The following is a 57,671-nucleotide window of genomic DNA, read 5'->3' on the forward strand; positions in this document are numbered from 1 at the left end:
CAGCATCGTGGATGGTTACCACAACTGTAATTTCCTGGATGGCAGAATCAATTTTTGTAAGATCTATTTTGATCTGCTCATCATCTCCTGAACCTTCTCCTGTAAGGTTATCTCCTGTGTGAATCACCGATTTGTCCGGAGATTCTAAATTATTATAGAAAATAAAATGATTGTCTGATACTAATTTCTTGTCATCACCCAGCAAAAACAAAGATGCGTCAAGGTCAAAAGCGGTACCTGTAGAAGTATTATTGATGTCCCATCCTAAACCTACAGTAAATTTAGGTGCGTTAATGTTTTCTCTCTGTCCTTTTTGTAAGTTAATAGCCATAATATAATTCCGTTTGTGTTAAAGTATTGATGTTATTTTCGTATTCTTTTATTAAATGATAATTGTTGCTGATTGCCAGCTCGAGAAGCAGATCCATCTGCTCCTTTTTTACTTTAGACGTAAGATAATCAAAATTACCTGAATCCAGGCCTAAAATATATTTTACAATCCTTGTATTAAATTCAAAACTAGCCTTTCCCATTACTTCCGCGATATGGTGAATATTTTTCACTGCATAATAATTGAAGAAATTTTCAATCTTCGGATCAAGATCAAAGTTCATCAGTTCTGCATAATACAGGAACATAAAGTCGGCTTCCACATTATATTCGTTCAAAATCCGGTTCACGGTATATTCGTGGCTGCCTGTGATTTTTATATCGTCTATAAAAATACAAAGTTTTCCGCGTAAAAAGTCCTTATCAATGTAATAAGTATCATTGGCGATGAGATTTTTGCGGTCTTCGAAATTGAGGTTGCCATAATCCGTGATATAGGTATGGTTACGGTTGATCTTGGATAAAATACTGGATCTCATTCCTTTCTGAAATAAATACATATCCAAATGCTTTTTAAAGAAAAAACATAGAAAATTAGAAGCTGTAGGAATAGCCATATAAGGGCTTGGCAGAACTACAATCTCCTGTTCTGTATTGAAAAGCTCTGCATGTTTTGCAATGAAGCCGTCGAATAATTCTTTTGCAAATTTTTCAGCATACGACTTATCGCCATACTTAAAATAGCTGTATTCCGCGGGCGAAAAAGTGAATTCATCCGCCGAATGAATGTGGTGTAAGCTGTATCTTTTATTCATATCCGTTTAATGTTTAAGTAGGTGTGCGCTGAAACCAAAATCTTTTGCTCCTTTATAATCTGCCACCGGATTGTCTCCAATATGAAGAACCCGGTGCATGGGAAGCTCCTGATCTCTGAGGTTATTTTTTACTTCCTGGAAAATAAGAGGATTGGGTTTGGAGATATTCACTTCATCTGAATAAATATGAAAATCTATATATTGGTCCAGCTCTTCTTCAATCAGAAATTTCCTCATGGTTCGTCCTTTAATAAATCCTGTATTACTCAGAATATTAACGGTCTTTCCCTGATTTTTGATCTGATCTAAAAAGTCTTTTATATTTTCGAAAATCACAACAGGCTTGTATTCTAAAAACAGTTCTTCGCTTTTCAGATAAAACCGTTCTAATTTTCCCTTATCTAATTGTTTTACATCTACATTCAATGCACCCAGAATAAGCAGGTACATTTCAAAAGTATCTATATTCCCTCCTGTAACCTCATTAATCGTATTGCATAAATCATCGTAATATTTTACAGTTTTCGCAACTTCTTCAATCGGTTTATCAATATCAAAAAACGAGGAGAACAGCCCCACTCTTTTTGCTTTAAATTCAGGATGAGATTTGATTAGGGTAAGCCACAAGTCAAAAGAAAAATGACAGTGGTTGTGAATGTCGATATCTGTTTTCAATAGTTTTAAGTTAAAAGTTTTATTTAGCTTTCTTGAAAAAGATTTAAAATTATTTAATCATCAACAAGTGTTTAACTGGGTATTCTTCCCAAAGATAAAATTTTTCTCAGAAATGCATTACGTACTTCTCTGTTTTAAGAAATTTTTATGAATTTTCACCGCTTTTTTCTGCCGCGTTGCCCTCAGCTTAACAATTTGTTTAAATTCATGAGTCAAAAAATTATTTGAAAAAAATTGGGAGAATTAAAAAAAATATTTAATTTCGCAACCGATTAAAAATCAGCAATGTCAACAAAAATGATAAATATAATAACTTTAAGTAACCCTGTGAGAGCTGTGTACTCTGGCAGCACTAAATATTTATCTGAATAGTTCCTTAGATCTTTTATTACTCAAAATATATTGAAGACCTATCTATTCAGATGGGTCTTTTTTGCTGCCTTATTTTCAGATTTCAAATAAAGGAGAACACTTTCAAAGTGCTCTCAAAATCAACAATTTAAATTCAGCAAAATGAAATATAACACAAGAAATATAGGAATTATAGCCCATGTAGATGCAGGAAAAACCACGTTAACAGAAAGACTTCTCTATTACACAGGTCTCATTCATAAAATCGGAAATGTAGATGACGGAAATACCACCATGGATAAAGACATCCAGGAGAAAAACAGAGGTATTACCATTTCATCCGCCGCGGTTTCCACCCAATGGAAGAAGAATGGAAATGCCTATAACATCAATATCATTGATACGCCCGGACACATCGATTTCGCTGTAGAAGTAGAACGCTCCCTGAGAGTTCTGGACAGTGTAGTTGCCGTTTTCTGTGCTTCTTCAGGGGTTCAGCCGCAAACCGAAAATGTTTGGTTCCAGGCAGAAAAACACGGAATTTCAAAGATCTGTTTTATCAATAAAATGGACAGAATAGGAGCTGATTTCTATGCTGTTCTCAAGGAAATCGAAATGAAACTGAATGTGGTTCCCATAGCACTTCAAATCCCTGTCGGAGCTGAACACCAATTTGAAGGTGTGATTGATTTAATCAGACAAAAAGCTTTATACTGGACGGATGAAAACGGAGAAACCATTATTGAAAAGGAAATTCCCGGGGATCACAAAGCTGATGCCGATGAATACAGAACCCGATTAATGGAAACCCTCGCGGAATATGATGAATTATTCTTTGACATTTTCATGAATTCTGAAAACAAGGTCTCCGAGGAAATGATTAATGAAGCTTTACAACGGGCCTCCGGATCAGGAGCTGTTGTTCCGGTTCTTTGCGGCTCTGCTTTTAAGAACAAAGGAGTACAGCCTCTTCTCGACGCTATTGTTACTTATTTTCCTGCTCCGGATCAGCTGCCTGCTGTTCAGGGGAAAGATCCGGATACGGAAGAAACTGTGGAACTTGCCCGAAATGAAACGGAATCTTTTTCAGGGCTTGTTTTCAAAGTGACTATAGATAAACATATGGGCAGACTGGCGATGCTTCGTGTATATTCCGGTAAGATCAGGTCCGGTGATATGGTTCTGAATGTAAGAACGGGTGAAAGTTTCAGAATATCGAGAATCCTGAAGATGCAGTCGGACAAGACTCTATCTGTGGAGGAAGGAAAAGCAGGTGATATTGTTGCTTTAACGGGAATAAAGGATGCTAAAACCGGAGATTCATTATCCGCAGTTGAAAAACCTGTCCTTCTGGAAGCGATTACCATTCCTGCTCCTGTGATCAGGGTTTCCATAGAACCTAAAACGAACAGTGATGAGAAATCTTTCGGTTTGGTTCTGGCTAAAATACAGGAAGAAGATCCGTCTTTGGTGGTGGAAAGGGACAGACAAACCGGTGAAACGTTGTTAAGCGGTCTTGGAGAGCTTCATCTTGAGGTCACTCTGGAAAAGATCCGTCTGAATCACGGGATAGAAGTCAATCAGGGAAAACCTAAAGTGTCTTACCGTGAGATTTTAACGGAAACCAGAATCCACCGTGAAAAGCTTTCGAAACAGAATGGCGGTAGCGGCCAGTTTGCCGATATCACTTTTGAAATCGGTCCCAGAGAAAATAATGAACCCGGATTGGAATTCATTAATCTGATCAAAGGAGGGGTAATCCCTGGCGAATTCATCCCTTCTGTAGAAAAAGGTTTCAGGGAAGCCATGGAAAACGGACCTTTGAAAGGTTATCCTCTGGAAAGCATGAGAATAAGCCTTCTGGACGGTTCTTTCCATGCTCAGGATTCTGCAGCATTTGATTTTGAAAATGCAGCAAGAGACGGATTCAGGACAGCGGCTTTATCGTGCAGGCCTCAACTTCTGGAACCGATTATGAAGGTTGAGATCCAGAGTATTGAAGAGTACACAGGCGCTGTAACAGCCGATATCAACAGAAGAAGAGGAATTATTTCTTCTATTGATGAAAGATTGGGAAGAAAAATTTTCACGGCAGAAGTTCCGCTAGCTTCAACGTTCGGATATATTTCCGACCTTAGAACATTAACCAGCGGAAGAGCTTCCATCAGCATGAAATTATCGCACTATGCTTTGGTGCCTGATTTTATTGCCAATACATTAATAACCTAAAAGACGAGGGCTGTAAAGTGATTTACAGTCCTTGTTTGGTTATTGTAGATGGAATGTGAATGATGAATGAAGAGTGAAAAATGATGAATTGTGAATGGTGAATTTTTTTGCGGATTATTTAACTACGGATTTCACAGATGTGCACAGATTTTTAAATTTTGGGATTCTTGTTTGATCATTTTTAATTTCGCGCTGATTGAGCGGATAGTGCAGATTTTTAATTTGAAACATTAAGAAGATTCAAGGGATTAAGGTTCATTAAGAAAAATCAAACAGATTTTTAAAGTAGGATTACTTAAAGCGTAGCTCATCTTCATATTCTTAAAAACTTAATATGATCTTAATGGTTCAATCATAAGGTTTTCAATTTTTTTAAATTTTCTTTTATTACCCTTCCGTTTTTTCTCACTTCCAATCAGTTTCGTTTTATTTTTTTACCTTTGCGATCTGTTATGAAAATATTTACAGTAACATCTTCGCCAATTACACCGCCTTAAATATCAGGGTGATTTATTCTTTTGGTATCCGGAATTCATTTTTGGATAAAATTTCTTTTATATATCAATCAATTTTAATCATTACACCTTATTTACTGATGGGTGTTCTATAATAATCTTAATAGTTTATGGAAAACATAGTATCTGGTTTTCAATCATTGCGTAATATCAATTTTAAAAGTGAAATTCTGGCAGGTTTAACGGTTGCCATGACCATGATCCCGGAATCTCTTTCATTTGCAATTCTGGCCGGATTGTCTCCTCTAACCGGTTTATATGCCGCATTTTTAATGGGAATTGTAACCGCTGTTTTTGGAGGCAGGCCGGGAATGGTTTCGGGAGGTGCGGGAGCAACGGTTGTGGTTTTAATTGCCCTGGCTTCATCTCATGGGGTGCAATATCTTTTCGGAGCGGTTATATTAGCCGGAATTATTCAGATATTGGTAGGGACTTTCAAACTTGGAAAATTTGTACGCCTTATTCCTCAGCCTGTTATGTATGGTTTTTTAAACGGTCTTGCCGTTATTATTTTCATGGCTCAGGTCACTCAGTTTAAAATCGTAAAGAACGGTGTCAGTACCTGGATGGAGGGTCCGGCTTTGTTTATTATGGCAGGTTTAACCGCTCTTACTATTCTTATCGTTATATTTTCCCCAAAGATCACTAAGGCTGTGCCTTCGTCATTAGTGGCTATCATTATTGTTTTTGCCCTGGTTTATTTCTTTAATATTGACACAAAAAAAGTTATCGATATTGCTTCTGTAAGCGGTTCTCTTCCTTCTTTTCATATCCCTGAAATTCCTTTCAGCATGGAAACGCTAAAAATTATTTTTCCTTATTCTCTAGTTATGGCAGGTGTAGGATTGATAGAATCTTTACTGACTCTGAACATGGTGGATGAAATTACGAATACAAAAGGAAAATCTGATCAGGAAGCAGTGGCACAGGGAATGGCCAATATCACCAACGGGTTTTTCGGAGGAATGGGCGGTTGTGCTATGGTAGCACAGACTTTGGTCAATATCGGAGCAGGCGCAAAAACGAAAATTTCTGCTATTGTAGGGGCCTTAACGATTCTGACTATCATCCTTTTCGGAGGCCCCGTCATTGAACGGATACCTATGGCAGCTTTGGTAGGCGTTATGATGATGGTAGCTATTACCACTTTTGAATGGGCTTCATTCCGCATCATAACAAAAATGCCCAAATCGGATATATTTGTAGGAATGCTAGTCGCTATTATTACAGTTGTTCTTCACAACCTTGCTTTAGCCGTATTAATAGGAGTTATTATTTCCGCGCTGGTATTTTCCTGGGACAGTGCAAAAAGAATCAGGGCCAGAAAATCCATTGATGAATCGGGAAATAAAGTATATGAAATCTATGGTCCTTTATTCTTCGGCAGCACTACAACATTTGCCTATAAATTTGATTTTGTTAATGATCCTGAACGTATTATCATCGATTTTAAAGAATCCCGTATTGTAGACATGTCTGCCATTGAAACACTTAAAAAAATAACGAAAAAGTACAAAGCACAGGACAAGCAGGTGATTCTTAAACATTTAAGTCCGGACTGCATTAAACTACTGGATAATGCCAATGGTTTTATAGAAGTCAATATCGAAGAAGATCCCACCTATCGTGTGATGCCTAAATAATTGAATCGGGACTGTTTTAAAAGACAGTCTTTTTTTTATGAAAAATTGGTTCATAATATATCTATATTTATTTTTTAATTCACTTTAAGAACAGCTTCTTAAACTTTAAATAATTCACAAATGCGTACACTTAATTTGTTAATTTTAATTAAATTTCATATTCTGGGATATTTTTTATGTATTTTTAAGAGTTTGATGCTATTTTTTATTTAAATTTGAAAACGAACAAAGAGATTATTTACCATTAATTAAAAATTGTATGGCTTTAATGATCTGCTAAAACTAAGGTTAACAGTAAAAATATTACGAATAAAACTGCATGAAAAAGCTTTAATAGGTTATATAATATTCAGACGAAAAAGAAATATGAAGCATGAAAAGTATTGCGTCATTGGAACGAAAATACTGTACTAGAAAACGGGATATAAAAATTTCTCAGATATAAATAACCTGAAAACTAAATGATCGGCAGATCATCCCAAAGACTGTCGGGCTGTACATCTACAGCGCAGAGCTTAACATTCCGCTTTTTTGCTTCCGTTGAGATTCGCTTAGCGTAATTTTATTTTTTAGACAGTTGATTCATTCTGTACGAATGAAATATATGATCTATTCTCTTTAATTCATGAATTGAACAAGAAATATTACCCAATAATGTTATATAAAGAAATTCATATAGGAAAGTTTATCAAGGAGATGGTGGATGAAAATGAATTATCCATGGAGAGGATCTGTAACTTTCTCAGTAAAGATGAACAGTTTGTTGAAAATGTATACAAAAGCAAATCCATAGATACAGACCTTCTTTTGAGATGGAGTAAACTGCTGGAATATGATTTTTTCAGACTTTACAGTTCGCATCTTATTTTGTATGCCCCGCCATCCGCTGTGAACAAAAACCAGAAGAAATCCGATAAAATTCCTTATTTCAGAAAAAATATTTATACTCAGGAGATTAAAGATTTTATCATGAAAAGAATTATATCCGGCGAAATGACGTATGCTGAAGTGATCAAAGAATATTCTATTCCCAAAAGTACACTCCACCGCTGGCTTCAGAAGAACAACGATAATACTAACGGATAAACAAACTCATTATGCGTCCCAATTACAAGAAGATATATTATGATATGCTGAGGCTGGAACATCCGGAAAAGCTCAAAGACCCAAAGATCAAAGAACTTCTGGGAAAACTCAATACCACTGAAGATATCCTGAATTTCAACGAAAAGATTTTCGAACAGTCCAGGGAAAGCCAGATCAACAATCAAAAGCTTAAAACATATGATAAAAAAACGATGTTTAAACTTTTGGAGTACCAGAACAAACATGGTTTTTCTACAAGCTATATGTCCAGAAAATATAAGATCAGCAGAACAACGATCATGAACTGGAAAAAAACATTTGAGGAAGAAATAGAAAAAGTAATAAATGCCGGCGAATAATTCACCGGCATTTTTTATAAAAGGTTATGATCAGGAAAAAAGGGGGTTGTCTTTGTACCGGATTCGAACCGGATAGCCTTGCCGGAATGATCGGCTTCGCTATTCCTCCCCGTTAAGTGTGACGATGGAGTTTTCCTCTGTAAACTTCCCCGTTATATACTAGAAAGCAAGACACTATTATCAAATTCTAAAACTTTTCAACTATTAAATTATAAAATCTTTCTTGACCAGCAATATCAAAATTACCGGTAACATAACATATGGCTCTGTACAAATCGGTGGTGCCAGAAATAGAAAAAGTTAGGATATTTTTCTCATCTACATTCAAAGTTCCATTTCCCACAGTTCGCTAGCTAGTATAGTTCGATGTTGTGAAGTTTAGGGTAACTGCTGATCTTTGCGTTCCACCTGAATTGTAAGTTTCATCATTTAATACAACTACAGAAATATTTGAGGTCGGTGCCGTGTTTAATCGTAACTGCAGATAATTAAACTGTGTACTGCTACCATCAAAAGGAACAATCCTCACTTCTACAATGCCTGCACTTATGGTTTTAGTACCATCAGCTCTGGTGGCAAAGTATTGGTTTTTACAAATTGTTGAGCCTGAAGTGTTAGTATCTCCAACAGACTGCGAAGTTAGGGTGGTTCTAAGCAACATCCCGTTTGAGTCAGCAGATAATATATACTCTGTATCTTGCCTAGCTATCATTGTTCGCACCCTTAAGTATCCGTTGATGTCAGTTTTATTAGTCGGTGAAGCAATTGCCATGAGATGATTAGTTTTTTTACTGTTCTGCCTTGAAAAAGACAAATTGGATAGTTAAAATAATCAGATCTATCATCAAGAATTAATGCCCGTAGGAATTTCTCTGATTATTAAGCCGTATGATTCTCATATTACTCTAAAATAATTTTCTTGCATTTCCGCCCTGTTACAAAGGTTTTACTTTAGATAATAGTACTTACTATGAAAATGATCTCTGACCTCTCCCTGTTAATATTACCAATCTTAAAAATTAGTTCTAATCTTCAGGATATTAAAAGCAACAAAACCAAAGAGGTAATTTTCTCAGGTTTTGAAAACTATAAGATTGAACAGATAGCTCTGCAATCTAGTAGAGCCTTGTAGTCATTATAAATATATGCCGTGAATTTGTACCATTGCCGTTCGAACCAGCTATAGGCAGACCGTAATATTCCACTTTGTAAAGTTTTTCTTTAATCCAAAGCATCATTACAAGATAATCATGTGATCTATACCACTGATAATTATTCCCCATAGCAGCCGGCTGAGTTCTACCTGCACTAATAATTTGAGGTCTTCCATTGTCTCCTAAAGTTAAATTCGTATAAATTGCAATATCTGAGCTAGTCGTATTATAAAGATAGGGATGGTAGTTACCTTTAAAACCATAAAAACCAGAGCTACTATAGACTGCGTGTACATCAAGCATTAGTCCATCTAGCACAGGTAAAGAAGGAACTCCCGAAGCATCACTGAGTTTTTTTTCCACGTATTCCGGACCTAAGTCAAATATGGCATGATAAACACTGGGAATTCCTATACTTCCTTGATTCCCATTTTCCAATGCCGCTTTCCAAATACTACTTTGAGCATCATAATAATAAAACCCTACAGTCTTTATGTTAATAGTTTTTGGGGTGTTTCCTATTCCATCTGTTACAAATACTAGCATACCGTTCTGAGCAGCACCATATGCGTTGTCTTTTTTACCGAGTTGAATAGCATCATATCTTGGAATAAGAATACCATCAGGACTATTGTTATCCGCTTTTCCCGTAATATCTAATGTTGCTTTAGGCTCAGAATTCCCTATTCCGATCTGTGCCTTAATAATTCCTAATGGTGATGCTATCACCACTAATATCGAAATAATTTTTTTCATTGTATTTTTAATTTTAAAAAGTTTCTGAAGACTCTATTAAGATGATTTGCTAAAAAGAAATTTCAAATTTGAAAAACTATATAATAAAATCAACTTTGGATTATTTAGTCGTTTTATAAGCTTACTTGATGAAATAATGTAATTGAATTGACAGCAACAATTGCATCATACTACACCGATTGAAATCAATGTCTTTTTCATTTTTCTTATTTACATCAATTACAATCCTTGAAAACAACTACAAATGTTTGCGTTTTTCTATTAAATAAAGCAATATTATATGTTTGCAAAATTAATAGAAAGAAAAAGTAAAATAAATAACGTATATCTGTCATTTTTAGACTTCATATTCAAATTATAATAAACTATTTAAACCTATTTAAATAAAAAAGCTGTTTAAATTTTTAATCATCTTAAATAAAATCTGTCTATCATTCATTTCAAATAAAGAAATCAATTGTCTTCTATTTTCGAAAATGCTTTGTCTAGCTTTGTCATATTAAAATTCAGGTTATGATTAAAGGATTGTATGAAACCCATGTTCAGGTAAGTGATTTAGAAAATTCTATCCGTTTTTACACGGAAGTTTTGGGTCTGAAACTGGCATACAGGGATGAAAAACGTCCTATTGCTTTTTTATGGATCGGTGATAACAAAGAATTTATGCTGGGGTTATGGGAACAGAAAGAAAACCTGCAGCCGAGGCATTTTGCTTTTTCCAGCAGTACAGAAGATATTTTAAATCATTCCGCGGACTTTCTGAAAAATAAAAACCTGAAACCTTATAATTTTTTAAAGGATGGTATGGATAAACCGATGGTCTTTGCATGGATGCCCGCTCTGGCCATTTACTTTAATGATCCGGATGGTAATCAGCTGGAGTTTATCTCCATCCTTGAGGGTGAAGGAAAGCCTGAACTAGGTGTGATCTCCTATGAAGAATGGATGAAACAATAATTGGTTATAAAAAACTGCTGTTTTCTATCTCACAGATTAAACGGATAATGCAGATTCTTAATTTGAAACATTAAGAATATTAAAGGGATTAAGTTTGATTAAGAAAAATCAAATAGATTTTTAAAACAACAATTCTTATAGCGAAGCTTAACTTAATATTCTTAAAAACTTAATGGGATCTTAATGGTTCAATCATAAGTTTTTCAATCTTTTTTAAATTTTAGGATCAATCAAATTAATAAAAAAGAACAGCTTTATTTCCGGAAGCTGTTCTTGTTTATTTAGATGTTGACTAATTTTTTTACCGCAAGCACATGTTTGCATGGACCTCTTTCCCCTTGGTGTTTGCTGAACCATTCGCATGTACAGCGTTCTTTTTCAAGGTCTATAATGACCGTATGATGTACTCCGGTACCTTCTACCCTTGCTTCGGTTCTGACTTCATTTTTATTGACAATTTCTACTTTTCTTTCTGCAATAAGTTTGTCTGCATTTCTTATCCTGGGATTTAAGCCGATGATTCTATTGAGTTTAAACGGCAGTCTCCGGTAGAAAAACTGGTTATCATCAAGATCAAACCCTAAAAGTCCCATTGCGGCAAGTCTTCCTGTAAGGTTACCGGTTTTTTCAAGACTGATATTTTCTTGTAAAGCAAAAACGGATGGATTAAAAGCCTGATTGGCATAAGCATATTTATCCATTGCATCAATCCATTCATCAGAAACCTCATCAATCAGACTGTCTAAAACAGCTCCTTCTCCGGAAAAACCTCTCCAGCTATCTCTGGACAATGAAAAGCAGAATCTGATATTCCCCATATACAGCTGCCATGTGGTAGACTGCATATCTGAATGCGGAAATACCTGCATCTGATCAATATAAGGAAGAAGAGGCTCCAGTAAACGCAGCCTCTGCAAACCTCCTATACAAACTGCATCTGCCGATTTTACGGGAGAAAACATAGGTTTGTTGCCTCTGATAATCAGATAATAATCAGATTTCACAGGTCCTTTCGGGATTCCTCTGAACAGCTGTTGGGTTTGAATTTTGTTAAAACAGTGACGTTTTTCCGACTCAGAGAGATAAATCTGTACGGTACTGAGCCCTTTGATCCATTTTACAGGCAGTGGCACTTTCCGTTCCACAACATTTTTTTCTTCCTGATACAACCCAACTTCTTTTTCGCCTACAGAAAGCATTATTTTTTCATTAGGACGAATACTTCCCAATGCCGTAATCATGGGCTGATTAAAATCCACATTGGTTGTTCCGTTTTCCAGAAATTCACCGTGAAGGCCGTCGGGCAGTACATCTACTCTGGCATACACTCCGGCACAGTGCGAGAATCCTTCAAAACGAAGCCGATGATTTCCGGCGGTTACAATAGGGTCTTTAAGTGCTGCCAGCTGAAACGGTGACAGGTTGAAACTGGATTTCACAATATTAGAGAGCGTTATCAGACATCTTGCCAATATAAACGGCTGGCTGACATCTCCCCAAAAAAAGCAGGGAGCATCCGTATTCTTCTGAACCTCGCTGTACTTGGACAGAAATAATTCTTCAGATGCATCTTTCTTTATCAAAGACGATGGTCTCTGATAATGGTAAATAAGCGTATCTTCCATAATCTATTTTTTTAGAAGAAGATTGCAGATTTTTTTCAGGCTGGAGTTTTCTTTCCAGTTATTAAGTTTTTCTTTTAAGTTTTTATCGGCCTCAGACTGATTGAGTGCCAGAACTTCATGGTAAATATCCAATATTTTTTTAAGATTGGTCACAGGGGTTTCCATTTGCAGCAAAATATGGGTAAGAAGCTCTTCCAACGCCAGATTATGATCTTTACTGACATTGAGCATCTGATGCTGTACAAGATCCGTAAATCTTTTCACCGGAGCCCATTCCAGCTTTTCATGAATACCGATTACCTCACCCAGACGCACATTATCCATTACTTTATGAGACACGTGTTCCAGCCAGATTTCGGCAGCTGTTCCTCTGATAACCTTGTCTCCGTCCAGAAAAATAGTTCCCAAAAACAGGTATCCCATAGCATCCAGAGGCTTTTTCATCTGATGAAGTGCCTGAGCTGTATTCAGAACCAGATTTCTTTCATAGACTTCTGCTATTCCGGAATAAAACAGACATTCTTTGATGATTTTCGCAAAAACATTCCCCAATGCATTAGGAAAGCTCCACATGAAGGAAGGAATTTCGGAGAAATTTTTCTGCTCTGCAATGAAATATTCCATAAAAAGCGGATGAGCTCTTTTTTTAAGATGGTATTTCGGAATACTGATATTGAGTTCAACCGGATAATAAGAATTCTTTTTGCTGTCAATGGTTTTCCAATCGTAAACGCCCGTAAGAAACTCTTCAGGGATATCATCGTATCCAAAGTTTTTAAATTCTTTAAACACTTTTTTCGGGTGGCGTGTAATTCCGGCGGTCATCCACCAGGAAGGATGTTCAAATTTTCCTTTCGGAGCAGCATTTTCATTAAAAAAGAAAAGAAGCAGATCTTTATATTCTCCCTGCAATTTTTTATCGACCAGCTTTAGCACTTCTGAGGTTCTTTCCAGAGAACATCGCTGTAAAGCAAGCTGCATATCCAGATCATCCGGAATTATGTTTTCGGTCTGATATACTTCAAGTCTTTCTACCAATGCTTCCGGGCTTACCCAGCAAGGCTCGTGGGTTACCGTAGATAACAGAGGAACTCTGTCTGCGGATATTATTTTATCGAAAACATATACTGCAATATGCTTAAACGGCTCCATGGCCACACCTCCGGCAAAAATATCCTGAATAGGTTCCAGCTTTTTATGATAGGTAGAATAGGCTTCTCTCGTAGCCTCATCTTCTCTGGTCTTTTTGTATATTTTTTCGAGATTTTTAAGCTGAACAGGAAATCTTTCCAATAACGAAAGCCCGTAATTGATAATAAGGTTGCACAGTAAAACATTGAAATGATGAACCTCCCACTTAGCAATAGTTTTACAGGCTTTCTGAAATACCGGCTCAAATAGTTTTACAGACTGTGCATCTGCATCATCTGCAAAACGAACAAGGCCGCCAAGTGCCAGATCGTAGTAGTAGGTTCCCGGATTTTCTATAGCCTGAGGAAGGAAAAACATAAGGTCTTCAAAGCTTGCCGGCTCCTTAACCTGACTTTCTTCACTGATCAATTCCAGTTTTTCTGTTTTTACTGCATCCAGTTCCAGCTGTTTATCTTCTATGTATTCGGCTAATAGAGGCTTTACGTTGGCTAATATATTATCAGCATAGTGAGACAGAGCTTCTTTCATGTTTTCAGAAGCCGGGATGTATTTTTGAATAATTTTAGCGGTTTTGGTCTGAATGCTTTCATCTTTGCTTACAAAGGCAGCACTCAAAGCAATGGCCAGGTTTTCTGTTCCGGTTTTCTTTTTCTGAAAGATTTTTTCGGTAACTGTAAGACTTGCGGCTACTACCGTTTTCACTTCGGAACTCAAAAGATTGGGAACAAAGTGAGAAAACTCTCCAATTTTAAAGGCCGGAGCCGGAACTATCTTTTTCAAATGAGCCAGCATGGTATTGACTGCTTTTGACTGTACGGAAGCCAAACCAGCCATCAGCTCATCCTGGAACATAATCAATTCATCATCAGTAGGTTTAAGTATATTGAATACATCCATAAACCAACCGGTAACGTTTTTATTAAAGTTTCTGTTGGCAGCCAAAAGACATTCTCTCAGAAATCTTTTTCTTTCAATTTTATTTTCGGCAATCAGTTTTTGAACCAATGGAAGCCATTCTCTTTTAAAAGGAAGTGATTTTGAAGGAAATTCGCACAGGTACCAAAAGTGGGTTTCCAGTGTTTCGGGAGATTTCTCCAGATCATAAGGCTGAAGACTTAAATGATACCCCAACAGTTCAGGTCTGGGCTGTACGTATCCTTTTTCTGCCCATCCCAGAATATCCTGATAATTAAATGCAGTGAACTCAGCATCTATAGAATCGTTGATAAAGTCTGAAAACCAATCCGGACATCCCCATTCCAGGATTTTTCCGGTTTGTTCTTTGTTTCTGAAAAGGCTCCAGTAATTCTTACCGTAATGCTTCTGATCCATGCAGACAAAAGAGGCTATATCAATAATAGCATGCTGATCTGCAGAACCGGCAGTATGGTAAGAGTTTTTCGTCATTACAATTTTACTGATCTCTCTGTCCAGCTTTTTTATCGTGGGTACCAGGTTTTTTCTTTCCTCTGTGGTAAGTTCTTTCAGAAAGGGAATAATCTCATGTGCTTTTTCCTCATTAAGGATCTCATAAAGTCTTTCTTTCATTTGTTTTCAATTTGGTTATAATTTTTTTCAGGTTATTTTCATTTTTCCATTTTTTTAGCCTTCCGGCCCCCGCACAATCAGCTTCGGACTGATTAAGAAAAAGCAGTTCATCACAGGTTTTAAGCCTCTTTTTAAGATGGTAAACCGGATAATCTATCGTGGCAAGAATGGATGTCAATAGTTTCTCAAAAGTCCGGTTGTAACTGAAAATCAAGCTGATAAATTCTAAAGGCTTATCAATCAGTCTTTTTACCGGAACAGGTCCGAAATTGATTTTTTCACTGGTCATCTTCCCTAATGCCCAGATGTAAAAATCATCTGAAACTATCTTGTGAATAATCGCTTCAAAAGCCGTACCAGACACGGTTTTCCCCTTACTTAAAATTCCCGTTGAAAGGAATAAACTGTGTATTTTCCGGAATGAAAGATTCAGTTTCATCCATGCATCCAAAAATTCAGTACTACTTCTGCTGTCATATTCATAGATAGCATTGCGTGAGCATGGTTCCAATCTTGGGGACTAAAATAAAAAAAAACGGCTGACTGATATTAAAAATATCCCAGTAAAGTGATTTTTTTAACAAAAAATTATGCTTTATAGAGCGGTTTAAGCGGTGCTTCTGAATGAAAATCTAAATAGAACTCTTATTCTAACTTAAAAAAAAGAATAGTTATTTATAACTCAGCCGAAGTGCATCTTTCTGAAATCTGAATTTTCACTGTAATAATAGCTAGTATTAGAGATAAATCACTGTAAATTAGATCATTTTTTCAAAAAAGGACTTTGATTTCAAATTCAAAAAAAATAATTTTTTATTTTTAGGCTCCTTTGATTTAAATATGAAAAAAAATGTTAAAATTTCTCTCTGAAATTGGTTCAGATTCCTTCTTAAAAACAAAGATTTTTAATGGATAAGAAAAGCTTAAAAGAATTGATACTCCGAAAATGAAACACTGTCTCTTTACAGAACACCATTATTAAAAAAAACAGGGCAGGTTGCTGCCATGCAAACCTGCCCCTATAGTAACAGCTATTAGTTTCTATTTTGTGAAAATTTCTTTCAGCTGGGAAACAATATTGCTGTTTCCTGAAACGGTAATATCACCAATCTTTTCTGCGATTTTTTCCATATACTCCATTTCTTTCAGTTTCCATAAAACTTCATTTTCTTCCATCAGTTTTGCGGTGTTCAGCAGACTTCTTGTGGAAGCTGTTTCTTCACGACGCATGATGCTGTTGGCCTGAGCCTTTTTCTCAGCAATTAAAACCTGGTTCATGATTTCTTTCATTTCTCCGGTTAAGATCACATCACGGATTCCGGCATCGAATGCCGTAACACCCAAATCTTTTGCTTTGTCACCAAGATGTTCAAGGATTTCTTTTCCTACCGAATCTTTTTTCAGCAACAGCTCATCCAGTGTTAAAGCACCCACAAATTCACGCAACGCCAGCTGCATCAGAATATACAATTGCTTATCATATTCTTTGTTTTCCATCAATGCTTTTTCGATACTCTGCACCTGAAAACCTACATAAAAATTGATCCGGAGCATAGCCTTATCTTTCGTCAAAAGCTCCTGTCCTGCAATTTCCATTTGCTGCATACGAGTATCTACCATTCTAACCTCAATGGAAACTTCGTTATTCCAAAAGGAGTAGCTACCGGCTTCAAGAGTATTGATCAGTTTCCCGTCAATGATCAGTAAACCTTTATATTGATTAGGCACAATAAACTTTCTCACATAATGTCTCAGCCTTGCATTTTCCAGGATCGTATTCGGGATTTCTTCTGTGATTTCCACTTTCGTTAAATCCATTTTTTGGAATTCTCTGTCTGCAATACCCATCCAGAAAGCATATTGACCAACGTTCAAAACATCTTTCAATGTTCCGTTTTCGTACATAAGCATGATTTCTCCGTCTTTTACCTCCACCATTGTTAAAAGTTCTCTCAAACTTTCATTTTTCAAGATAACATGTACATTTTCATGAGATCCAAACTGGGATCTTATTTCATAGTTGGGATCAATGATTTTAACCTCAACAGAAGTATCATTATTCCAGAAGGAGTAGAGACCGCTTTCCAGAATCTGAGTTAGCTTTCCTTCTACTAACAACAATCCTTTGTAATGAAGAGGCACCACAAATTTTCTTACAAAACCTTTCAGTTTCACATTTTCCAGCTCTGTTTTAGAAATTTCTTCCGGAATTTCCACATTCGTTATCTCTATTTTTCTGAACTCTCTATCTACAGTTTCCTTCCAGAATGCATGTTTTCCAACATTCAGAACATCTTTAAGACTTCCGTTTTCATACATTAAAATGATTTCTCCGTCTTTTACCTCTACTATTTCCAGAAGGTTTTTCAGGGTTTCATTTTTCAGTAGAATAGGCAAATCTTCACCCGCTTCGAAACGGGATCTCGTTTCATAGATTCCTACGGATTTATTTCCAAAAATATAGTGGTTTCCTTCTTTCAGGACTTCAATCAAATTTCTGTTTTTGAAAACCAAACCCATTTGGTATGCTTTAATTTGTACATTCTTTATCATCTTATTTTATTTTTAAATAGTATTATTTCTGTTAAAAAGAGAAAATTGAGATTCTTTCTTCCAAAAAATGGCGGAAGCAAAGAGGTTTCAAAAAGTTCCGGTCATTTCAGAATACTGTCCTTCAACTTCTTTTTCCAATGAGTAAGATTCCGGGCGTGTCCCTGGCCACCGCTGAAAGCAGCAATCCGGGTCGCTACGTTCACTTCTATCTTTTTTGTTTACAAAAAAGGATATCCGTTACCATCGCTCACGCAGAAAATCGTCCTTTTTAGAAAATTCCGTTCAATTGAAGTACTCATCAACTGAGTTTCACTTTCAGAAAAAATCTTTCTTACTGGCTTTTTCAAAAATGTTGATCCAACAACTGAAAAAACCTCAAATTTTCTCTATTGAATAGGATGTTTTTTTTAAAGAAAAACATTGAAAACTTTGTGAAAAATAGATTGTAAGCCTATTTTAAACTACATGGAAAGTGTAGTGCTCTTACCAACTGAGCTATCTCAACCGAATTGAGAGAAGGAGTCGAACCTTCGCATAAAAACTATTTACTCTAACCTGACTGAGTTATATTCTCCGAAGGAAACAGAAGGATTCGAACCTCCGTACAATAGCAAATGGTGGAAATTTTTTGGTTAACTCCCCAAACCTTCAGGTTAGTTGAACAGAAAGAAATGATGTTTCCCAACAAATTCTTCTGCAATGGTGCTATACTGAAACACTCAACATGACCTGCCTGATATTTTAACTGAAATCTGTTTTTCAAAATTTCAGTATTGTTTCATTTTGATAATGCAAAGTAAAATCATTATTGCGCAGTCTTTTTGCGCACTAAAAATCAATCCTATATTTTATTTCTCTATTTTCAAACTTTTATATTTTTTATAGGAAATAATTGAAAAATTTAATTTTAAATAAAATAATAATCCATTAATTTGTATACATTTGCATTCATTAAATACTTGATAAATCAAATATAAATCAATGATAAGTACTGAATTATTATTTTTAATTAACATCAATAAGCTGCAGTCCGTCACATCAAGAAGATTCGATTCTCTCAGTGTACACGGCCTGGGACTGAATGATTTTGTGATTCTTTATATTCTTTATCATTCTTCCGAAAGTAAAATGCGGAGAATAGACCTGGCTGAAAAGACCGGACTTACCGCTTCCGGAATCACAAGACTTCTCAATCCTCTGGAAAAAATAGGTCTGGTTTCCAGGGAAATCAATGAAAGGGATGCAAGGGTGAGCTACGTTGTTATTACAGAAACCGGGAAAAGGATATTTGAAGAAGCTTTGAAAACCGCTGAAAAAACAACTCAGGAAATCATTCCGTCCAAAAAAAATAAGGCAGTGCGGAGTGCCGCCGAGCTTCTTCATGACCTTGGAGGTAATATTCAATAGTAAAATGTAAAACGGATGTCAGAAAAATACTTATCCCCTACATTTGAAGCAGGGAAGCATTTGTTTCAAAAGAACATTGAGGGCACAATCATTAATTTAAATCTAATCAGACTTAGAACAATAGCGGATTACTCTGCCCATCCAGATCTGAGACCGGCAGAAGAAATCAGTGGACTGGAAGGTATTTCACCTATATCAGGGAAGCCGAACCTTTTTTAAAAGCCAGTGGCGGAGAAATTTTACTGATTGGAAAAGGAGACCGATTTTTGATTGGCCCGGACCATGAACAGTGGGATTTATGCATGTTGATTAAACAAAAAAGCGTAACCGATTTTTTTAATTTTGAACAGAATGAAGGGTATATGAAGATCTCCGGGCACCGAACGGCGGCCATTGAAGATTCAAGGCTGCTACCTCTTGAAGAAGTTCTGATTAATTCTTTATCATCATGAAAAAAATAGCCAATATCAACAGGATAGACCTGTGTTACGAAATTTTTGGAGAGGATCATCATGAGAATATTGTACTTATCTCAGGATTGGGAAGTCAGATGATCCGTTGGGATGATCTTTTCTGCCGTTTGCTTGTTGAAAAAGGATTCCGGGTGATACGTTTTGATAACAGAGATTCGGGACAGTCAGTATTCAAGCCGGAGAAGGAACTGAATTTTGATAAAGGAATTCAGCAGGTATTTGCAGAATTAGGAAAAGACGACATTCCCTATTCTCTGATGCATATGGCTGAAGATGTGATTGGCCTTATGGATTATCTGCATATTGAAAAGGCTCATATTGCAGGCCGTTCCATGGGTGGAGTCATTGCACAGCTACTGGGATCTTTTTTCCCGGAAAGGGTACTGACTCTGGCTATTATCATGTCTACATCTTTACGACCGACCCTACCACCTTCAAATCCTGATGTCATGACTATGATGATGCAACCTAAAATTAATCCTTTGGTGGATAAGGAAGGCTATATCAGAGAGAAACTGCTTTTTGCGGAAAAAACCCACGGGAGCAGGTATCCTTTGGATCAAAAAAAAGAAAGAGCGATTATTGAAGAAGAATCTGAGCGCTCTCAAACGAAGAACGGGGTTTTCAGACAACTGATTGCTATGGGTTCATTGGAGTATGATGCTGAAGTGCTAAGGAAAATAAGGGTTCCGGTTTTAGTGATCCACGGAACTGAAGATCCTATATTCCATCCTGACTGTGGAAAAGATATTGCAACTACGATCCCCAATTCTGAACTGATTGTAATAGAGGGAATGGGGCATTCTATTCCAGCGGAATTATATCCTTTTGTCTGCGAAAATATGGCTGAATTATGCAAAAATAGAATCCTTTAGCTGAACTTTATTTTTGAATTTTAAAACGGGTATAAAAAAACAAAGACTTCCTTTTTAATAAGAAAGCCTTTGTCACACTGTTGTATCGCTAAATGATTACATTAAGCCTGCTTTAAGCACCAATGTAAAATTTTAGCAATATTTTTAGCATCATCCACTCCTCTGTGGTGTGTACCTTCAAGCTTGAGATTCAGTTCACCTAAAGCCCTGCTCATGCCCACACTTTTTCTTACAGTAGGATGCAGCTCACCAAACAATGTTTTTACATTGATATGGTCATCGCTTAAAGGATAATCCACATTAAATCTTGCGGCCTGATCTTTCAGCATATTCAGATCGTAGTTTCCATAACTGGCCCAGGTAAGGTCTTCGGAATCATATTATGCTCTCAGGATATCCAGCGCATCTTCCAGCATAACGCCTTCGTCATCCAGCATTTTCTGGGTAATGGAAGTCAGTTCTGTACAAAACGGGCTCACCTTTGAATACTGTGGTTTTATTAGGATGCCTTCATTTTTTGAGATTTTGCCGGTTGACGCATCCATAATGCATACACCGATTTCAATAATCTCGCTTACCTGGCCTCTGGGTGGTCTTTCGTCCCAGCAGGTGGCTTCCAGGTCTATAATTAATATGTTGTCTGTTGTTTTCATTTGTTTAAATTTTAATGTTTGAGAAGGGGAAGAGAGAAGATGGGAGCTGGAGGATGGAAGTTAATTTTGTACGTCCATCACTACCTGTTTCCCGAAGTCAAGTCTCTTCCCCTATTTTAAAGAGTGAAAGGCAGGAATTTGAGAATGAAAAATATAGATAAACAATATTCACATCCGGTATTGGACTTCCCTCTTCTAACTTCTGTCTTCCCTCTTTATATCTACTCCAAAATCTTCTGTAAAATTTTGGCTGCATTGTAAGCATCGTCTGCTCCGCTGTGGTGGTTTCCTTCAAACTCCATTTTCAGATGGTACAGCGCTCTTTTCAGTCCAATCATTTTATGGAGTCTGAAATGATCTCTGAATTCTTCCATGATGTTCAGGTAGTTTCCGGTAAAAGGATTTTCTATTCCAAGCCAGTCGCACTGTTCAAAAATCTGCTCCTTATCAAAGTTGCCAAAACCGGCCCAGGTAAGTGCTGAAGGATGATAATCATCCATAATTTTTTCACAGGCCTCTTCAAAATAGATTCCTTTTTCTTCAATCAGCTGAGGTGTAATTCCTGTCAGTTTTGTACAGAAATCGTTGATCTCTGATCTTTCGGGAATTACATAAATGCTTTGCTTTTGGGAAATGGCTTTTGATTGTAAATTCAACTTGCAGATCCCTATTTCTATAATATCGACTTTCTGTCCTATGGGAATTCTGTCATTTTCCCAACAGGTAGCTTCCAAATCGATAATTAATATTTCGTTTGTTCTGTACATAGTTTTTTAATGTATAAAGTATTAAGGTACAATGTAAAAAGTATGAGCTTCATTGATCACAATGGCTTCCACTCATTACTCACCTCTTGCTCCAAAAGGGGGCGACCATTTTTTCCGTTTCATAATTTCCTTGACTTCTTGGTAGGAAATCGGGTAAAAGTTGTGGCAGTCTACTCCTACGTCGAAGCTTAAAGCCATCTCATCATCGGGTAAAGTTCCGTGTGAATGCCCGTAGAGCTGCCATACACCGCGGTGCGATCCATTCCAGGTACGCATGGCGTAATGCAGGAGGATGATTTTCTGCTTACCGTTATCGTTTTCAGGTTCGTCAATTTTCAGTTCATGATAATCTCTTATGGATTCAAACCGTTTGGTATAAGTAAGCGCGGCGCCTTCATGGTTCCCTTTGATCAAATGAATATTCCCGTTTAATCTGTCAAGAATTTCTTTGGTAAAATCCGGTTTTCCTAAACTGATGTCTCCAAGATGGTAGACGGTATCATTGGTCCCGATTTTCTCATTCCATCTTTTGATCATCTCTTCATGCATGTGATCTAAAGATTCGAATGGCCTTTCTGAAAATTTTATAATATTGGCGTGACCGAAATGATGGTCTGCTGTAAAAAATATATTAGGTTTCATTTTTTTAATAATTTGTTTGTTTAATTTTTATTGTACTTTTTTAACCACGGATTTCACAGATTTGCACAGATGATTGTATTTATTTTTGGTGAGCATTAATGGCAGTTGTGTTTAAAAAATCAACTTTTTGAATATCTCTTTTGTGGTTTAAGTTTTTAATTAATTTTCTCGAAATGCTTTATAAAAAGCAGTTTCAACTTCAATAACATCGGTTTCCGTGTATCTTCTGGAAAAGTGGATTGGAACGGCCTCTTTAACCTGACAGTCTTTCATAATCTTTCCTGATGCAGACGCAAAACTGTGATAATTAAGCTTCGCCAATTCCTGATCAGAATCTTTATAAAAACTCTCAATGTATACGAGATTCGCTTCACTGAAAACAGCCTTTATCTTCTCATAATTTTCTTCAATCGCTGCATGATCCATGATTACCCCAAGCCTGTAACCCTGATTCCTTTTCAGTAAATAAAACAGATCAGATACCTTGTAAACTGTTGTCTCAATCTCAATTTCCTTATCCTCATCATTATTTTCAAACGCTGTTTTCAACTCACTGATCCACTTTCCTTTTTTGAAGCCTGAAGCCTCTTCATGAAAGGTAATGGAATCTTTCTCCCTGAACAGATAAGCAATAGAATCTGTTTTATGATCGAGAATGGCAAATTCTACTTTCACCTGTTCGTCTTCAAAAAGAAAATTCTGTGTTTTTACCAATTCCAGGTTCCAGTGCGGTGGACGAAGGATGTAAACATTAATTTCTTCAGGAGAAACTATTTCCCGGATTTCATACTCAATAGCTTTTTCGTCAATCAGATTCCATGTGTAAGATTTCAATCGTGATTCGATCTGATGATGAATATTTTTCGGTCCGCAGATGACAACTCTTTCTCTGCTTCCGATCTGATGTCTGAAAATTCCGTCAAAATTTGAAAAATGATCAATGTGTGTATGGCTGATGAATACTGCCGAAACCGACTGTACTTCTTTTACTGTCAGCAGGCTGGCTTCTCCGCAGTCGCACAGATAATGTTTTCCTGAATTTGCAATTTTTATTAATATACTGATGTCTTCTCTCAAAAGACTTTTTATTTCTGGCTGTATCATGGTATTCGTTTTTAAACATAAAAAAGTTTCGGTAAAAATATACCGAAACTAGACTTTAAGAGTCATCAACTCTTCTTTTATAAAATCAATAACTAAAGTATTCAGCTTTTTATTGATTCTTTTCTGTTCTTCTTTTTCCACGGAACTGAAAGCTGCCGGAAAGTCCTTTCCGAAATCTTCCAAAATATCCTGTGCAAAAAGACCTATGATTCTACCTATCATTTTAGGTTCAAATTCTCCCACTTTGCTTACCACATTATGCAATCTGTTGACTGTAGCATATCTTTGGATTTCCTCCCAAATATTCTGGGCATTTTCAGAAAAATCTGCTGGTTTTTGTACCTTTTTCCGTTCTTTTTTAACCATTTTTGACTTTTCAATCCATTTTTCATTCTTGTTTTTAAGAATGACCCTGGCACCATTTCCAAAGTATCTGGTTTTCAAAGTTTTTACAATTGTTCCTTCACACATATTGTCTTCCATTTCGGGCAGGCCCAACCAGCCCGGAATTTTAGAGTCAAAAACATTCGGGAATCTCAAAGCGTCTTCAAGGCTGCCCTGAAAGAGAATTTTAGCGTAGAAAAAACCGGTTTCTTCAAAAATAGAATTCGCCGTATCTGTATCCAAATAAGTGGTTCCATTCAACTTAATATCGAATCCGTAAAATTCGTTATGAGGAGCGTATTCAATACCTTTCTGTACTTTTACAGCCTCTTTTACAGGTTCTACATCCTGATGTTGGTAGCCACCACCGAATAGTTCACCGTAGATCACTACCGTTTCCAGTTCCGGATGAATGGTTTTCACTTTTTGAAACAAATCAATTACATTTTTTCTGTAACGTTCTAAAATAAGGTGTGCGTTGTAGAATTTATCTTCTTTTTCAATGAAGGCGGTTCTTTTACCGATTTTAATTTCCTTTCCGTCGGTAAAGAAAGAGAAATTAGCACCGTGAACCTTCTCCTGCACGATGAAAACCTCATCCCCAAAGCCCTGCAACCTGATCTGATCGATCACGCGGGCCTGGTAAGCATTTTCTATTGAGTTATATGTTTTGAAAATCATTTTTTTAGTTTTTAATCGTTTCCGATTCATTATTTTTCATTTGAGTAAGATGTCGCTGAGTGTGAAGTGAAAGAAAATAAATGTATTCATACACATTGATTTTCCCAAGCTCATTCACGGTCATGGTCGTCTTACAGAGGAGGCCTTCACCATTTTTCATTAAGTCTAAATACCCTAAACACTGTTGGTACTGTTGAGCAACCAAACTTCTGATTTCACTCAGGTTCAACTCTCCTTTTGGTTCCATATGTTCCGGTCTTATCCATTCAAAAGCACCATATTCTCCTACTTTCTCAAATCTTTCATTATCGAAACTGTAGTTTTTTATTTCGGAATTCAGATCAAGCTCAAGATAATTCCGCACTCCTTTTTTGTACCCTTTTTCAATGAGGATGAGCAAATAAAAGTTGGTAAGATAAATATGTTCTAAAATCTGTTGAATCGTCCAACCTCCATTTGCAGGCAGATCATTCAATATTTTTTCATCTTTTCCAAACCATCTGTCCACCTCATCAAAACTGAGTTTCAAATGCGTTTTTATATCCTGAATTAATCTAAAAATATCCATTACAATTTTTTATCGTTTTCCAAAAGGCTTAGAATATTTTCCTGCCTTTTCATCAATCATCTTTAACTCCTTCTTTCGTAATCTCTGATATTTTGATGATGCAAAGTAAAAGAGCTATAACGCAATCTTTTTGCGCTGATCTAAAAAATGTTGATTACCATTGTTTAAAATTTTCTAAAAGGCTTAGAATATTCTTCTTTCCTACCGGATTCATTGAATGACAATAGAATTTTGGAAGGTCCAAATAGTGATCCATACAGTAGTCTATCAGCCATTTGGCACAGTCATAGCCCGTTTTCTCTGTATATTCTTCAGAATTGGGTTTCAGATAATGAACGTCTGCCAGGTCATGATCAAAAGAGATGAGTTCCGGAAGTCCTTTTTCCACAATTCTGTTGACAAACTGCTCGTAATTGCGAACAATATGCCAGTCTTTTCTGAGGAAAATATCCTGTTTGGTATAATGATACGCTTCAATCGGGTATCTTATATCATCCAGAAATAATAATCTTTTGGTCATTTCCATTGTTTTATTTTTTAGCCCGAAAGCCTAGTATAATTTTATTAAACCATCATATCAGCACAATTGGTGCTTGCGAATGCATAAGGTTTTGCTTTAAACACATATCCCATTCCCAGAATATAGCCCATCGCATCTTTCAATGCTGTATTGGATTTGAAATCCGGGTCGGTATTAATGTCTGCGTGTACCTCCATTTCCACACCATAAGCATCCAGAACGGCACAGATAGCGTAAGCAATTTCTACGGATCTGTTCACCTCATTCAGCATTCGTTCTTTGATGCTGATTGTCTGTATTTGTCTTTCTTTTCTGATAAAGGTAAACGCTCCTTTTCCTTCGCGTACAAATACTACTGCCGTAGCATAATTAATTGCATCGCCGTAAACGTGGGAATCTGAACCCACACATACTTTCAGACGGTGACCATTGGCCTGTTCGCGGATGATGGCTTCTTCTACCAGCTGTGTGATAGATTTCCGGAAAAAATTTCCTTTCATATTCTGCCATACTTCTTGTTGCGTTTCCATTTTTTTACATGTTTTAAATTCTGTTTTGTATTAATTTGTCAATTGTGAATTGTCAATTCGTTTTACGGTCAATTTTATAAAATTCACCACCTGACCTTCACTTTTGCACTCCGAACAGGACTCGAACCTATACCATCAGTTTTGAAGACTGAGATGCTGCCATTACACTATCAGAGTTTTTATAAATAATGATTGATGAAAGATAATTGATACCATTGTGTAAATTTATTATCTGTTAATCATCATTCATCAATCATCATTTATGCTTTCGTGGAACAGGCAGGAATCGAACCTGCGCCTCTAGTTTTTCAGACTAGCGTGCAACACCTTGTACACCACTCTTCCCTGTACATAAATAATGGGTAATGAGTAATTGGTAATGAATGATAACGAAATAGCGGTATTGCCATTCATCATTCATCGTTCATTATTTATGTTTTGTACAGAAAAAGGGATTCGAACCCTTACCATCTTGATCCTAAATCAAGCGCGTCTGCCAGTTCCGCCATTTCTGCGAGTTTTATGAGTAGGCATTAATCAATAATTTTTAAAATTGACTTATTGACCATCCACAATTATTCATTGCTCATTGCTTATTACCCATCATTAAAGGTTGGAGAAGGTCTGTACCTATATAAAACTATGCCTGTAAGTTTTGTCTGTAAGAACTTCTGCGCTTGACAAACCTTTCTCTTTCCTGTTTTTCTGTGAATGATCAGCAGATCAGTTGTGTTTTCCCGATCTGAACTTTCATGGTATTATTGGTTCATATCTACTTTGACCATTCACGTCTGTACTCCATAAGGGAATCGAACCCTTGTTATCTGCTCGAAAGGCAGGCGTCCTAACCGTTAGACGAATGAAGCGTTTAAACCAACCGACCAGGAATCGAACCTGAACAACAAGAGTACTTTTCCTGCATGCTGCCGTTACATTATCGGTGGTTTTGTGGAAGCTGTAGGATTCGAACCTACTCAGCATACAACAACAGATTTACAGTCTGCCCCGGCTCTCCAACTCCGGCGAGCTTCCCAGTTTAATAATGAGTAATAGGTAATTAGTAATGAGCAATTTTCTAATCTCTAATTAATTTTATAAATGATAAGTGATTAATGATCATTGATTTGTGATCTTACATCTACAACAACCAGCCACTTTCTAATTTCTAACTTCTAATTTCTCTTGTGAAGAAAAACAAAGTCTGTCTTAATTTTTTGTTTGATATAAGAACTTCTTCGCTCGACAAACTTTTATTTTTTCTTCTGAACTAACTTAATTTATAAATGATGATTGATAATTGATAATTGATTCCAGACTTACAATTACCAGTCACTTTCTAACTTCTAACTTCTAACTTCTAACTTCTAATCTCTAATTTCTCTTGTGAAGAAAAACAAAGCCTGTCTTAATTTTTTGTTTGATATAAGAACTTCTTCGCTCGACAAACTTTTACTTTTTCTCCGGAACTTATCTCATTTTAGTTCTTGAGATGGTCATGGGATTCAAACCCATTCAGCATATGCAACGGTTTTGCAGACCGCCCCGACTCTTCCACTTCGGCGCGCCATCGGATGTGATGATAAATGATAGTTGATCCCAGACTTACAATTACAAACCACTTTCTAACTTCTAACTTCTAACTTCTAGTTTCTAACTTCTAATAAAAAAAGAAAAAGGCGGTCTGTATTTTCCATATTTGGCGTAAAGATCTTCTGCTCTTGACCCACCTGTTTTCTTCTCTTTTGAAACAATTAACATTTAGTTATCTGCGATTCCGGAAAGATTCGAACTTTCAACTTTTGGTTTAACAAACCGATGCTCTGCCGTTGAGCTACGAAATCAATAATTGATGTTTGATTAATGATAAATGATGGCCTCCACTAATCCGTGCTTTCATCTTCTAACATCTTCTGTAATTCCGGAAGGACTCGAACCTTCAACCTTCGGTGTATCAGACCGACACTCTAACCACTTGAGCTACGAAATCGTTTTTTGTTTGCGAATGGAAAACAGTTAATTGTTAATTATCAATTCGTTTTGCTGTCAATTTTTTTAATTCACTTGCGCAGCAAAATTCACCATTCACTTTTGTACTCCATAAGGGAATCGAACCCTTGCTGTCTGCTCGAAAGGCAGGTGTCCTGGCCGTTAGACGAATGGAGCAAAACTGGTCTGGAAAGCAAGATTCGAACTTGCGACCTCCCGCGTCCAAGGCGGGTAAACAACCACCGTTATCTTTCCAGTTTTTAAGGCTCTGTTTCCAATTTTTTCCGGGAGACAGCCGGAGCTAAAATTTTCTTTGAACCTTGCGGTCTATGCGGGAATCGAACCCGCAGTGCCCAAGAGACAGTCGGGCAGGTTAGCCTTTACCTCAATAGACCTTTTATGTGATTCTGAGAGGGATCGAACCTCTAATCTTCAGTTTAGAAAACCGACGCTCTATCCGGTTGAGCTACAGAATTAATAATTGATGTTTGATGAATGATGAATGATAATTATTTGTCATATGATGACTCCTATTTTTCATCTTCTAACTTCTAACTTCTAACTTCTAACTTCTAATCTCTAACATCTATTGTAATCCCAGAAGGAATCGAACCTTCAACCTCCGGTTTAAAAGACCGGTGCTCTAACCAATTGAGCTATGAGATTGTTTTTTAATGTGAATAGTCAATTGTCAATTTGCTTGTCAATTTTAAATTTACCATTGACGATCGACTTTTCACATTTGTTGGGTATCTTCGGGGATCGAACCCTGTTCTCCGGTTCCACAGACCGGCGCTTTACCAAATAAGCTAAAGAAACCATAAAAAAAGCACCTCTTTTCGGGAGGTGCTGTATATATTTTGACGTGTCAGATCACTGAGACCTACGTATATAAGCACCTTTTATCAATAAATTCACTATCCAGAATATTTGCATACCCTTTCGGCTCCTGTCCGTGTAGTCTTGAATCCTGATTAGATATGTTATGTAATTGTTTCATTATATTCTTGTTATTTAAAAAGTTTTTGAATCCTGAAAACCTATTGCTTTCAATTTTCGGTTGCAAAGTAAATATGATTTTTTTTAACCTGCAAATTTATTTTTCAATTAAATATTTGAAAATCAATAAGTTATGTTGTATTTTGATATAAAGAATAACCGTCCGCAATTTCCTGCGGATATCTCAAATACCTAAATGACTGTCTCTCATCGGGTTACTTATCACTCTTATTTATCGTATTAAATTGACATTCTTAATTAAAAAATTTTTGTTTTTACGGTTATTTTTTTTCATTCTAAATAATTTATGGCCTAAAACACAAGAAACGCCTCGATAACTCGAGGCGTTTCTGCGGTATTTTGTTTAATTTTTTACGGGTTTATTGTAAATAATTTTCAAAGCAAGCACATTTCGCCTCATTCCATATCATCCATTCGTATCCGAATAATCCTTTTATTGAAGGGCTATCGCATAGATTTACATTGATATGTGCTCTTTGTAGTGTCATAATTTTCTGGCGCAAAGATATGAAAATTTGTTTTCCAGCAATGAAAATAATATTACAGCTCGCTGATAAGGGTGATATTTTAATAATGGAAAAGTATTTTTTGGGAAGAAGTTCGGAGCGGTGGCTTCGAGTGCCTCAGCCACCTATATTCGTCGATAGAAGAAATTTTCATGGAATCTTTTAATATTTGAATTTTTAAATCTTTTAATAAAAAATTGCCTCTCCCAACCAAAAGAAAGTCCATCATTAAAATTAAGACCCCAGTATTAGGGGGCTGAGGCACTCGAAGCCACCTTTCGTTAAATTCTCAATTCCTTAACATCTTATTTCTTCCTGTCTTAAACCTAGAAATATCTTTCAATATAACGCTGTCGTTAGGATTAAAATATTTCAGTTCATTGATGATCTCGGAACGGGTTCCTACTTTTTCAGCAATAATTTCATAGGCAATACTGCGCGTTACAGGTTGTAATTTCGGATCTTTTTTAAACTCATACTTCATAGCTTCAAGATAAATCATCTTTTTGTAGGAAGGTGTTTTCTGATACAGCTTCTGAATTTCTCCTTCCAGTTGATTCTTGTCAAAAATATTCGCAAAATAGTTGTTCAGACAGTTGAATGCGTCTTTATCTTCGTCCCAGCCTTTCAACAGTATCTTTTGAGCTTTCTCTGGCTTTTCCATTTTTCTGCTGTATATCAGAGAAGCTTTTACCATCTGGCTGTTGGCTGTATAATCATCTGCCACCATCTGATAATAAGTATGGGCATTGTTTATATCATTAAGCTCTTTATAAAGATCTCCTACTTTTTCTTTCTGCTGCATTTCTTTATAGAGATCAATGGCCTTTCTGTATTGTTTTGCCTTTTCGTAGCAGGATGCTGCTTCTGATTTATTATTTAATTTTTTAAGATAAACAGCGGCTGCCTCATTGTAGAAGCCCCCATTTTCCAAAGCTTTTGCTCCGCGAAAATTATCCTGAAGAAGATTCATATATACTTTTGCTGCTTTTTTATAATCTTTTTCGGCAATGTATTTTTCGGCAAGTTCTTCATATTTGCTTCTTATTCTGTCGAAAAGAGATGATTCAAGATAAAAATTTCCTCCGCCGGAACCTCTCCTGCCGGAACTTTTCTTATCCCTTTCTTTATCCTTCAAGGCAGTAATGACCATCATAATTATAAAAGCTACCACAAGAAAAATAAACAGCGTCCCTATTACACTCCAAAGACTTTCGTGAAACAGCTGCGCTCCAATCCCAATGATCTTAAAGACCGCCAGAATCATAAAAGCGATCAGGAATTTATCTGTAAATTTCTGTTTATTCATCATCCTCGGTGTTTAGAATGGTTTTTTCTTCGCTGAAAAGGCGGTAAAGAAGAAGAATCACACAGATCAAAAGAACCCATACAAACCAGTTGTAGCCAAACATTTTTATCAGCGGATAAAACAAATACACAAGCATGGAAACAAGGACAACAGATAAAATCATTTTCACCCAAAGCGGAACACTGTCTCCTCCGAGATTCAGTGACTTTCTTTTAAAGATGAAAGAATAAATTCCTATCGCTCCAAACATAAAAATCACAAGATACAGAATATCGGAAACCGAAGTCTTTTCATATGAACTGCTGTTATCACCAGACTCCAGTGATCCTATTTTTGAATCTTTCACCGGAGTCGGAGGAAACTCCTTTGTATCAAGTGTTCCATATAAACGTCCTAAAGAATCTGCTATGAGTGCCTGCTTTTTCTTTAAAATAAATTTTACAATCTCGCCGTTCACAGGTTTTCCTTTCGTGTACTGCTTCAGGGAATCTGAAATACGGCGTTTCATGGATGCTTCCTGCTGAACCAGATGTTTTGTTATCTTTTTTGAATAGATCGTTCTAAGGGAGTCTCTGCTATTCTGTTCTCTGGCATTCAGTTTTTCGATGTCATTCCCGACTTCGCCAAGATTCCGGCCTCCTGATTTTTTATACTGCTCCCGTTCATTTTTATCTTTTGACATAGCCGCTCCTGCCGCAGAATACTCACGGGAAAGGGTTTTTCTTTCTTTTCCGTAAATTGAATCTATTTTTATATCAATATCCGTCACGCCGGATTGGTATGCAATCATATCTGCACGTGCTTTTTCGGCATTACTCATAATATTTCCGGATGAAACCAGAAAGTCTTCCTTCTGGGTTTTCTCCTGATCTGAAGGCATAAAAATCCTCAAAAGAATAGCTCCCACGACAACAGTCCAGAATATTCTACGAAAATTCCGGGTTCCTGAAGATTCTTTCTTATCCTCTGAGCTACCAAACAAAGCATTCAGCCAATTGTTTCCAAAGCTGAATTTTCCAAAACCATCGCCGCGGGAAGTTCCCATAATATCCAAAGGAACTCCGAGTTCTACGGCTCTGTCGGGATATCTTTCTATATATCTTAAATATTTTTCAATTTCTTTTTTGTTCCCTGCCATTACCTTTTTCAGGTCAAAAGGAAGATTTTTCATCCATTCTTCTTCAGTTTTTGGCTGCTGAAGGGCATCCAAAACTTTTTCATCGTCCATCTCTACCGTAAAACTTTCGATATTCCGGGGAATTTGTACTCCATTCGATGGTCTTCTGACATTTCCCTGTGCTCTTTCCGGTTCCTGTAATAAGGAAAACCAGTCTATTTCGTCACACAGTTTTACCAGACCAAATTCCGGATGCATGATTAGAAACCGTGAACCTACATTCTGCCAGTCCTCAGGATTAATTTTTGGATAAAACAGAGTATTTTCTGGGATAAACAATTGATCATCCACACACTGGAAATAAGCATTTCTTCCTATTTCCAAAGGTGCTTCATCATTAAATACCAGCAAACATCCGTACAACACATTCGGCAGATCTGCAGGAACAGCATAGGATTTCACCTGATGGAGCTCTATTCCCAGCAGTTCCATTTCACGAAGCCATACACGGGGTGACGGGTCTTTGATTAAAAGGCCTTTTTTAGGATAAGTGTTTTTCGGAAAAGGTTTAATTCTAAGCTCCATAATCCAAAATATGATCAATAAACGCAGTTAAATACTGGGAATACATTTCTTCCATAGTCCTTACTTTCAGTAGATGCTGTTTCGGGAGATAATATTCTGAACCGCCATATTCCGTATGGGTAGACAGGGCCAAAAAGCCGTACTCCGTAGAAGGAATATAAAATACAGGAATTCCTGTGCTGCTGCTTTTAAAGGTAAGCATTCCACGGGAATCTGTAATGATTTCGCTGCCGTCCTGAAATGTAAATTTATTTTTATTCTGCTCTGCAAGGATCTTCACCGTAAACCTGTTTTTATAAAGGTTCAGAGAGTTATTATACAGCCTGGACAATTCATTTCCGGAAATAACGAGGTTATTATTCTCATTGATCCCCATTCTGTTGAAATTGCTGATTATTTTCATGCCGCCACGGTTCAGTTTAGCCACTTCAGCATCCGCTTTTCCACTATTCTTATCTATTTCATAATCATCATTAAAAACCGATTCTACAGATAGATTTCCCTCCAGATTAATTCTGTAAAGAGAGGAGTTTGTAGGCTGATGCAGGTAAAAATTTCTATTGAAATACACCAGATGATAGGAACTTGGAATATTCAACCCGGTGACATTAAATTCAGAATATTCTTTTGTATTCAGATTCAGTTTTGAAATGAGTTTTTTATCTGCCTGATACTGGCATAATATAAAATGCTGCTGTTTATTTTTTGCCAGGGCGAACTGGCCTCTGGGTTTTACGGAAATATCTTCTATCAGAACTTCACATCCATGGTAGGTTTTGTAATAATCATAAGAATTCCGGTCGTAATAATTATCGGACAGATAAGTTTTCAACAGTTGCTTTTTGGAGCTTAAAATATAAAATTCACCTTCATATAAAAACTGAGTGATTTTATTGGAAGGGGTTGGAAACAGGATAGGATAATTCTGCGGAAGATCCGTTTTCTTTCCGTTTACAGTACTGCTTTTCACTTTACGTTGTGGCGGATTGGCCCACAATTCCTGAAGCGGAAGTTGTATTTTCTGAATATGTTTTCTTGCTCCTTTATGGTGTTTATAAAAATTCAGTTCACCATCTGAAGCAGTCGTAATAAGGAATTTCAACCGGTCTCTGTTTTCATGGATGACTTTCCTGATCTTTTCCTGATCAAGGTTTTCCTGATGGGTGATGAAGAAAACCTCAAGATCTTTTTCCGGATGCTGCTCATTAAAAAACTTCTCCAGCGCTTCGGAAACTTCCAAAACAGGACTTACCTGATTCAAGTTTTCAATAACATCTTCAGGTTTATCAAGAGAGATGGGTAAACTAGCTTGCCCCAACGCAAAAACCTTACATTCCGAATGGGCTTTAGGATGCCTGATCACCGCAATAGCCGAGGCAAAAGCCATCACTTTTGGCGTTCCCCAATTCCTCAGAGAAGTATCAATTAAAATAACCCGTTCAAAAATATTTTCCTCCGGCGGAATCTCTCGCTGGATGTAGAGTACTTCATTGTTAGCAATCCTGTTCATAAAAACCTCATCATCATTGGCAAATTCGGAAAGCAGCATTCTGTGAAAATCTCCTTTATTGGCCATATCCGAAATTCCTCCAATGGGCTGTTCTCCAGGAGATAAGTGACGCATCGGAATTCTCAGACCACTCCAGATTCTTTTGATAAGGCTTCCCACCTGAAAAGTTTTGGGCTCTTCTATTAGCTGTTGAATAAAATCTTTATCAGTTTCTATGGTTGTTTCTTCTTCTACCACTTCATCATCCAGCTCAGGCTCATCAATATAATCTTTCATGGCATCAATGATAGACTGTATTGTAGGAAATTTTTCGTTCAGAACGATAAGTGTACTCAGGTCTCTGTGAATTGCTGACGGGCTTGCATACTTTTTTTCGGCACTTGCTGCCAGCAGATGAGGCCTTTTGTAATAAACAGTCAGGATCATTTCGGCTTTTCCGGGAGCCGTTATATTATGAGCATCTTTGAAAAGGGTTTGCAGCAGGACGATTCTGTTTTGCCCTTGTTTGTAGACTTTATTGAGCGCTTTTAGTTTTTCAAGAAATTCAATGCTCTTTTCTGCCGTAAAATCGAAATTTCCTATACTGTGAAGGCTTGCGGTATGTTTCAACGGAGTAGCAAAATCGGTATAGCCATCCTGCATGGCATACAATACCATCAACAAAGCCCCGAAAGGTGGCCAGCCCTGTAGCTGAAGCTCTTTCAGAATCTCCATTACATAGGGTCTGTAGGCTATGGCCCCGACATTGGGTATCGAGATGAGATTATTATCATGGTACCCGGAATCTCCGGCAATATCCTCATCAGTCTCCCACTCCCAGAAGTAATTTTCGTATGATTGGAAATATTCGTTTAAATCCATTCTTTTGTTTTTTCAGTAAGGCGGAAAGAGCTTACGGATAATTTCCGGAAATCTTCTTTTCTAATGGGAAGATAGGTTCCGTCCTCATTCCATAAAAGCCATTGATCCAAACGTTTATTACATTGTTGCTGCAAAAGGGAGCTCAAATTTTTAAATTCGAAATCAAAACCCGAAGGCAGAAGATGTCCGTGTTTTGTCCAATATGTTTTTCCCGGCAGGCTTAAAAGAGGTGTTCCTAAAAACAGGGCTTTCTCACCAATAACGGTCCATTCTAATCTTTCCAGCTTAAAATTCGGCTGTGCAGGGATGTTTTCTTTAATCTCTTTTATTACGCTCAGCAAAGCTACAGCAGGATGTTCTTCATCACCGGTCTTTAAACTGACCTGAACCTTTTCACTGATTCCAAAATAGTTGTTGTTGGAAGCCGGAAAAGTAAGCGGTAATGCTTTATCAATAGGTGACCAAAGCAAAGCCGTTCTCATTTTTTTGCTGGGAACCAATGCTTCTTTTCTGAATAAAAGTCCTTCACGGAGTTCATACAGCATCAAATTCGGCAGCTGCTGAATATCTGAAGACATAGCCTGCTCCTCGGTAAAACCTTTCAGCCATACCGTATCGTCGTCTACTGCAATCTGCACATTCTTCCAATCCCGGACAGCCCCCAGAAAATCTTCATCTGCACGGGGAAGTTCTGCCCAGAATTCTTTTATGCGCTTTGAAGAATCTTCTGCCATAAGCTTTCAATTTCTTGCTGGATATATTGTTTCTGCTCCGGATTTCTGATCCAGTCACAACGGGTCTGGAGGTATCTTAATTTATCTTTGATGACATTCTGTTCTTCAAAACTCAGCATTCCGTTATCCCACTTTTCAACAAGGATTTTTACATCTTTCATGACATCCTCCGGATTTGGAGTTTTGTTGAGCATGGCCTGCGGATGGGATTTCGGATGATCGTCTTTTTCAATGGTTCTGTTGACAATACCTTCCAGAATTTCAATCTGTTCTTCCGTATCCCAGATATGTTTCAGCACCCAAAGATCGGAAAGAACGGCTTCATTTCTTCCGCAGATAAGTGCGCTGGCAGCAATCAGATTCTGCAGTTTTACCGCTCTACGGTCGGAAATAGCAATTCCTGTATTTCTAAGGCTGATAATGGTATTCAAATAGACTTCATAGATGGGTCTCAAATCTACCGCTTTACACAGATTCTGAAGTTCTCTGATTTCGTCTGCAAGAATTTCGGGAATAAAAGTATCTGTTTCGTTTTCCAGCTTTCTTCCGGCCAAAAGTACCTGCTGAAGGAGTTCAGGATTCACATAATCTACATTAATTCTAACCAGAAAACGGTCAAATAATGCATTTAAAGATTCATCTTCCGGAAGCACATTACTGGCTCCTACGAACATAAGAGCAGGAAGATGTTTGGTTTCTTTTCCTCTTTTGAAAATCTTCTCGTTCAATGCGGTCAGCAGTGAATTCAAAATAGCTGAATTGGCATTGAAAATCTCATCAAGGAAAACCAATGAGGCTTCCGGCATCATTCCTTCGGTGTTGGTAAGAAGTTCTCCTTCTTTTAATTTACGAATATCAAACGGTCCGAAGATTTCGTTGGGCTCTGTGAAACGGGTCAGCAGATATTCAAAGTTTCTGCCGTCTTTCACTGTGCTTGACAATGTTCTCACAATGGCAGATTTTGCAGTCCCCGGAGGTCCATACAAAAAAGCATTTTCTTTGGCGAGAAGACATATTCCCAGCAGATCCACAACATCATTTTTTCCTACAAAAGTGTCTTTTACGTAGTTGAGAACAGTATTAAGTTTTGTAATATTTGGTATCATTCGTTTTCTTCTGTTATTATTTTTAATTCTTTCCAGAATACTTCTTTGTACAGCCCGAATTCGGCCATCAGTAATTGGTTAATATAAGGAATTTCTGCCAGTGCATACGCCTTCTTTTCAACAATTCTTTCGAGATATAATTTTCTGTAAGTTTTATCCTGCAGCTCTTTTTCCCAGTTTACTTTTTCAAGATTAAGCTGGTATCCTATTCCTGAATAGTGAAACTTGGTAAGGATATCTTCCAGGATCTTAACCAATGGATCGTTAGGATCTGCAGCCTGCAATACGGAAGTAATCTGAGGCAGAAATCTCAACGATAAATCTGCGGATAAAATGGAAGAAACATCGGGATTTATCTTCAATTTCGGGATCAGTTTATCCAGATCTTTGGCTGTATTTTCTCTTATAAGATATAGCTGTGCACTGTGATAGAGCACTTTGGCACCCCATACTGCCGCTTCTTGCTGATAATGGATTCCTGCCGATAAAAATTCAAGCTGTTCTTTTTCAAATTCTGTTTCAAAATAGGCTCCGGCTTCCTGTTCTTCTTTTTTTGAAATCTCCTGCAAATTGGAAAAAACAGTCATGCTTCCGCTATTCCTCAGCAGAAAAATGGTATCTAAAAACGGGGATCTGGCTTCCATCATCTAACAAAAATAAAACTATTTCACAGAGAATAAAATTTTTAGGTGAAGGATTGACTGTTAAATAATATTTGGGGAATTATTCATCAATAGGTTGATTAAATGAATGGCTAGAGCCTTTTTTCTACTTTTTTTAGGTTCTCGAAGGTTGAGTAGATGATGCAGATGATTGTTGTAAGAGGTGTGTTTAATCTAAACCTCATAGGTTTGGGAAACCTATGAGGTTGGTGGTTTGGGGAGTTTTTTCTGCTTTTTTAGATTCTCGCGGATTGAGCAAATGATGCAGATGATTGTTGTAAGAGGTATGCTTAATCTAAACCTCATAGGTTTTGGAAACCTATGAGGTTGGTTTAAATTTGTACTTAGTAAACTTAATATATTGGTATACAAACCTTTCAATATTTCAATCTAAAAGTTGCTATCTTTGTTCCTTCAAAATAACATTATGAGTATTCACATCAGTGCAAAAAAAGGAGAAATTGCTAAAGTAGTATTGCAGCCGGGGGATCCGCTTCGTGCACAATATATTGCTGAAAATTATTTGGAAAACGCTAAACTAGTAAGCAAAACAAGAGGAATCTTTTATTATACCGGTCTTTATAAAGGTAAAGAAATCACTGTAGGAGCGAGTGGAATGGGCTTCCCGAGTATTGGGATCTATTCTTTTGAATTATTTACAGAATATGAAGTAGATACCATCATCAGAATCGGAACATGTGGAGCTTACACCACTGATCTTCAACTTTTTGATATTCTGAATATTGAAAATGCAGCGAGTGAAAGTACCTACGCCAAATATGCCTGGGGAATTGAAGAGGATATCCTTTCTCACCAGGGAAATATCTTTGGAACTATCAATGAAACGGCAAAGGAACTGTCTTTGGCGGCTAAAGCCATCAATGTACACAGCAGCGATATTTTCTACAGAAAAGACCCGAATACACCTGCCATTGCTACCCAATACAACTGTCCGGCTGTAGAAATGGAAGCTTTCGGATTATTTGCGAATGCCCAGCATTTGGGAAAAAATGCAGCTACCATTCTTACCGTAACCGATATTATTCCTACTCACGAAAAAATTTCTGCGGACGAAAGAGAAAAAGCTTTGAAACCGATGATGGAACTAGCTTTGGAATCGGCGTTGAAAAGTCTTTAACAGAAAAGAAAGTTAAGCTGCGGTTTTGCAGTTTCGCCATAAAAAAAGAGCTTTACTTCATCAGTAGGGCTCTTTTTTATAGTTTGAAAAAATTTCTGGTAGTTTCAGCAGTTTCATCTGCCACTTCGGAAATGCTTATCTTTTTCCAGTGGGCAATGGTTTGTGCTACATAAGGCAGAAAAGATGGTTCGTTCCGGCGGTTCTGCATCCTGGGCATATTTTTAGGAAGCATAAATGGGGCGTCTGTTTCTATCATCATTCTATCCAGCGGCGTATATTTTATAACTTCTTCCAGCTGTTTAAATCTTTTATCATCGCTGATAGCTCCCGTAAATCCTAAATAAAATCCCTTATCAAGGTAGGTTCTGGCTTCATCTAGTGTTCCTGTAAAGCAGTGGACAACAGCTTCCGGTAATTCGGAAAGGTATTCATCCGTGATCTCATTAAATCTTTTAAAAGCTGCTCTTTCGTGGAGAAAAAGAGGTTTATTCACCTCAACAGCCAGTTCCAGCTGAACTCTGTAGCACTTTTCCTGAATGGGTCTGGGGGAAAAATCCCGGTCGAAATCCAATCCGCATTCTCCTACGGATACTACCTGATCTGATTTCAAAAGGTTCCGAAGCTCCGGAATACTTTCTGAATGAAAAGATTTGGCATCATGGGGATGAATTCCCGCGGTAGAAAATAAAATATCGGGATAGTCTTTTGCAATTTCGGCAGATTCCCGGCTTCCGCGTACGCTTGTTCCTGTGAGGATCATCTGCTCTACCCCATTATCCAGGGCACGGTTGATTATTTCTTCGTGTTCATTGAAGAACTGTTTATTGGTCAGATTAATGCCAATATCAATATAGGTATTCATTTGTTTTTTGTTTTGTCTTTTAGGGTAAAAAATCTCACGATGTTTGGTGCTTTCAAAGCATTTGTTAATTCTTTTTCGGAATAAAATCCCCGGTAATCAGATCTTTTTACTCCTTTGGACTCTTTTGTTATTTTTACCCAGATTATTTTATGTCTGTTTTTTCTTGCCTTTCTGAATTCAAAAACTTCTCTTAGCTGATCTTCAATGGCAACTTTTTCTGTTCTCCGCCATTTTTTATTCCCATACTTTCTTTGTTCCTGAGAAATTTTCCCATATTCACCGGCTCGGAAATCACCTTTATTATAAATGTTTCTCATCCTTTACTTAGATTAAAAGGGAAGCAAGCAGGATTCGAACCCGCATATCACATTAGCAGTGTGTGTTTTTCCGTTAAACTACTGCTTCCGTTTATTTGAAAATTTAAGAGTTGATCCGTGATTTTATGGTTTTGATTTTAAAATAGAAACAGACAGGGATTGAACCTGCAACCTTCCGTTGAGTGGAATGTTTTTCCAGTTAAACTACTGTTTCCAAATATTCATAAAGCGCCATTTCGCTTTTTTGCCTTCTCACCCTTTCCTCCTACGTCTCCACCTCCAGCAAATTGAAATATTCCTGCACCGTCAATGCTCTGGGAAAACCACGTGGTATCACTTCCTTTTCCAGTTCGCAAATCAGAAGGTCTCCCTGTCTTTTCAGGCACCGGATATACGGAATGATGTTTTCATGGATCCTGAAAGTAGAGGCAATGGCAATCAGCGCATTTCCGCTATATTGCTGCTCTACCCACAGCCAGTGTTCTTTTTTTGTGGAAGGACACCAGCATTTTACAGCGTAGGAATACTTATCAGCTTCACGCCATGTATTGATTCCCAATTTACGGTTTTCAATTTTATAGAGCTCATAACGGTTGGTTTTATTAATCTGAGTTTTATTCCCATTATGATCATATTCGTTATAATGCAGATCTATTTCTTCCTCATTGATCTTTTCTGCATTAAGATAATTCATCAGATTTCCCACTCCCACATAATTAAAACAGAAGAGACGCAGGTTTCTGTCATTGGATTCAAAAAGTTCTTCCAGTCTGAGTGTTTCCACGGCGTTCCACAATTTTTCTATTCTCTCCAAAATTTTGGTAAAAAATGGAGTATCAAACTGAGGCCACTGGCGTTCATATTCTCTGGTAATGAAATTCTGAAAACTGCTGTGGCGAAGTTTCAGTATAGCCACCAGCTTTCTGATGCTGTAGTTCTGATGGTGTACCACATAATTAAAAGGCATCCCGGAAATAATAAGTTTATCTTTTGAAAGATACATCCTGTCATTAACTTTAAAATAAATATTCTTAGCAAGATGTTCAAAATGTTCTTCTTTCTGATACAGATAAAAATTAATTTCTTTCAGGGCCGGAAGTTTTGATCCGTTTTGCTTTTCGTCCCCGTAATAATTAACATATTCCAGAGATTTGAAATTGACTCTGAATGCATTGGTCAGCTTTCCGTTGATCCTTTTAAGATGTTCAAATTCAATGGATGTATGCATTTCCAGATTCCCTGCTTCCTGAAGCCTGGGAGCTATGGTATTATAGGTCTTATAGGTTCCTTTTACTTTTTCAAGAGAAATAAAATGACAGGTTTCGCCCTGATTCTGAAGGTTTCCATCTACATTTTTCAGCATGGGAAATCTTGTTCCGGAATTGTAATTGACCGAAATACTTCCTGAATTTTCCAACAGCGGAAAATCTGCATAGCAACCTGTTCCCAATTGAATATTTCCTTTGATCTCCTGAAGTTCAGGAAAAGAAACTTTGGTATTATCCAACTTCAGATGCCCGGTTATCATCTTCAGTACCGGAAAATCATGGGTAAAGTGATGCCCGTTTCTGTCACGGCATTCGATGGAGATCTGCCCCTGAAGAAATTCAAGGTAGGGAAAAGATACATTTTTACCGTAAACATTAATCTTTCCACGGATTTCATTATGCGGAATAATAATATCACTTCCGAAAATATCTATATTAAAAATACCTTCCTGCGGAAGAAATTTCACATCATACTGTTCTTTAACCGGAATGACAATCCTGGTTTCCACCAGCCTTTTATTCCGGGCCGTAACATTGCTTTTTTTCAGAGAAATACTTCCTCCTACCGTTTCCAGACTTTTAAAATCAAAATCTATAATGCATTTGAAAAAACCTCTTACCGTTTTCAGCTGATCCAGATGAGCAGGACAGTGAAGTGTAAAGTTCTCTTCTACCGTTTTAAGGCTGGGAAGTGAGCAGTTTGCTGCATCTACAGACAAAGATCCGGAGATTTTGGTAAGATTAGGAAAATGACATTCTTCTCCGCGCAGCAGCAGATTTCCGTTCAGTTCCTCTATTTCCCATGTGATATTTTTAGCATAGATCTCTACTGTCACAGGTTCGTCAAAAACCGCCGCCGGAAGATCATCCGCGGTGAATATTTTCAGTCTTTTGGTGAAATCAGTCGTATGCATTTTCTATCAGTTTTGTGATGGGATTGTATTCCTGTTGAATGTATTTTACAAAATATTCGCTTTCTACACGCAGCAGATGATGTTCGTTATGAAAAATGAAGCCATCGCCTGAAATTTTAAAGGTTTCTGTGCTTCCGTCCTTTTCAATAACCTTATAGCCGGGAGCTTTCAGGATATGCTGGTTGCTCGTCTTTTCCAAACAATATTCTTTATAATCGCTGATATAAGTCTGCAGATCATTAATTTCCTTCTTTTTTCCCGCTTCTTTTCTTCTGTGGAAAAACAATCCCGGATCACCGGAAACATCCGAAGTCTCTACAGGAGACGGTTTTACTTCCCTGGTGACAGGATAGATACTTATTTCTTCCGGAGGATCGCTGTTTCTGAAAAAATTTAATATTTTATTGAGCATGGTTTTATTTTTTAAATGATAAAAAACGAAAGAAAACCGGGTTCGAACCGATAATAGGCTTCCTGAAAGCCGGTTTTTCCACATTAAACTATTTCTTTCATTATGTTGAGGAGAAACGTGCGGGATTCGAACCCGCAGCCTCTGTTCAGATAAGTCAAAGCTCTTCCATTGAGCTAACGTTTCTCCCTTTACCAGGTATTTATTTTATAGTTTTTCAGCAGTACTCCGCTGTAATAATTTCCTTTTATGCCTTCAACAATGGGATGCAGAATCCTTGCCGCTCCATCAACAGAATCCAGCGGAGGAATATATCCCTGCTCAAACTGTTTTTTTCTAAGGCTTTCCTTCGCACCTGTGGAAATCCAACCTACATCTACCGCACTCATATAAATCTGATCCTTTTCAAATGCTCTTGCAGAAGTAAGTGTCATCATATTCAGGGCTGCTTTCGTCATATTCGTATGCGGATGGAATACTGTTTTGTTTTCGTAGCTGAAAATTCCTTCCGAAGAGGTGACATTGATAATGAATTTCTCCTGATATACTGAGTTCTTCATCAAAGGTTTCAGCTCTTTGATCAGGAAATAGGGAGCGATATGATTGATCAGATTCACTTCCACCAGCTCGTACATCGAGATTTCTTCCAGTGTAGAATTCCAGCTTGTCTTTTCCCTGTTATCTACCGGCTGTCCAAAACGGGTGAGAGCAACAGATGTTTCTTCATTCTCCGCATATTCAAGCTTTGTAATCTCCCCTGAAATTTCAGTAACATTAGGGAAAAGATTTTGAATATTTTTAAATTCCACCCATTTTTCTTTTTCACGGCTGATGATAGGAAGATAATATTCATCGGGATATTTTATGGTCTGAGCGGCATTGTTGATCAGGATATCCAAAGTATCAAACCTGGTTTTATAAAAATCAATAAAATCCTGTATGGCTTTTAAATTTCTCAGATCCAGCCCATAGATCCAAAGTCTTTCTTTCCAGTTTTCATAATCTGCTTCCTGCTGCATCTGTTCCATTGCCAATGCCGGGAAACGGGTTGTCAAAACCAAATTGGCCCCATTTCTCAACAGTTTCAGTGCTGCTGCCCATCCTACTTTTACCCTTCCTCCTGTCAGAATAACATTTCTTCCTTTGAGGTCTGTGGTTTCGAAACGTTTTTCATAGTTTTCCGAAGCACATTTCGGGCATAGTCTTGTATAGAAAGAGTGAGCATATTGATAGCTTTGGTTACAGCAGTAGCAGTTTTTAGGAATCTGAAGCTGCGTCAATTTCGTTTCATTTTTTTCATCATCATAAAAAGCCGAAGCTCCGGCCAGCGCCTTCTGCATCAGCACAGCGTCTGAACTCACCGTAAGATCGTGAGATTTCATCCGGGAATAATTTTCCTGGCGGTTCTGTTTTTTGGCGTTTTTATGAATCTTCGTGATCAATCCTGAAAATGTTTTATTATCAGGATTGTGGAACGGATCATCTTTCAAAGCATTCAGAACCTTGAGACATGCTTCCCATTCGTTTTGCGAAAATTGTTGATCTGAAAAATCCATTGCTTCAGTTTTATGTCTGCAAAATTATTTACACAGTACGCAATCTTTTTACGCAGTGAAATTTTATATTTTATTCGTTGATAAATTTTTCAAGAAAACCGATCAGCTGGTTTCCATTATGACTCCACCGGATTCCATGGCCTTCTTTTTCTCTGACCTCAAAAACCAATTCGTGTTTGTAATGATAGAAAACGTTCCACCAGGTTCTGTTGTCCAGAATATAGCTGATTTTTTCCATTACTTTTCTCTGTTTTTGCTCATTATTTCCTTTGATTTCGCCCCAAAACTGATCATCCATTCTTCCAATGTGCTTTTCCCAGGCTCTCTGTGCAATGGTGATTTCACTGTTAAAAGGTTTCCTGCAGGCATCAAGTAATGTGATTTTTAAAGGCGGAACAGCATTTTCATCCCGGATGCTGGCAGAAGTAAGCCGCTGCCCCAGAATGTTCAGCCAATGTTCAAACGGAATTTTTTCTAACTGTGATGCTTTAACCTCATCACTATCATAGCTTTGAAAAATGGTGATAAACAAATTAAAACTTTCTTTTCTGTCCGGCTTTATTTCTTCGTTAAAATATGGCAGTTCCCAATCCTGATCATTATTCTGAAACTTGCGGATATGATCTGTCATGGTCTGCAGATGTTCTTCGGCAAGGATGGAATGATATTTTTCTTTCCATGTATTTGAAATATGGATTACTAAAGGCTTGAACGTTTCCATTATACTACATTTTAATCAGATTAGCATCCGGTTTTTCTTCGGTGATGAGATACGCCGTGAGATTGAACCAATTTTTGCAGTGATCTAATATCCAGGCATCTGAAGACACTGCTATTTCGGAATTTTCTGCTAAAAACTTATCGGGATTGTACTCCAGCCCGGCTTCCCAGTTCAGCGTATTTTCCTGTGCATAATTCAAAACTATTTCCTTGATTCTTCCGCTATTGGAAACGGGTTTATCAAATATCCAGACCAGTTTCTCTACAGCTGCTTTTCTAAAAAACTCAGCAATCATTTCTATGGCTTTCTGAGTCTGGTTTACTCTTTTATAGGTTCCGTGAACACCGGAAAGATCGCGAAAACATCCGTCCAGACCTTCAAAAACATACGCTCCGGAAATCAGACTTTCCATCAGAATCAAAATATTGAACCCATCCAGAAACAGGACTTTTCCTTTCAGGTCTGAAACTTCCAGCTGTTTAAGCTTTCTGTTTTTCATCTGCTGCTCTGATGCTGAGGCTCCCCGCAACGCCTGAATCTGCCGGGTTTTCAGTTTATACCGGTTGCCGACAAGCTCTGAAGATGCTTTTTCAGGATAATCTCTGCTTAATAAATAGAGCATGTCCTGGACACCCATTTTCAGTTTGTCCAGCTGTTTCTGAACACCAAACAAAGTATCGTCTCCGGTATTTTTCCCTCGGTTTCTGTTATTCATACCCAAAAATAGTTTTTTAAACGGATATAATTACAGCTATATGGTTTTGCCGTTGTATTATGTACTCTATTTTCAACATTTAAAACAAAGTGTTATACATTTTACAACAAAAGGGATATTTCGTACAACGTTTTGATTTTCATAAAGGATATGTTTGCAGTGAATAAAAATATGAGTTATGAATACATTGAAAAAATTGGTTTATCTGTTGGCAGCGTTCCTTTTATCTGCTGCTTTTACTTCATGTTCCGACAATGATGATACTGTTATGGAACAGATGACTCCTTCAGAGCTTCTTTCTTCCACTCCGTGGGAAACTACGGGTGCAAAGGATAAAAACGGGCAGACTGTCAGTCTCAACGATCCTAGCGTCAACGGTTTTGTAGGTTTTGCTTACTTCAAAGGTGATGGCAATTTTGCAATATACGGACTGAATGATATTCTAAGATCCAGAGGAACATGGTCTGTAGATTCTCAGGGAAAAACAAGAACCATTACGGCTCTGAATCCTGACGGTACATCCATTTTTACAAGAGTTGTTGATATTCTGGTTCTCAATGCCAATGAATTTACGTACAGAATTCACACCAATCCCAGTGATCCGTCTGTTTATTATGATATTATCCATACCAAAACGGCTCACGCAGAGCCTTCCAACGGGCAGCTTACCCTGGCTTCCACTCCCTGGGAAACAACAGGAGCCAAAAATAAGGATGGAAATCCGGTAGCTTTAACGGACAGCAGTGTTTCGGGCTATGTAGGCTATTCTTATTTTAAAGCGAATGGTACTTTCACGATTTATGGACTGAACAATGTCCTGAGATCGCAGGGAACATGGTCTATCTCACCGGACGGAAAGAAAAGAACCCTTACAGGACTGGACGCTAACGGAAATGTAACTTTTACAAGAACGGTAGATATTCTTACCCTTAATTCATCAGAATTCACTTACCGGATTACTCCGGATGCAGGAAATCCATCTGTATTTTACGATATTATTCATACGAAAGTGGGGCATTTAGAGCCTTAATTTTTTTAATTGAGTTGTTTGAATGGAAGTCTCCGGCCCCGTCGGGGCCGGAGACTCCTTTTAATTGTAGTAGCAATCATTGAAAACGGAGTTCAACAATATTTATATTTCCGGTTTCTTTTCTTTGTGGTGCAAATTCGTTTTTACATCAATTCCTGCCACCATTTTTTCCAGGTTACTTCTCCCAGCTGATCCAGATTCACTTTCTCTCCCATGATAGGATGGGTAACCGGAACATTGTTTTCTTCTGCATATTTTGAAACCAGTTCCAAAGGCTCGAACCACGGATGCTGTGCTAACTTAAACTTTGAGTTATGAACAGGAATGAAGCTCCGGGCTTTGAGTTCCTGTACTTCTTTAATGATCTGTTCGGGCAGGCTGTGGATATAAGGCCATTTTTCGTTGTACTGCCCGCATTCCATTACAGCCAGATCAAAGGGGCCGTATTTTTCTCCGATTTCCGCAAAATGGTTCCCATAGCCGCTGTCTCCACCTAAAAAGAGTTTCTTTGACGGCGTTTGCAGGACAAATGAAGTCCACAGTGAAATATTCCTGTTGAGAAGCCTTCCGGAAAAATGTCTTGCAGGGGTCAGTGTAATGGTAAAGCCTTCTGCCAAATCAATGCTTTCCCACCAGTTTTTTTCTATAACCTGGTCTTCGTTCCAACCCCAGTATTCAAAATGCTGTCCTGTTCCCAATCCGCAGATTACTTTACCTACTTTATTTTTCAGAGCCTGAACGGTTGTAAAGTCTAAATGATCCCAATGATCATGGGAAATCAGAAGGAAATCAATCTCAGGCATATCTTCCGGTTTGTAATGGTCTGATCCGGCAAAAGCTTTTATGGAACCCGGCATCGGGGAGGCATTTCCACTAAAAACCGGATCAATAAGAAACTTTTTGCCATCTATCTGGATAAAATAGGAGCTGTGCCCAAACCATACAAGAACATTTTCTTCAGGGTTCAGGTTTTTAAGATCGGTTATCACAAACGGCAGGGGTGACTTTGGGGTGACATTTTCTATTTTACAAAGTGTCGTCAGCAGTAATTTGGTCATGCTTTCCCCTTCCAGTAACGCTGGTGTTGGAAGTATATTCTGAAATTTCCCATCGGCATAATTAGGCAGTGTGCTGAAATATTTTTTTCGTTTTTCATTGGGAAACTGCCCCATTTGTTTTTTTAAATTCATTCTGTTGTTTTTTTGCTATGCTTATCATCCGTGCATGATAAAGGCAGAAAATAAATATAAGAATAAGATTGCTTATCCAAATCAATCAACGAATAAAGGTTATGTTTTACTTTATTTATCGGGAATAAAATAATTTTTTAAACATAAGGGCTGCCCGTTTTGATGATTTATGATTTCAGTTTTTCATATTCTGTTTGTTAATTTTATATTTATTTTTCAAATTAATGTAACAAACTTTAAAAGATAATTGTCTTATTGGTGAAATATCACTTTGAATGAGAATAATTATATCTTCAGCCGCACTATTAATAGGCACTTTAGTTTTTGCCCAGGCTAAGAATGACACTATAAAGCAAAAAGAAAATCAGATTGAAGGAGTTACTTTAACTGCCAGAAAACCTACTGTAGAATCTAAAGTAGACAGAACGGTATTTAATGTTTCCAACAGCTCTATTCTTGCAGGAAATACGACTTGGGATGTCCTTAGAATGACGCCTTTGGTAAGTATTGATAATAATGATGCCATAAAAGCAGAAGGTGAATCGGTAACGGTTTACATCAATGACAGAAAATCTGTTTTTACCGGAAAAGAATTAAAAGAATATCTGAAAACAATTCCGGCGGATAATCTGATGAAAATTGAAGTCATTACCAGCCCGTCATCCCGTTATGAAACAGCAGGATCTGTGATCAACATTGTTCTGAAAAAAAGGGACGATGAAGGAATAAAGGGAAGCGCAACCTTCAATAACAGACAGAATACGAAAAATTCACAGTATACCAATCTAAACCTTAATTATCATAAGAAAAACTTTACACAAACCCTGACAGGAAGTTACAGCGACAATACTTTTTTCCAAACCAATACCAGTGTAAACAGCTTGTATAAAGATAATGATGTGACCCAAATCACAAATCAAACTCTGGGTAAAGGCAAAAGCCCTTCCGTATCTTCCTCTTCGGAATATGAACTGAATGATAAAAATACGATAGGACTCGTCCTGGAATATTATCAGAGCAAAAATTCGTCCGAATCTGATGCCGATCTCAGCAGAACCAAAAACGGGAACCCATTCGAGGCCTATCATCAGGATCAGGATGCAAACGGACTTTTCCGTACGCTGGGAACCAATGCTTTTTACAAATATTACGATAAGGAGAAAAACAGAATTCTGGATATCAACCTGGGTTCGAATTACAATTCCCAGAACAACCAAAATACATTTTTAAAAACCTACATTCCTTCCAATACGGTCAATCAGCTTGGCATTGATTCCCATGAACAGACCAGAAACTATTATGTAAAAGTAGACTACACACAGCCTTTGGGTAAAGGAAGCTTTGAAGTAGGGGGAAAAATGGATTTCAACAACAATGTGATTCCTAATACGCTTACCGGAAATAATGCTGATAATCTGCGTCCCCATGATGTTTTTCACTACGAAGACAATATCAATTCCCTGTATGCCAATTACAGCAAAACGTTCTTCGGAAAGCTGGAAACCAGAATCGGTCTGAGATATGAACATATTGATTATAAAATGAGACAGGATGTAGCCGGAACGGAAAGAAAGGATTCCTATGGTACACTGCTTCCCAATCTATTGCTTAAATATTCTTTCTCGGATAAATATGATCTGAGTTTAACATATAACCGTAATCTTTGGCGTCCCTGGTATGCGGAATTCAATCCTTTTCTGATTCCTACCAACGACGGAACATTCTCCCGCGGAAATATGGATCTGGAGCCCAACCCAAGCCACAGACTTTATATGAAATTAGGAATTCTTAAAAAGTATTTCATTTCTGCAAGGTATATGTACACGGACAGGGATTACTGGACTTCTTTTGCAGAAGAAGACGGCAGAACGGTTACCCTGCCTGCCAACCTGAACGGAAAAGTACAGAAGTATTATATTTTCGCCAATACCAATCAGACTTTCCTGAAAAACAAACTGAGTGTGAATGTAGGAGCAGGATGGTATTATATTGACAACCATGATTTTAATGCGGTAAACAATCTGAAAAGTAGAGATTACATCAGTTATATGGGGGCATCTGCCAATCTATCCTACACGAATCTTTTTAACAAGAATATTAACCTGAGTGCATGGGTAGAGCTTTCTAACCAAAACAACGGAAACTCTCTTGCCAATAAAACGAATATCTTCCACAATATTTCTGCTACCAAAATATTCCCTAAAACGCAGATGGAAGTGAGCCTTCAGCTGATGAATATTTTCAACAGACCGATCTTCGACAACACGACGTACAGCCAGGACGGTACCTTCAGATCTGCTCTTAGATCCGACTGGTATGGATTCTCTCTTTCGTTCGTCAAACGTTTCGGAAATCAGAAGGTAAAAGGAAATACCAAAACGGATGTTGAAAAAAACAGCGGCGGCGGAAAATAACAAAAAACTTTCAGCCTGATTATTCATCAAACATCCCGGAATCATCAGGTAAAAATAATAAACAAAAGCAGCAGAGATCTTATGGTTTCTGCTGTTTTTATTTTAGGGCGTGAGTTAAAATAGTCTTCACAATTCCCGTACAAAATCCTGTTCTCAATCTCTTGGACCACAATTTTTTGATGAATCTGGATGAGAGTAAAAAAACCGGAAGTGGCTAGCTTTACATCAAATTAAAAAGCTTTACAGATGGAAAAAAACAATCTCACCAACAGAACAGGTGCTCCAATCTCAGATAATCAAAATATTTTAACAGCTGGCAGCCGCGGACCGGCATTGCTGCAGGATGTATGGTTCTTAGAAAAAATGGCTCATTTTGACCGCGAAGTTATTCCGGAGCGTAGAATGCACGCCAAAGGTTCAGGAGCTTACGGCATTTTTAAAGTGACCCACGATATTACAAAATACACAAAAGCCCATTTATTTTCAGAAATAGGAAAAGAAACTCCGCTGTTTATCCGTTTTTCAACGGTAGCCGGTGAAAGAGGGGCTGCAGATGCAGAAAGGGATATCAGAGGATTTGCTTTAAAGTTTTATACGGAAGAAGGAAACTGGGACCTTGTAGGAAACAATACTCCTGTTTTTTTCCTGCGTGATCCTTTAAAGTTCCCTGATTTGAACCATGCCGTAAAAAGAGATCCCCGCACCAATATGAGAAGTGCCGATAATAACTGGGATTTCTGGACCCTTCTCCCGGAATCTCTTCATCAGGTAACCATTACGATGAGCGACCGCGGATTGCCTAAATCTTACCGTCATATGGATGGATTCGGAAGCCATACGTATAGTTTTATCAGTCATGAACAAAAACGTTACTGGGTAAAATTCCATTTCAAAACGCAACAGGGAATAGAAAATCTTACCAATGAGGAAGCTAAAATGATCGTTGCTGAAGATCGGGAAAGCCATCAGAGAGACTTATACGAAAATATAGAAAACGGTAATTTCCCTACATGGAAAATGTATATTCAGGTGATGGAGGAAGCAGATGCGAATACGTATCACATCAACCCTTTTGATTTAACGAAAGTATGGCCCCATGGCGATTATCCCATGATCCCTGTAGGAGAATTCACTCTTAACCGAAACCCTTCCAACTATTTTGCTGAGGTGGAGCAGGCTGCGTTCAATCCAGCTACTATTGTTCCGGGAGTAGGATTTTCTCCGGATAAGATGCTTCAGGGACGTCTGTTTTCCTATGGTGATACTCAACGTTACCGTTTAGGGGTGAATCATCATCAGATTCCTGTCAATGCTCCCAAATGCCCTTACATGGCTTATCATCGTGACGGGGCTATGCGAACGGATGGAAACTATGGCAGCCAGATCGCTTATGAGCCCAACAGTTTCAGCCAATGGCAGGAGCAGCCGGCTTATCAGGAACCGCCTTTGGCCCTTTCCGGAAGTGCAGATCATTGGGATCACCGTGTAGATGATGATTATTTTTCCCAGCCCGGAAATCTTTTCAGACTGATGTCTGATACGCAGAAGCAGGCCTTGTTTAATAATACGGCTGATGCTGTAGGAGGTGCACAGGAATTTATCCAGATCCGACATGTAAGAAACTGTTATAAAGCAGATCCTCATTACGGAAAAGGAGTGGCAAAAGCGCTTGGATTATCCTGGGACACCGTCTGCAATTTCGAAGGCTACGACATGAAAAGAATGACGGATATGAATTAGGTTAAAAGCCTGATTTCTTATCCAACAGAATACCGGATGGTTGCCTGAACCATCAGAAAGTTTATCATATCAGGGTATAATAAAACAGCAGTATTAAACAGTAGGAATTCTATTTGTTTTTAAAGATTTGATTATTCCTCACGGCAGAGAAAGATCACCCGTTGACGGCCTGCCTATATTTTTTTGCCAATAATCTGCTACAAATTATACCCTTAATGATATTCAAATGACCCTTCATATCATTCACGACAACAATTGATATTTTAAAATGGAGATACAAAAATTTAGTTATGACAATACTATAGTGCGTGCTTTTCTGTACGCTACCATTGTTTTTGGTATTGCAGGATTTATATTGGGGCTTACCACCGCCCTGATGCTTTTTTACCCTGAACTTCCTGAGTTTCTGTTTGGTACAGATGATATGACGATTCAGAGTCTGAGAAACGGAAATATCCAGGGACTTGTCAACTCACAAGGAATACTGGGTTTTGGCAGAATCAGAATGATGCACACCAATACGGTGATTTTTGCTTTTGTATGTAACTCTTTTTTCTGTGCTACTTATTACAGTCTCCCAAGATTATTAAAGGCTTCAATGTACAATGCTACTCTATCATGGATTCATTTCTGGTCCTGGCAGATTATGATTGTGGCAAGCTGGATCACCTTTGCTATGGGATTCAACAGCTCTAAAGAATATGCCGAGCATGAGTGGCCTTTGGATATCCTGCTTACTTTTTCATGGATTGTTTTCGGGATCAATATGTTCGGGACCATTGCCAAAAGAAGGGTGAGGCATCTCTATGTGGCGATTTGGTTTTATATTGCCACCTGGATTGGAGTGGCTCTTCTTTATATTGTTAATAACCTGGAAGTTCCGCTTGATTTCTGGAAGTCTTATTCGCTGTATTCCGGTGTGAAAGATGCTTTGATTCAATGGTGGTACGGACATAATGCCGTTGCATTTATCCTGACAACGCCTATTTTGGGGATGATGTATTATTTTCTTCCTAAAGCAGCCAACAGACCGGTATTCTCATACAAACTCTCCATTATCCATTTCTGGTCGCTTATTTTCGTGTATCTCTGGGCGGGACCTCACCATTTACATTATACTGCTATTCCGGGATGGACGCAGGCATTGGCCACCGGTTTTTCAATTATGCTGATTGCCCCATCATGGGGAGGTATGCTCAACGGATTGTTAACATTAAGAGGTGCATGGGAAAAGGTGAGAGACAATCCTGTTCTTAAATTCTTTGTGGTGGCTGTTACCTGTTATGGGATGGCCACTTTTGAAGGGCCGCTTTTGGCAACTAAAACTTTAAATAAAATAGGTCATTATACCGATTGGGTTATAGGACACGTACATTTAGGTGCTTTGGGCTGGAATGGTTTTATGGCTTTCGGTATCGTGTATTATCTCGTTCCGATTATGTGGAGAACAAATTTATGGTCTGTAAAACTGGCCAACTGGCATTTCTGGTTGGGTACAATGGGTGTTCTTTTCTATGTGGTTCCTATGTATATTTCAGGATTTACGCAGGGACTGATGTGGAAACAGTTTAATCCTGACGGCACTTTAATGTATAAAAACTGGCTTGATACGGTAACCGCTGTCATTCCTTATTATAAAATGAGGTTCCTGGGAGGAGCTTTCTATCTTAGCGGAGGCTTGCTGATGGTGGTGAATATTTTTAAAACGATAAGACAAGGTTCTTTCCAAAATGAGGTTTCTGCGGAAGCGCCTGCACTGGCCAGAATAAATGGCAGAAAAGCAGGAGAAGGTATTCATTTATGGATTGAAAGAAAACCGGTCATCCTTTCGATAGGGGCGTTTTTCACCTTATCAATCGGAGGCGCGGCAGAGATCATTCCTACTATGACGATTAAGAAAAACGTTCCTACCATTTCAGCGGTAAAACCTTATTCTCCGCTGGAACTCGAGGGTCGTGATCTGTATATCCGTGAAGGCTGTAATGCCTGCCATTCGCAGATGATACGCCCGTTCAGAGATGAAATTGTGAGGTTTGAAGGTAAAAACGGACAGTATTCCAAAGCCGGAGAGTTTGTGTATGATCATCCTTTCCTCTGGGGTTCCAAAAGAACAGGCCCGGATCTGCACAGAGAAGGATCCCGAAATCCGGATTCATGGCACCTCAAACATATGTATAATCCAAGATCTACTTCGCCCGGCTCTATTATGCCGCGTTTTCCGTGGCTGATCAGTAATACGCTAGACCGTTCTCAGATGATCAGTAAAATGACGCTGATGAAAAAGTCCTTTGATGTTCCTTACAATAAAGCTCAGATAGACTCCGCCAACACCTGGGCAGATGGCCAGGCATCCGGAATTGTAAAAAGAATTTATGCCGAAGCATCCGATATTAAGGAACAGCTGGAAAAAGAGAAGGCGGCTAAAGGAAGTCAGTTTGTTCCCCTTGAAAAAAGGGAGATTGTCGCGATGATCGCCTATTTACAGAGATTGGGAACCGATATTAAAACTACAGATGTGAAAACTGCCGGAAACTGATCAGGAAGTTACAATCCTTAGAAACAAATGAATTGCATATACCATCAACATCATTATTTTTGTAAGACTTGTAAAATAATATCACATAGATTAGAATTATTCATATATTAGTTCCTCATTATAAACTAAAACATATGAAAAATTTAAAGAAAATCTCCAGAGAAAATTTAAAATCAGTCAAAGGTGGGCTTAGATACTGTGATGATCAGCAACGCTGCGGAGTAAAATCCTGCTGTGCAAATGGTGTATGCAGACCTTTAGATTCTGTCTACTGCCAGATTGAGCCATAAACACTGGTTATATTGAGTAGCCCTTAAATAGGCAGACCTATATTAAACGATATTTACATCCGGAGGAATATTTTCCCCCGGATTTTTTCGTCCTGTTTATGACAGGATATTATTATAAAAATACTTCATTTAAATTCAAAAAAAATAATCATTGATACATAGGCGAAATATTGAAAATTTTCCTTCATAACATTAATTATATCATTATTTTAATCACATCAGCTAAAATTATTGCAATAATTTCTTAGCTGGAAACAAAAAAACTATTTTTGCCAACAAAAAGCTAATTATTTGATTATGAAAAAATTTCTATTCTTTTTCTTTTTGGGCTCTGTTTCTATTCACTGTCAAGTGGTGGACACCAATTACGGTACCAATGGAAAGCTGTTTGTCAATATTCCACCTGATCAAAACAGAGAATACAACCATAAAACCTTCTATACTTCTGACCAGAAAACGGTAAACGTGGGCTACTACGATACCACCTCTTCCAGTACAAGAATCTATTTTATTACAAAATATAACCTCAATGGCACTTTGGACGGAAATTTTGGAACCAATGGAATTTTAAATATTCCAAGCTATCCGAACAATCCAGGAGAAATTACAGTTACCGGTTCTGTGATGCTGAATGACAATTCAATCATTCTTTCCTGCGCCGCTAATATGAAGGCCTACCTTGTTAAGATCACCAACAATGGAACCCTTGACACTTCATTCGGCGTAAATGGTTTCAAGCTTGCCGATTTTCTTTTTACATCGAATACCCTCACGTATGGAGATTTGATGAAGGATGATAACAACCAAATTTTTGTGGTCTATAGCTCTACGAGTTACACGAGTAATCCTGCAAAAACGTCTACCAAGCTTTGTAAAATCTTACCGGATGGCAGTATTGATACCAGCTTTGGAAATAACGGATTCAGTTCCGCATTGATCAACCGGGATTATAGATTTCTGACACAGAAGAAAACCAGAATTAAAAATGGTAAAATTTATAATTTTGCGACTTTGTTCTACTATGACAATAATGACAATTACACCCAAACAGATGTCTGGACCTGTCATTTTCTAGATGGAACTCCTGATCCTAGTTTCGGAAATAACGGGTACATCTACACTCCGAAAGATATTAATATTTACGACTATAATATTCAGGAAGACGGTAAAATTCTGACCGCAAAATATGTAGATGTAAGTTCTGCGTATAGCTATGTAAGAGGTTCCAGATACCTGCGTTCCGGAGCAATAGATACATCATTTGGAAATGGAGGAAAAGTTGAATCTTCATTTGGCCAGTGGAGTGTACACGTTCCCTATAAAATAATGGAATTAGACCATAACATTTATATTTTCTCTTCTTATTACAAAAGCGATTTGCCGGTAGAATACGCTGCAACGATATTAAAATATAACACGAACGGAATTCCTGATGCCACATTTGGGGTCAATGGTTTGTTTAAAGCACCGGCCAACATCAGTTCTGTTGCAGATGTTTTTGTTAATCGTGACAAAGGTTTTATTATTTCCGTTCAGAAGAATACTTACGGAAAACTCTTTAATATAAAAGTGGATTACGAGATGAATTTTTTAAGCACTGCTTCTGCAATCATGAATCCCAAAATCAACGTTTATCCTAATCCTGTCACAGACATTCTCTATATTTCAGGGATAAAAAATGAAAAATTTGTCATTTATAATGCTGTTGGGCAAAAAATTAAAACAGGTTCCTACAACACGGGGGAAGGCATCCCGGTTCAGGATCTCAGCAAAGGAAGCTATTGGCTGAAGTTTGAGAGTTTACAAGCTGTGCAGTTTATAAAAGAATAATACTTTAACCAGAGCGAAGAGTTTTTTGCTCTGGTTTTTTTTTGCTGTAAATTATTTAGGATTTTAGGCTTTTGAGGAAAAGATATCTATTGTAATTGGGTGCAAATTCTTGCAACGATAAAAACACCAGGAACAAAAGAACTGTAAGCTATAGTACATAAGCTATCACCTTGATTGTATTACTGCCTGTGAAATTTTTCGGTTATTATTACTGGTGGGGGGGATACTTTCACCCTCAAGATCGGTGGGGGTATTTGTACAGGGGGATTCACACGTATAATTTTTTTTAGAAAAATTTTAACTGCGCAAATACTTTACACGTATAAAACTTACATTTGATAAAATTTGAATACAATGAATGAAAAACTATATCAAGAATTAACTGATAAGGCTTGGGATTATTATGATATTAAAGAATATAAAAAAGTTGAGAAAAGCTGTAATGAAATCATTAAAAAATTTCCAGATAAATTTGGGGGATATTATCTACTAGGAATAGTTAAACATGAGGAGAAGCAATATAAAAAGGCTATAGAATGCTTTAAAATTGTTTTAGAAAAAGATATTGATAAAAGAGTTACAGGTCTAGTTTATTATTGGATCGGAGAAATATATGGTACTGAACGTAATTGGGATTTTACCTCAGATGATAAAAATGAAATGTATAATTACGAAATGTCAATTTATAATTATGAAAAATCCTTTGAATATGAAGATTATCCCAGAGAGACTATTGATAAATTAATTTATATATTTAGAAAAGATTATTACAAGAAATGTCATATTCTTAAAAAGTCTTTAGAGAAATTTAAAGATGATGCAGAATTTAAGATTGAATATAGTAAAAGTTTAATTCTGATCAATCAAAGAATAGAAGCATATAATTTTTTGAAAAAAGAATGCAAAATTTTTAATTACCCTATTCTTCATTATCAACTTTCAAAGTTGTACTATGAAGATTCAGATTTAGACAATTCACTTAATGATTGTGAA

The 57,671-nt window shown here is 37.5% G+C and carries 48 protein-coding genes and 14 tRNA genes (2 of these 62 cut by a window edge); 16 read left to right on the plus strand and 46 right to left on the minus strand.

Translation table 11 applies throughout. From position 1 onward, the window contains the following. The 3 genes in view from ACM46_RS21310 to ACM46_RS21320 are tightly spaced (at most 6 nt apart) and all read right to left on the minus strand, a layout consistent with a single transcriptional unit that may run on beyond the window. Positions 1-331 carry the 5' portion of a TerD family protein gene (locus ACM46_RS21310; RefSeq protein WP_048508706.1) on the minus strand. The gene continues 227 nt to the left of window position 1, outside the view, so 331 of the gene's 558 nt are visible here — the first part of the coding sequence; its start codon is at positions 329-331; its stop codon lies off the left edge, out of view. Next, complete coding sequence (locus tag ACM46_RS21315) at positions 321-1,145, minus strand: phosphoribosyltransferase family protein (protein ID WP_048508707.1); 825 nt, start codon at positions 1,143-1,145, stop codon at positions 321-323. The genes ACM46_RS21310 and ACM46_RS21315 overlap by 11 nt, the downstream gene beginning before the upstream one ends. Before the next feature lie 6 nt (positions 1,146-1,151). Further along, positions 1,152-1,820, minus strand: coding sequence for an HAD family hydrolase (locus ACM46_RS21320; RefSeq protein WP_048508708.1), 669 nt, complete (start codon positions 1,818-1,820; stop codon positions 1,152-1,154). A 513-nt stretch (positions 1,821-2,333) separates the two neighbouring features. Here ACM46_RS21320 and fusA point away from each other — a divergent pair. From fusA to ACM46_RS21340, 4 genes are all read left to right on the plus strand, one after another. Then, positions 2,334-4,400: an elongation factor G gene (fusA, locus tag ACM46_RS21325; protein WP_048508709.1), complete on the plus strand. Its 2,067-nt coding sequence runs from the start codon at positions 2,334-2,336 to the stop codon at positions 4,398-4,400. Positions 4,401-5,025: 625 nt separating this feature from the next. Continuing rightward, on the plus strand, positions 5,026-6,558 hold the full coding sequence (locus ACM46_RS21330) for a SulP family inorganic anion transporter (RefSeq protein ID WP_048508710.1): 1,533 nt from the start codon (positions 5,026-5,028) through the stop codon (positions 6,556-6,558). A 654-nt stretch (positions 6,559-7,212) separates the two neighbouring features. Then, positions 7,213-7,644, plus strand: a complete 432-nt coding sequence (locus ACM46_RS21335; RefSeq protein ID WP_048508711.1) for a transposase — start codon at positions 7,213-7,215, stop codon at positions 7,642-7,644. 11 nt (positions 7,645-7,655) lie between these two features. Further along, the gene (locus tag ACM46_RS21340; protein ID WP_048508712.1) at positions 7,656-8,003 is read left to right on the plus strand and encodes a hypothetical protein; all 348 of its coding nucleotides are present in this window, start codon (positions 7,656-7,658) and stop codon (positions 8,001-8,003) included. Between the two features lie 349 nt (positions 8,004-8,352). On the opposite strand, the gene ACM46_RS21345 is transcribed toward ACM46_RS21340, so the two are convergent. Continuing rightward, a complete protein-coding gene (locus tag ACM46_RS21345; protein WP_048508713.1) occupies positions 8,353-8,775 on the minus strand; it encodes a hypothetical protein in 423 nt (140 codons plus the stop codon). Between the two features lie 343 nt (positions 8,776-9,118). Then, positions 9,119-9,913: a hypothetical protein gene (locus ACM46_RS21350; RefSeq protein ID WP_048508714.1), complete on the minus strand. Its 795-nt coding sequence runs from the start codon at positions 9,911-9,913 to the stop codon at positions 9,119-9,121. A gap of 513 nt (positions 9,914-10,426) precedes the next feature. On the opposite strand from ACM46_RS21350, the gene ACM46_RS21355 reads away from it, so the two are divergent. After that, positions 10,427-10,870, plus strand: a complete 444-nt coding sequence (locus ACM46_RS21355) for a VOC family protein (RefSeq protein WP_048508715.1) — start codon at positions 10,427-10,429, stop codon at positions 10,868-10,870. Positions 10,871-11,151: 281 nt separating this feature from the next. Here the strand turns inward: ACM46_RS21355 and ACM46_RS21360 are convergent, their stop codons facing one another. From ACM46_RS21360 to ACM46_RS23740, 4 genes are all read right to left on the minus strand, one after another. After that, complete coding sequence (locus ACM46_RS21360; RefSeq protein WP_048508716.1) at positions 11,152-12,495, minus strand: SWIM zinc finger family protein; 1,344 nt, start codon at positions 12,493-12,495, stop codon at positions 11,152-11,154. A 3-nt stretch (positions 12,496-12,498) separates the two neighbouring features. After that, positions 12,499-15,195, minus strand: a complete 2,697-nt coding sequence (locus ACM46_RS21365) for a DUF6493 family protein (RefSeq protein WP_048508717.1) — start codon at positions 15,193-15,195, stop codon at positions 12,499-12,501. Then, positions 15,176-15,706 (minus strand): DUF7825 domain-containing protein, encoded by a 531-nt coding sequence (locus tag ACM46_RS21370; RefSeq protein ID WP_131707646.1) that lies wholly within the window; start codon positions 15,704-15,706, stop codon positions 15,176-15,178. The genes ACM46_RS21365 and ACM46_RS21370 overlap by 20 nt, the downstream gene beginning before the upstream one ends. A gap of 530 nt (positions 15,707-16,236) precedes the next feature. Next, positions 16,237-17,748, minus strand: a complete 1,512-nt coding sequence (locus tag ACM46_RS23740; protein WP_241486070.1) for a slipin family protein — start codon at positions 17,746-17,748, stop codon at positions 16,237-16,239. A 981-nt stretch (positions 17,749-18,729) separates the two neighbouring features. On the opposite strand from ACM46_RS23740, the gene ACM46_RS21380 reads away from it, so the two are divergent. The 3 genes from ACM46_RS21380 (at position 18,730) to ACM46_RS21390 (ending at position 20,503) form a co-directional block, all read left to right on the plus strand. Beyond that, positions 18,730-19,155: a MarR family winged helix-turn-helix transcriptional regulator gene (locus tag ACM46_RS21380; protein ID WP_048508719.1), complete on the plus strand. Its 426-nt coding sequence runs from the start codon at positions 18,730-18,732 to the stop codon at positions 19,153-19,155. A 15-nt stretch (positions 19,156-19,170) separates the two neighbouring features. Continuing rightward, positions 19,171-19,374, plus strand: coding sequence for a hypothetical protein (locus ACM46_RS23745; RefSeq protein ID WP_241486071.1), 204 nt, complete (start codon positions 19,171-19,173; stop codon positions 19,372-19,374). Positions 19,375-19,603: 229 nt separating this feature from the next. Beyond that, complete coding sequence (locus tag ACM46_RS21390; RefSeq protein WP_048508720.1) at positions 19,604-20,503, plus strand: alpha/beta fold hydrolase; 900 nt, start codon at positions 19,604-19,606, stop codon at positions 20,501-20,503. A gap of 101 nt (positions 20,504-20,604) precedes the next feature. Here the strand turns inward: ACM46_RS21390 and ACM46_RS23835 are convergent, their stop codons facing one another. The 27 genes from ACM46_RS23835 to ACM46_RS21520 all read right to left on the minus strand — a co-directional run bounded on the left by ACM46_RS23835 (position 20,605) and on the right by ACM46_RS21520 (position 37,733). Beyond that, positions 20,605-20,832 carry a hypothetical protein gene (locus ACM46_RS23835; RefSeq protein WP_338152004.1) on the minus strand — a complete coding sequence of 76 codons (228 nt, stop codon included), beginning with the start codon at positions 20,830-20,832 and terminating at the stop codon, positions 20,605-20,607. Positions 20,833-20,883: 51 nt separating this feature from the next. Next, positions 20,884-21,156: an exonuclease domain-containing protein gene (locus tag ACM46_RS23840; protein WP_338152005.1), complete on the minus strand. Its 273-nt coding sequence runs from the start codon at positions 21,154-21,156 to the stop codon at positions 20,884-20,886. A gap of 221 nt (positions 21,157-21,377) precedes the next feature. Then, entirely contained in the window at positions 21,378-21,923 is a 546-nt protein-coding gene (locus ACM46_RS21400; RefSeq protein WP_048508721.1) for a 3'-5' exonuclease, read from the minus strand. 75 nt (positions 21,924-21,998) lie between these two features. Next, complete coding sequence (locus ACM46_RS21405) at positions 21,999-22,565, minus strand: metallophosphoesterase family protein (protein WP_048508722.1); 567 nt, start codon at positions 22,563-22,565, stop codon at positions 21,999-22,001. A gap of 159 nt (positions 22,566-22,724) precedes the next feature. After that, positions 22,725-23,669 (minus strand): MBL fold metallo-hydrolase, encoded by a 945-nt coding sequence (locus ACM46_RS21410; RefSeq protein WP_048508723.1) that lies wholly within the window; start codon positions 23,667-23,669, stop codon positions 22,725-22,727. Positions 23,670-23,717: 48 nt separating this feature from the next. Beyond that, the gene (locus ACM46_RS21415; RefSeq protein ID WP_173426510.1) at positions 23,718-24,734 is read right to left on the minus strand and encodes an RNA ligase family protein; all 1,017 of its coding nucleotides are present in this window, start codon (positions 24,732-24,734) and stop codon (positions 23,718-23,720) included. Between the two features lie 4 nt (positions 24,735-24,738). Then, positions 24,739-25,302, minus strand: coding sequence for a DinB family protein (locus tag ACM46_RS21420; protein ID WP_048508725.1), 564 nt, complete (start codon positions 25,300-25,302; stop codon positions 24,739-24,741). A 154-nt stretch (positions 25,303-25,456) separates the two neighbouring features. After that, positions 25,457-25,828, minus strand: a complete 372-nt coding sequence (locus ACM46_RS21425) for a cyclic-phosphate processing receiver domain-containing protein (RefSeq protein ID WP_048508726.1) — start codon at positions 25,826-25,828, stop codon at positions 25,457-25,459. Positions 25,829-25,866: 38 nt separating this feature from the next. Continuing rightward, complete coding sequence (locus ACM46_RS21430; RefSeq protein WP_048508727.1) at positions 25,867-26,352, minus strand: ribonuclease H-like YkuK family protein; 486 nt, start codon at positions 26,350-26,352, stop codon at positions 25,867-25,869. Between the two features lie 271 nt (positions 26,353-26,623). Next, positions 26,624-26,697, minus strand: a tRNA-Phe gene (locus tag ACM46_RS21440). A gap of 96 nt (positions 26,698-26,793) precedes the next feature. Continuing rightward, positions 26,794-26,867, minus strand: a tRNA-Leu gene (locus ACM46_RS21445). 279 nt (positions 26,868-27,146) lie between these two features. After that, positions 27,147-27,218: transfer RNA gene (locus tag ACM46_RS21450), tRNA-Glu, on the minus strand. Between the two features lie 83 nt (positions 27,219-27,301). Continuing rightward, positions 27,302-27,384: transfer RNA gene (locus ACM46_RS21455), tRNA-Tyr, on the minus strand. Between the two features lie 737 nt (positions 27,385-28,121). Further along, positions 28,122-28,193: transfer RNA gene (locus ACM46_RS21460), tRNA-Asn, on the minus strand. A 72-nt stretch (positions 28,194-28,265) separates the two neighbouring features. Continuing rightward, positions 28,266-28,339 (minus strand) — tRNA-Ile (locus ACM46_RS21465). 104 nt (positions 28,340-28,443) lie between these two features. Then, a tRNA-Glu gene (locus ACM46_RS21470) sits at positions 28,444-28,515 on the minus strand. Between the two features lie 5 nt (positions 28,516-28,520). Continuing rightward, positions 28,521-28,595: transfer RNA gene (locus tag ACM46_RS21475), tRNA-Pro, on the minus strand. A 66-nt stretch (positions 28,596-28,661) separates the two neighbouring features. Further along, positions 28,662-28,733 (minus strand) — tRNA-Asp (locus tag ACM46_RS23445). 10 nt (positions 28,734-28,743) lie between these two features. Then, a tRNA-Arg gene (locus ACM46_RS21480) sits at positions 28,744-28,814 on the minus strand. 116 nt (positions 28,815-28,930) lie between these two features. Further along, a tRNA-Lys gene (locus tag ACM46_RS21485) sits at positions 28,931-29,004 on the minus strand. 81 nt (positions 29,005-29,085) lie between these two features. Continuing rightward, positions 29,086-29,158 (minus strand) — tRNA-His (locus tag ACM46_RS21490). 995 nt (positions 29,159-30,153) lie between these two features. After that, positions 30,154-31,176 (minus strand): tetratricopeptide repeat protein, encoded by a 1,023-nt coding sequence (locus ACM46_RS21495; protein WP_241486072.1) that lies wholly within the window; start codon positions 31,174-31,176, stop codon positions 30,154-30,156. Beyond that, positions 31,166-32,875 carry a hypothetical protein gene (locus tag ACM46_RS21500; RefSeq protein ID WP_048508728.1) on the minus strand — a complete coding sequence of 570 codons (1,710 nt, stop codon included), beginning with the start codon at positions 32,873-32,875 and terminating at the stop codon, positions 31,166-31,168. The genes ACM46_RS21495 and ACM46_RS21500 overlap by 11 nt, the downstream gene beginning before the upstream one ends. Further along, positions 32,865-35,246 (minus strand): hypothetical protein, encoded by a 2,382-nt coding sequence (locus tag ACM46_RS21505; RefSeq protein WP_048508729.1) that lies wholly within the window; start codon positions 35,244-35,246, stop codon positions 32,865-32,867. The genes ACM46_RS21500 and ACM46_RS21505 overlap by 11 nt, the downstream gene beginning before the upstream one ends. Continuing rightward, positions 35,237-35,980 (minus strand): hypothetical protein, encoded by a 744-nt coding sequence (locus ACM46_RS21510; protein ID WP_048508730.1) that lies wholly within the window; start codon positions 35,978-35,980, stop codon positions 35,237-35,239. The genes ACM46_RS21505 and ACM46_RS21510 overlap by 10 nt, the downstream gene beginning before the upstream one ends. Then, positions 35,953-37,086 (minus strand): AAA family ATPase, encoded by a 1,134-nt coding sequence (locus tag ACM46_RS21515; RefSeq protein ID WP_048508731.1) that lies wholly within the window; start codon positions 37,084-37,086, stop codon positions 35,953-35,955. The genes ACM46_RS21510 and ACM46_RS21515 overlap by 28 nt, the downstream gene beginning before the upstream one ends. Then, positions 37,083-37,733 carry a hypothetical protein gene (locus tag ACM46_RS21520; RefSeq protein ID WP_241486073.1) on the minus strand — a complete coding sequence of 217 codons (651 nt, stop codon included), beginning with the start codon at positions 37,731-37,733 and terminating at the stop codon, positions 37,083-37,085. Before ACM46_RS21520 ends, ACM46_RS21515 begins: the two co-directional genes overlap by 4 nt. 442 nt (positions 37,734-38,175) lie before the next feature. Between ACM46_RS21520 and deoD the strand changes: the two genes are divergently transcribed. Then, the gene (gene deoD, locus ACM46_RS21525; RefSeq protein ID WP_048508732.1) at positions 38,176-38,886 is read left to right on the plus strand and encodes a purine-nucleoside phosphorylase; all 711 of its coding nucleotides are present in this window, start codon (positions 38,176-38,178) and stop codon (positions 38,884-38,886) included. Positions 38,887-38,962: 76 nt separating this feature from the next. Here deoD and ACM46_RS21530 read toward each other — a convergent pair whose 3' ends face one another. The 9 genes from ACM46_RS21530 to ACM46_RS21575 all read right to left on the minus strand — a co-directional run bounded on the left by ACM46_RS21530 (position 38,963) and on the right by ACM46_RS21575 (position 45,648). Further along, the gene (locus ACM46_RS21530; protein ID WP_048508733.1) at positions 38,963-39,748 is read right to left on the minus strand and encodes a TatD family hydrolase; all 786 of its coding nucleotides are present in this window, start codon (positions 39,746-39,748) and stop codon (positions 38,963-38,965) included. Beyond that, positions 39,745-40,065, minus strand: coding sequence for a hypothetical protein (locus ACM46_RS21535; RefSeq protein WP_048508734.1), 321 nt, complete (start codon positions 40,063-40,065; stop codon positions 39,745-39,747). The genes ACM46_RS21530 and ACM46_RS21535 overlap by 4 nt, the downstream gene beginning before the upstream one ends. 19 nt (positions 40,066-40,084) lie before the next feature. Continuing rightward, positions 40,085-40,153: transfer RNA gene (locus ACM46_RS21540), tRNA-Ser, on the minus strand. 177 nt (positions 40,154-40,330) lie between these two features. Next, on the minus strand, positions 40,331-42,247 hold the full coding sequence (locus ACM46_RS21550; protein WP_048508735.1) for a hypothetical protein: 1,917 nt from the start codon (positions 42,245-42,247) through the stop codon (positions 40,331-40,333). Beyond that, positions 42,234-42,659: a hypothetical protein gene (locus ACM46_RS23750; RefSeq protein WP_241486074.1), complete on the minus strand. Its 426-nt coding sequence runs from the start codon at positions 42,657-42,659 to the stop codon at positions 42,234-42,236. Before ACM46_RS23750 ends, ACM46_RS21550 begins: the two co-directional genes overlap by 14 nt. 111 nt (positions 42,660-42,770) lie before the next feature. After that, a tRNA-Arg gene (locus tag ACM46_RS21560) sits at positions 42,771-42,842 on the minus strand. 5 nt (positions 42,843-42,847) lie between these two features. After that, positions 42,848-44,212: an SDR family NAD(P)-dependent oxidoreductase gene (locus ACM46_RS21565; RefSeq protein WP_048508736.1), complete on the minus strand. Its 1,365-nt coding sequence runs from the start codon at positions 44,210-44,212 to the stop codon at positions 42,848-42,850. Positions 44,213-44,282: 70 nt separating this feature from the next. Beyond that, positions 44,283-44,933 carry a hypothetical protein gene (locus tag ACM46_RS21570; protein WP_048508737.1) on the minus strand — a complete coding sequence of 217 codons (651 nt, stop codon included), beginning with the start codon at positions 44,931-44,933 and terminating at the stop codon, positions 44,283-44,285. A 4-nt stretch (positions 44,934-44,937) separates the two neighbouring features. Further along, positions 44,938-45,648, minus strand: coding sequence for a DUF434 domain-containing protein (locus tag ACM46_RS21575; RefSeq protein ID WP_048508738.1), 711 nt, complete (start codon positions 45,646-45,648; stop codon positions 44,938-44,940). A 178-nt stretch (positions 45,649-45,826) separates the two neighbouring features. Here ACM46_RS21575 and ACM46_RS23450 point away from each other — a divergent pair, with 178 nt between their 5' ends. Then, the gene (locus ACM46_RS23450; RefSeq protein ID WP_157859473.1) at positions 45,827-46,678 is read left to right on the plus strand and encodes a DUF4822 domain-containing protein; all 852 of its coding nucleotides are present in this window, start codon (positions 45,827-45,829) and stop codon (positions 46,676-46,678) included. A gap of 143 nt (positions 46,679-46,821) precedes the next feature. Here ACM46_RS23450 and ACM46_RS21585 read toward each other — a convergent pair whose 3' ends face one another. Further along, entirely contained in the window at positions 46,822-47,868 is a 1,047-nt protein-coding gene (locus ACM46_RS21585; RefSeq protein WP_048508739.1) for an MBL fold metallo-hydrolase, read from the minus strand. A 275-nt stretch (positions 47,869-48,143) separates the two neighbouring features. Here ACM46_RS21585 and ACM46_RS21590 point away from each other — a divergent pair, with 275 nt between their 5' ends. From ACM46_RS21590 to ACM46_RS21610, 6 genes are all read left to right on the plus strand, one after another. After that, complete coding sequence (locus ACM46_RS21590) at positions 48,144-50,282, plus strand: outer membrane beta-barrel family protein (protein ID WP_048508740.1); 2,139 nt, start codon at positions 48,144-48,146, stop codon at positions 50,280-50,282. 246 nt (positions 50,283-50,528) lie between these two features. Next, positions 50,529-52,022, plus strand: coding sequence for a catalase (locus ACM46_RS21595; RefSeq protein ID WP_048508741.1), 1,494 nt, complete (start codon positions 50,529-50,531; stop codon positions 52,020-52,022). Between the two features lie 268 nt (positions 52,023-52,290). Next, entirely contained in the window at positions 52,291-54,558 is a 2,268-nt protein-coding gene (gene ccoN / locus ACM46_RS21600; RefSeq protein WP_048508742.1) for a cytochrome-c oxidase, cbb3-type subunit I, read from the plus strand. A 134-nt stretch (positions 54,559-54,692) separates the two neighbouring features. Further along, complete coding sequence (locus tag ACM46_RS23455) at positions 54,693-54,848, plus strand: bacteriocin-like protein (protein WP_157859474.1); 156 nt, start codon at positions 54,693-54,695, stop codon at positions 54,846-54,848. Between the two features lie 297 nt (positions 54,849-55,145). Continuing rightward, positions 55,146-56,678, plus strand: coding sequence for a T9SS type A sorting domain-containing protein (locus ACM46_RS21605; RefSeq protein WP_048508743.1), 1,533 nt, complete (start codon positions 55,146-55,148; stop codon positions 56,676-56,678). A gap of 354 nt (positions 56,679-57,032) precedes the next feature. Then, on the plus strand, positions 57,033-57,671 hold the start of the coding sequence (locus ACM46_RS21610) for a tetratricopeptide repeat protein (RefSeq protein ID WP_048508744.1). The gene runs 1,842 nt beyond the window's last position; only the first 639 of its 2,481 coding nucleotides appear in the window; the start codon lies at positions 57,033-57,035; the stop codon falls past the right edge of the window.

Origin of the sequence: Chryseobacterium angstadtii, assembly GCF_001045465.1 — a bacterium.
GTDB lineage: Bacteria > Bacteroidota > Bacteroidia > Flavobacteriales > Weeksellaceae > Chryseobacterium > Chryseobacterium angstadtii.

Excerpts from the sequence above, each read along its gene's own strand:
- ACM46_RS21315 (WP_048508707.1), bottom strand. The coding sequence starts at position 1,145 with ATGAATAAAAGATACAGCTTACACCACATTCATTCGGCGGATGAATTC.
- fusA (WP_048508709.1), top strand. The coding sequence starts at position 2,334 with ATGAAATATAACACAAGAAATATAGGAATTATAGCCCATGTAGATGCA.
- ACM46_RS21330 (WP_048508710.1), top strand. The coding sequence starts at position 5,026 with ATGGAAAACATAGTATCTGGTTTTCAATCATTGCGTAATATCAATTTT.
- ACM46_RS21335 (WP_048508711.1), top strand. The coding sequence starts at position 7,213 with ATGTTATATAAAGAAATTCATATAGGAAAGTTTATCAAGGAGATGGTG.
- ACM46_RS21340 (WP_048508712.1), top strand. The coding sequence starts at position 7,656 with ATGCGTCCCAATTACAAGAAGATATATTATGATATGCTGAGGCTGGAA.
- ACM46_RS21345 (WP_048508713.1), bottom strand. The coding sequence starts at position 8,775 with ATGGCAATTGCTTCACCGACTAATAAAACTGACATCAACGGATACTTA.
- ACM46_RS21350 (WP_048508714.1), bottom strand. The coding sequence starts at position 9,913 with ATGAAAAAAATTATTTCGATATTAGTGGTGATAGCATCACCATTAGGA.
- ACM46_RS21355 (WP_048508715.1), top strand. The coding sequence starts at position 10,427 with ATGATTAAAGGATTGTATGAAACCCATGTTCAGGTAAGTGATTTAGAA.
- ACM46_RS21360 (WP_048508716.1), bottom strand. The coding sequence starts at position 12,495 with ATGGAAGATACGCTTATTTACCATTATCAGAGACCATCGTCTTTGATA.
- ACM46_RS21365 (WP_048508717.1), bottom strand. The coding sequence starts at position 15,195 with ATGAAAGAAAGACTTTATGAGATCCTTAATGAGGAAAAAGCACATGAG.
- ACM46_RS23740 (WP_241486070.1), bottom strand. The coding sequence starts at position 17,748 with ATGATAAAGAATGTACAAATTAAAGCATACCAAATGGGTTTGGTTTTC.
- ACM46_RS21380 (WP_048508719.1), top strand. The coding sequence starts at position 18,730 with ATGATAAGTACTGAATTATTATTTTTAATTAACATCAATAAGCTGCAG.
- ACM46_RS23745 (WP_241486071.1), top strand. The coding sequence starts at position 19,171 with ATGTCAGAAAAATACTTATCCCCTACATTTGAAGCAGGGAAGCATTTG.
- ACM46_RS21390 (WP_048508720.1), top strand. The coding sequence starts at position 19,604 with ATGAAAAAAATAGCCAATATCAACAGGATAGACCTGTGTTACGAAATT.
- ACM46_RS23835 (WP_338152004.1), bottom strand. The coding sequence starts at position 20,832 with ATGCTGAAAGATCAGGCCGCAAGATTTAATGTGGATTATCCTTTAAGC.
- ACM46_RS23840 (WP_338152005.1), bottom strand. The coding sequence starts at position 21,156 with ATGAAAACAACAGACAACATATTAATTATAGACCTGGAAGCCACCTGC.
- ACM46_RS21400 (WP_048508721.1), bottom strand. The coding sequence starts at position 21,923 with ATGTACAGAACAAACGAAATATTAATTATCGATTTGGAAGCTACCTGT.
- ACM46_RS21405 (WP_048508722.1), bottom strand. The coding sequence starts at position 22,565 with ATGAAACCTAATATATTTTTTACAGCAGACCATCATTTCGGTCACGCC.
- ACM46_RS21410 (WP_048508723.1), bottom strand. The coding sequence starts at position 23,669 with ATGATACAGCCAGAAATAAAAAGTCTTTTGAGAGAAGACATCAGTATA.
- ACM46_RS21415 (WP_173426510.1), bottom strand. The coding sequence starts at position 24,734 with ATGATTTTCAAAACATATAACTCAATAGAAAATGCTTACCAGGCCCGC.
- ACM46_RS21420 (WP_048508725.1), bottom strand. The coding sequence starts at position 25,302 with ATGGATATTTTTAGATTAATTCAGGATATAAAAACGCATTTGAAACTC.
- ACM46_RS21425 (WP_048508726.1), bottom strand. The coding sequence starts at position 25,828 with ATGGAAATGACCAAAAGATTATTATTTCTGGATGATATAAGATACCCG.
- ACM46_RS21430 (WP_048508727.1), bottom strand. The coding sequence starts at position 26,352 with ATGGAAACGCAACAAGAAGTATGGCAGAATATGAAAGGAAATTTTTTC.
- ACM46_RS21495 (WP_241486072.1), bottom strand. The coding sequence starts at position 31,176 with ATGATGAATAAACAGAAATTTACAGATAAATTCCTGATCGCTTTTATG.
- ACM46_RS21500 (WP_048508728.1), bottom strand. The coding sequence starts at position 32,875 with ATGGAGCTTAGAATTAAACCTTTTCCGAAAAACACTTATCCTAAAAAA.
- ACM46_RS21505 (WP_048508729.1), bottom strand. The coding sequence starts at position 35,246 with ATGGATTTAAACGAATATTTCCAATCATACGAAAATTACTTCTGGGAG.
- ACM46_RS21510 (WP_048508730.1), bottom strand. The coding sequence starts at position 35,980 with ATGGCAGAAGATTCTTCAAAGCGCATAAAAGAATTCTGGGCAGAACTT.
- ACM46_RS21515 (WP_048508731.1), bottom strand. The coding sequence starts at position 37,086 with ATGATACCAAATATTACAAAACTTAATACTGTTCTCAACTACGTAAAA.
- ACM46_RS21520 (WP_241486073.1), bottom strand. The coding sequence starts at position 37,733 with ATGATGGAAGCCAGATCCCCGTTTTTAGATACCATTTTTCTGCTGAGG.
- deoD (WP_048508732.1), top strand. The coding sequence starts at position 38,176 with ATGAGTATTCACATCAGTGCAAAAAAAGGAGAAATTGCTAAAGTAGTA.
- ACM46_RS21530 (WP_048508733.1), bottom strand. The coding sequence starts at position 39,748 with ATGAATACCTATATTGATATTGGCATTAATCTGACCAATAAACAGTTC.
- ACM46_RS21535 (WP_048508734.1), bottom strand. The coding sequence starts at position 40,065 with ATGAGAAACATTTATAATAAAGGTGATTTCCGAGCCGGTGAATATGGG.
- ACM46_RS21550 (WP_048508735.1), bottom strand. The coding sequence starts at position 42,247 with ATGCATACGACTGATTTCACCAAAAGACTGAAAATATTCACCGCGGAT.
- ACM46_RS23750 (WP_241486074.1), bottom strand. The coding sequence starts at position 42,659 with ATGCTCAATAAAATATTAAATTTTTTCAGAAACAGCGATCCTCCGGAA.
- ACM46_RS21565 (WP_048508736.1), bottom strand. The coding sequence starts at position 44,212 with ATGGATTTTTCAGATCAACAATTTTCGCAAAACGAATGGGAAGCATGT.
- ACM46_RS21570 (WP_048508737.1), bottom strand. The coding sequence starts at position 44,933 with ATGGAAACGTTCAAGCCTTTAGTAATCCATATTTCAAATACATGGAAA.
- ACM46_RS21575 (WP_048508738.1), bottom strand. The coding sequence starts at position 45,648 with ATGAATAACAGAAACCGAGGGAAAAATACCGGAGACGATACTTTGTTT.
- ACM46_RS23450 (WP_157859473.1), top strand. The coding sequence starts at position 45,827 with ATGAATACATTGAAAAAATTGGTTTATCTGTTGGCAGCGTTCCTTTTA.
- ACM46_RS21585 (WP_048508739.1), bottom strand. The coding sequence starts at position 47,868 with ATGAATTTAAAAAAACAAATGGGGCAGTTTCCCAATGAAAAACGAAAA.
- ACM46_RS21590 (WP_048508740.1), top strand. The coding sequence starts at position 48,144 with ATGAGAATAATTATATCTTCAGCCGCACTATTAATAGGCACTTTAGTT.
- ACM46_RS21595 (WP_048508741.1), top strand. The coding sequence starts at position 50,529 with ATGGAAAAAAACAATCTCACCAACAGAACAGGTGCTCCAATCTCAGAT.
- ccoN (WP_048508742.1), top strand. The coding sequence starts at position 52,291 with ATGGAGATACAAAAATTTAGTTATGACAATACTATAGTGCGTGCTTTT.
- ACM46_RS23455 (WP_157859474.1), top strand. The coding sequence starts at position 54,693 with ATGAAAAATTTAAAGAAAATCTCCAGAGAAAATTTAAAATCAGTCAAA.
- ACM46_RS21605 (WP_048508743.1), top strand. The coding sequence starts at position 55,146 with ATGAAAAAATTTCTATTCTTTTTCTTTTTGGGCTCTGTTTCTATTCAC.